Here is a 54514-nt window from a genome sequence, read left to right on the forward strand (position 1 = left end):
CCGAACTTCCTGATCGTCGCCGCCGAAACCCCCGCCTGACGATGCATCCGAGTGGGTGTATCTCTAGTTGATCCGCGGATCACTGGATATGTTCACAGGGTGTTGAGTCTTGGTGCGCTGCTGAGCGATCGGTCGCTCGAGTTGCGGCTGCTCGTTCCGGGTGCGGAGGGAGCGGTCGAGCGGGAGGTGCTGTGGGTGCACAGCACCGAGTTGCCGGACCCGTCGCCGTACCTTCGGACCGGCGAGATCGTGCTGACCAACGGACTGTGGCTGCGGGAGACGTCCGCGGCCGACTTCGCGGCCAACGTACGCCGGTCCGGTGCCGCGGGCATCGTGTTCGGGCTGCGTGACGTGATGCCGCAGACCCCGGCCGAGCTGATCGAGGCGTGCCGGCGGGAGGAGTTGCCACTGGCGGAGATCTCGATCGCGGTTCCGTTCACCGCGGTGGCCGAGGCTGCGTCGGCGCTGCAGGCCGACGAGCGACGGGACGCTCTGGTCGGCATGGTTCGGCGCGGTGATGCGCTGGCCTCGGCGATCTCGCACGGTGCGGGCGCTTCCGGCGTACTGGCTGTACTGCGGCGCGAGCACGAGCTGCCGCTGGCGGTCGTGGACCGGATGGCGAGGCCGCTGGCGTCGGCGGGCGTGGACCTGTCGGCAGATCAGCGCCGACGCGTTGCCGACGGACTGGCCCGCCATCCACCACCGCTGGAGATCGATCTCGGTGGGCCGGAAGGTCGCGCGACAGTGTTTCTGGTCGGTGCCGTCGGCGACACGGACGCGGCCCTGTTGTGCCTGCGGCCGGTCACCGAGCTGACCAAGCCGCAGCAGGACGCGCTCGACCAGGTGGCACGCTTCCTCAGCCTCGAGGTCGCCAAGCAGCAGGCGATCCAGGCGATCGAGCTGCGGTTCGCGAGTGAGCTCCTGGACATGATTCTGTCCGGCGCGCAGCGGGCGGCCGAGGTGCCCGACCGGCTCCGGGCGTTCGGGGTGGATCCGTCCGGCCGGCTGGCCGTGCTGACGGTCGCGTTCGCCGCCGGTGCCGAGTCGACCTTGCCGGGCCTGTCGGAGATGATCGGCGAGTTCTTCCTGGCGCAAGGGCTGGCCGTGGTCGTCGCCGGCGGCAGTCAGGATGTGGTCGCGGTACTGCAAGAGCCCCGGCGTGATCTCAAGGAATTGGCCGAGGCGCTGTGTACCGTGCTCCGGAAGCGATTCCCGGATCGCCAGCCGGTCGTCGGGCTCGGTGACACCGCCGCCTCGGCGCGGGAGTTGCGGCAGCCGTTGGTGCAGTCCCGCGAGGCCTGCCAGGTACTGCGCCGCCGGCGCGGAGGACACGCGGTCGCGTCGTTCCGTGAACTGGGGACCCACCGATTGCTCCTCGGACTTCAGGACGCCGGGACGCTGCGCAACTTCGCGGACGGTGTGCTCGGACCGCTACGGCAGCACGACAACACGCGGGACAGTGAGCTCGAGTCCACGCTGCGAGCCTTCCTCGCTCATGACGGCCAGTACGGCGCGACCGCCGCCGCGCTCTACGTCCACGTGAACACCCTGCGGAACCGCCTGGCCAGGATCACCGAGCTGACCGGCCGCGACGTCGCCCGAACCGAGGACCGGGTGGATCTCTACCTCGCACTGGAAGCGGACGAGCTCGCCGGGTAGCCCGTCAGCGCATGACCTCGATGGCGAGATCGGTCGGCCGGGAGTTGTTGATGACGGTCAGGTCCTGCGGGCACGCGGAGACCACGACCACGCAGTCGAGTTCGGCGCGGAACGTGACCGAGTCGCCAGGGGCCGTGGCCGCCGGCAACCAGTCGAGGGTGCCGTCGCGGCGCACCGGCACCTGCATGAAGAGGTTGACCGGCTGCGGTACGACGTCGAGGTCGCGTCCGAGCGCGTCCCGCAGGTTCCGCGCACACGACGGATGATCCGGTACGCCGAGTCCGGCGTACCGGGCGTCGTCGCAGGCTGCGATGAGCAGGTCGTGCCGGCCCGGTGAGGTGTCCTCGAGCAGGGTCAGGATCGGGCGGCGTTCGTTGGTAGTGAAGGCTTCACCGATGGCGGGGAAGAGCCGGCTGGTTGCCGTCCTCGTATGCGAGGCGCTGAGGTGTTCCGTGGTGATCCCGGACGGCGCTGCGACGTACGCGAAGAGATCGCCGACCTGTCCGCCGGCGACGTCGACGACGCGGACGTGGTCGCCCCGCTGGACCCGGACGGCGCGTCCGGCCCGGGCGGGCACCGGGGTACGAGCGACTGTCTGCATGCCATCAACTCCAGCAGGCCGGGTCATCGGCCTGCAGTGGAGGATCATCCAGCATCGCGGGGCTGATCTTGTGGCTTGATCCATCGCGACACTTCATCTGGCGCTGATGGACTTCAGGGCATGGAACTCACGACAACTCACCCGGCCCTGCGACCGGTCGGAGTCGGCGCCGTCGAGCTCGCGAACCGATTCGCTGTCGCGCCGATGTCACGCGTGTCCGCGACGCCGGACGGCGTACCGACGGACGAGATGGCCGACTACTACGCGGCGTTCGCCGAGGGCGGGTTCGGCCTGCTGATCACCGAAGGCACCTACACCGACCCGGCGTACAGCCAGGGGTATCTGAACCAGCCGGGTCTCACCACGGCGGCTCAGGTGGCGGGATGGCGGGAAGTGACTCGTCGGGTCCATGCGGCCGGCCAGTCGATCGTCGCCCAGTTGATGCATGCCGGCGCCATCTCGCAGGGCAATCCGCACCGCGCGGAGCGAGTCGGGCCGTCGGCGGTCCGGCCGATCGGCGAGATGCTGTCCGAGTACGGCGGGCAGGGTCCGTGGCCGACGCCGCGCGAACTGTCCGCGAGCGAGATCGACGAGGTGATCGCCGGCTTCGTCGCGGCGGCGGTCCGGGCGCACGAAGCCGGATTCGACGGCGTGGAGATCCACGGCGCCAACGGATACCTGCTCGACCAGTTCCTCACCGTCTACACGAACCAGCGCACGGATGCGTACGGCGGACCGGTCGCGAACCGGATCCGGCTGACTGCCGAGGTCGCCGAGGCGATCGTCGCGGCGACACCGCCCGGGTTCGTCGTCGGCGTACGGCTCTCGCAGACGAAGGTGAACGATCTCGAGTACCGCTGGCCCGGCGGCGCGTACGACGCCGAGGTCGTCTTCGGGATCCTGGCCGCTCAGGGCGTGGACTATCTGCACATCGCCAGCGAGGGCCGGGACTGGCTCGAGACCGCTCGGCTGCCGGGCGGCCAGACGATCACCGGGCTCGCCCGCAAGGTGAGCGGGCTGCCGGTGATCGCGAACGGCGGCATGCATGACCCGGAGCGCGCGGATCGCATCCTGACCGACGGCCACGCCGATCTGGTCTCGATCGCCCGGGGTGCACTCGCGAACCCCGATCTGCCCCGGCGACTCGCCAACGAGCACCCGCTCGACCGGTTCGATCGCGGGATGCTCGAGCCGGCGGCGACCCTGGCCAACGCGAAGCAGTGGCAGACTGCTCGGTCATGACGACCCCGACGTGGCATGGCGGGGCTCAGGCCGTCGTCACGCTCACCTTCGACGTCGACGCCGAGACGCCGATCCTCGCGGCCGGGCGCCGGTACGCCGATCACCTGACCACGATGTCGCACCAGGCGTACGGCCCGGACGTCGGCGTGCCGCGGATCCTGGAGCTGCTCGCGGATCTCGGCGTGCCGGCGACGTTCTTCGTGCCGGGCTGGGTCGCCGAGCAGCGGCCGGGGCTCGCGGCGACCATCCAGGAGCGTGGTCACGAGGTGGCTCACCATTCCTACAGTCATCGCGCGCCGACCACGCTCACCGCGGCGGACGAGCGGGCGGACTTCGAGCGGGCCCTCGAGGTATTCGTTGCGCAGGGCATCGAGATCCGCGGGCACCGGGCCGCGCTGTGGGAGGCCACCCGGACCACGCTGGACCTGGTCGCCGAGCACGGGCTCTCGTACGACTCGTCGCTGATGGGCGACGACCGCCCGTACCTCCTCGACGTCGCCGGCCGGCCGGTCGTGGAGCTGCCGGTGCACTGGTCACTCGACGACTGGGAGCAGTACGCGTACCTCCCGTCGCCGCAGATCGGCACGGTCATCGAGTCGCCGCGCAAGGTCCTGGAGCTGTGGCGCGCGGAGCTGGACGCGATGCGGCACTATCGCTGTCTGTTCAACCTGTGCCTGCACCCGTTCCTGTCCGGCCGTCCGAGCCGACTCCTCGCCCTGCGCGACCTGATCGAGTACGCCCAGTCCTGCGGCGACATCACCTTCGCCCGCTGCCGGGATCTGGCCGCCGCCGCCCGCGCCGACTCCACACTCCCACCTCGAACCCCGCCGGCCGTCGTACCGGATCCATCCGTCTACCCGTTGGGTTGACGACCGAGGAGTGTGACGGCGTCGATGAGCTTGGTCCAGAAGGCAGTTTGGTCGAGCTCGACGGCGACCTGGGCGTTGGGCGCGCGCCCGGTGTAGTGGTGGAGGTCCACGGCGGTGGCGCCGGCGGTCCACTCGCCCTTGGTTTCGATGACGACGTTCGCGTGGACGCAGCGGACGATGGTGGGGTCGATGACCCGGGCGACGGCGACCGGATCGTGAAGCGGTGGGGCAGTGAAGCCCCAGAGACGCTTGTAGGTCGAGGCGAAGAAGGTCATCCACTCGATGCAGACGTCCGCCAGCGGCGTGCCGATGCGTGCGAAGGAAGCCAGTACGTCGTCCGTCACCAGCGCCTGATGCGTGACGTTGAGGCCGCACATCGTGAACGGGACGCCCGATCGCAGGACCTGGTCCGCGGCCTCGGGATCGACGAAGCAGTTGGCCTCGGCGTACGGCGTCACGTTGCCACGCTCGGTCGAACCGCCCATCCAGACGACCTGGTCGATTCGGTCGGTCAGCTCCGGGCGTTCCGCGAGCAGCCGGGCGACGTTCGTCAGCGCACCGGTCGCCACGATCGTGACCGGCGACTCCTGCGTGGTCAGTACGTCGACCAGTAGCTCGTGGGCCGTGATCGTTGCCTCGGGCACCGTCGGGTCGCCGTCGAACAGCGGACCGTCCAGCCCGGTCTCGCCGTGTACGTCGTCGGCGATCCGCAGCGGCCGCACCAACGGACGGTCGGCCCCGCGAGCGACCGGGACATCCCGCGCCCCGGCCAGCGACAGCACCCGGCGAGCGTTGATGGTGCACTTGTCGACCGTCTGATTGCCGGCCACGGTGGTGACCGCGAGCAGGTCGATCGCAGGGTCCGCGACTGCCAGCAGCAACGCCATCGCATCGTCATGCCCAGGATCGCAATCGAGCACTACCGGTATCGCCACCCGCACATGCTAGTGCTGGGCCGCCGTCAGCCTGCGGGCTGGAACAGCTCGATGAGGTTGCCGGCCGGGTCGGCGATCAGGATCTGGCGGCCTCCTGGGCCGGAGGTGGGTTCGCTGCGGAACGGGACCTTGGCGGCCTCGAGCCGTTCGATCTCGGCGTCGAGATTGTCGACAATCAGATGGATGCGGTTTCGGCCGGCGTCCGCCGCGTCGTCCGGGGTGGCGCGGGCGCCAGAGGTCTGCGGTCCGGAGAGCAGGAGGCGCAGTGGTCCGCGGGTGACGTCGGCGAACACCGGCGCCGGGTTGCTCCGCAGGACGAAACCGAGCTGGGTGGTGTAGAAGTCGATGGCCGCCGGGACGTCGTCGACGATGTAGCGGACGCTGGCGAAGGTCTCCTCGTCGTTCATGGTTGTTCCTCCTTGAGGCTCGGCAGCAGGTGCCGAACGCGGATGTCGATGTCCGCCGCCGCGGAGACGAACCTCGAGTAGCTGCTCCGGCCGTCGTCGCCGGCCGCAGGGTCGGGGATGCTCCAATGCGCGCGGGGCGGGTTGTCGGCGAGCGTTTCGCGCGCCTTGTCGCACAAGGTGATCACGCGCTTGAAACGACTGTGCAGGGTCGAGTTGAGCGGCCGCGGTGCCTGCTCCTCGATGTCGATGTCGTAGTGCTCCCGCAGTACTCGCACGGCGTGCGGATGGATTCGGTCCTTGGGCCGGGTCCCGGCACTGCTCACGCGCACTCGGTTCCCGGCTCGGTGTCGCAGGAGCGCCTCGGCAATCGGCGAGCGTGCGCTGTTGCCGCTGCAGACGAACAAGACGCTCGAACGGCGTGGCGGTTCCTCAGGCACCGGCGTCATCCGGAGCGCCGGATGCAGCGCGGTGCCGGCATCGGCCAGCGCCTCGGCACAGCGGTCGAGGTCGAGGTGGTAGTAGCTGTCCCGGGCGTCGAAGCTGCTACGCCGCGAGGCAACCAGGCCGCCGTCGCGCAGGAGCCTCAGGTGGTACGAGACCAGGTTCTGCGGCTCGTCGACAACGGCGACCAACTCACGCACCCGTAGATCGCTTCGGGCGAGCTCGGCCACCAGCTGCCATCGCAGCGGATGACTGACCAGCCGGACGAACTCCGGCACACCGTTCACGGTGCCTGACATTACATCAAATACATTTGATGGACCACCTGTCGTCGACAACAGCTGGAGGTTGCAGGCTGTGGTCTGACGGTGCGGATGCGCGTACGGTTGGAAGGTCGCTGGGGCTGGGCGATCGTGGGGATACAGCGCTATGTCTCGTGGGGAGATTGGGCCCGTGTGGATGCGCTGTCTCGGGGCTGCGGGGGAGTCGCGTGCGGCGCAGGTGGTTTGTGACGCGCTGGCGGGGGAGGGCGTAGTGGTGCCGGAGTCGGCACCAGCCGTGGGGCGGATCGGTGTCGTTGTCGTGAACACCATCACCGAGCGGGAGGTGGCGTTCGTGCGCGCGGCTGCCGCGGACGGGGAGCGGCGGGTGCTGGTTGTCGTGCCGGCTGGTGCGTCGGTCGACGTCGACGGTTCATGGCAGTTGATGTCGGCGGGCGCGGCCGATGTCATCGCCTGGGACAGGTCGGACGATCCCGCGGCGGATGCGGTCGAGCGGTTGCGGCGGTGGCAGCACGTCGACACGTTGATGGACTCGGCCGTGGTGACCGAGGAGCTGGTCGGGCGCTCGCCGGCGTGGCGACGAGTACTGCGCCAGATCGTCGAGATCGCGCACTTCACGTCGTTGTCCTTGCTCATCACCGGCGAGAGCGGGACGGGTAAGGAGCTCGTGGCACGGCTGGTCCATGCACTGGACCCGAGACCCGACAAGGGCGATCTCGTCGTACTGGATTGCACGACGGTGGTGCCATCCCTGTCCGGCAGTGAGTTCTTCGGGCATGAACGTGGCGCGTTCACCGGCGCCGTCGCCCAGCGAGTCGGCGCCTTCGGACAGGCCGACGGCGGGACCTTGTTTCTCGACGAGGTGGGTGAGCTTCCACTGCAGCTCCAGGCCGAGTTGCTCCGCGTGATCCAGGAGGGGACGTACAAGCGCGTCGGTGGGAACACCTGGCACCGGACGACGTTCCGGCTGATCTGTGCGACGAACCGGGACCTGCTCGACGAGGAGAGCCGCGGGACGTTCCGGCGGGACTTCTATCACCGGATCGCCGCTTGGCGGTGCGCCCTGCCGAGCCTCCGCGAGCGGACGCGCGACATCCTTCCGCTCGCCGAGCACTTCGCTGCGATGCAGGAGGCCGCCGGCGGATTCGACCCGGCAGTCAGTGCCCTGCTGACCGGGCGGCCGTATCCGGGGAACGTGCGCGACCTGAGGACGCTGGTCGAGCGGATTGCTCAGCGGCATGTCGGGCAGGGACCGATCACGGTTGGCGACGTACCTGATGACGAGCGGCCTCCGGATGACGCGCGGGAGGCGTGGCGAACGGGACGTGCGTTCGAGGGTGCCGTGATGCAAGCACTGGCCGGAGGGGCGTCACTGAAGGAGATCGGTGACGTCGCGCGGGACACCGCGGTTCGGATGGCTGTCGCGCAGGAGGACGGAAATCTGAAGCGGGCTGCGCGGATCCTGACCGTCAGCGAGCGTGCGCTTCAACTGCGGCGGGCCGCCCAGCTCCAAGAGGGCTGAGCAGTTGCAGCAAGGTGCCGCCGAGGACCGCCTGTTCGTCCCGCCGCGAGAGGCCGAGTGCCTTGATCTTCGTGAGCTCGAGTCCGGGATGCAGCCATGGCCCGTCGGAGCCGAAGATGAGTTTCTCCGGCCCGGCCCGCCGTACTGCGTCGACGAGCAGGTCGAACCGTCGTACGCCGGACGTGTCGGCGTACACGTTGGGCAGTCGCACCAGTAGGTCGATCACCGCACGCTGCGCGGTCCAGTCGTCGGCGAAGCTGCCCAGGTGCGGCACGATGAACGCGACCCGCGGGAACTCGGTGGCGAACAGTTCCAAAGGCGCCACCTGGCCCATCGGGTCGTAGAGCACCGGCAGGCCGAACCGGTCCGCGGCGCGCGCGATCTCGGGCGTCAGTGCCGCGTCGTGCCGGTGCACTTTCAGCCCGCGGAAGCCGAGTTGGTGCACGGCCTCGTACACCAACTCGGCGACCCGCCCGGCATCCCGGGCCGGGTGGACGAAGGCGAACCCGATGAATCGCTCGGGCTTGCTCGCCACCACCCGGGCCACGGCCCGGTTGGCGGTCAGGTAGTCGCCGTGGAACACCGAGAAGAGGACCGTGTGCGTGATCGCCGCGGCGTCGGCCCGCCGAAGGTAGTGGTCCAACCGGCCGACGTCCCACGGCCCGGTGAGTGTGTCTCCTCTCCCCACATGGCAGTGGGCGTCGACGATGGTCATCGCCCTAAGGCCGCTGGACTCGTACGGCGCCCGCCGGCAACTTCGAGAACCGGTCCTCGATGAAGAACGCGTTGTTCCGCTGGTTGAGGCCGGCGCGCTGGCCGATCCACTGCCAGCGCTGGCCCTTGGCGTAGTCCTGCGTGAACTTGGTCCACTGCGCGTCGGTTGGCAGTCGTCCGTGCCGGTCGCGGAAGTAGACCGCCGTACTGGCGAACTGGGTGGCGTTGCCGATCGGGTTCGGGATGGCTCCGGTCAAGGCGGTGGTGGCGAGGTTCCGCGCAGGCTGCGGGAGTGCCGGCCACGCCGTGCTCTGGAGCTTGAGGAACTGCCGCAGCTGACCGACCGGGATCCCCGGCGGCGCCGGCGGCGGGTACGTCGCTCCCGTCTTGACGAACTCCGGCTTGTGCATGTGCCGTCGGGCGGCACCCCAGTTCTTCAGCGACGCCTGCAGCGGCGTCGAGTACGCCCGCAGGAACCCGTGGAAGGTGGGGTACTGGCGATGCCGGATCAGGCCGTAGAGGTTGATCATCGCCCAGATGACCGCCCGGTTGTCCGCGTTGTCCCGCCCGCCGGCCTCACCCACGATGAACCGGGCCGTCCAGACCAGGTCGTCGCTGGTGAACTGATAGGTGAAGCGCGTGCCGTCGGGCCGCGTCGCGTGGATCGTGCCGAGCCGGACATTCTGAGCTCCGCCGCCCGGAGCCGCCTGCACCGGGGGCGCGCTGGGCGCGTACGAACCGCCGGGAGCCGCCTGCGGCGGAGGCGCGCTGGGCACGTACGAACCGCCTGCCGCGGGGAAGGACCCTCCGGTGGCGGGAGTGGTCGTGAACGAGACGTGCATGTGGTCGTGGTGACCACTCAGCGGGGAGACGCCCTTGACCTGTGGGTCGTTGAAGAACACCCGCGAGACCTGCAGCACTGGGTTGCCCCGGATCAGGTCGACCAACTCCTGCGTGAGCTGACGAGAGTAGACCGGCATCGTGTAGTTGACCGGCTCCTCCTTGCCGTCGTTGCGCACCGGCCGGATGTCGACGTCCGTCCCACGCTGGTGCGACTTGTGCGGCGACATCGGTCCACCGCCGCGCAGGCTGATATCGGTGATCCCGATTCGCGGCCCGCTCGGGTGCCGTCGCTGCCACTCGGCAGCGACGGCGGTCACCGCACGCAGCGTCTCGCGGCGACCGAACTGGCGGCCGGTGCTCTTGCAGTAGAACCCCGGACCCGACTGGGGCAGGGCGTTGTCCAGTGCGTCTGTGCCGCCCGGGGTGGAGACCTCGCCCCACGTCTCGTCGAGGAACGCTTGGGTCGTCATGATTCAGCCTCCCTGGTCAGAACGTTCCGGAGTAACCGGGCAGCTGCGCGGGCGCCGACGTACGGCGGGAGCCAGTGCCGGCCAACTGGTCGAGCAGTCGCTGCCGGAGCAGGATCGACGGCATCGTGGTGTCCACCGGGTCGACGGTGAGATCGGCTCCGGTCACCGCCTGGTAGGCGTGGATGTAGCCCTGCAGCTCCGGACGCCAGTAGCGGACCCAGTTGGCGGCCTGCTGGGGCAGTCTGATGTCGTTCCAGTTGCCGTAGCGGATGCCGAGAAGGAGCTGCTCACCGAAGATCGCCAGGTCACGGAAGTGCAGTACGGACGCATCGGGCCAGCCGTACAGGCGCTTGACCGTCTCTACCGGATCCATCCAGGCCTCCGGGTAGGCGACCATGACTCGGCTCGGCAGGAACTCCCGCATCTCCGGGCGCGCGAGCATGTACTGGTACATCAGGTCCTCCTGGCGCGCCTGCCAGGGCAGCTCGAGGTACTGGTTTCCCTGCCCCTCGGTGAGCTGCAGGTGCACCTCCTTGAGCGCGTTGAGGACCGGGAAGGCGTCCGCGAGCACTGTGGTGTCGTCGTCCTCCTTCAGGAAGATCGAGACCACGTGCAGCAACCGGTGGAAGCTGCTGAGGAAATGCACCCTGCTGTCGGCCGGACGCATCGGCGGCTGACCAGGCTGCAACATGCTGATGCCGTAGTGGTGGAACAGTTCGTACGCGACCCGGGTGTCGGTGAGGCGATGCTGCTCGTCGTTGACCATGCCCCACATCAGATTGCTCAGCGGCCGGAGTGGATCGATCTCCAGATGCGCGAGGGGGTCCGGGCCACGACCGGTCCGGACGTTCTGGAAGCGCAGTAGCAGCGCCGACATCGCGTGCACCAGATGAGCCTCGCGGTGCCAGTAGTTCCAGATCAGCTCGATCAGGCACGGATTGGTCAGCTTGCTCTGCAGGATGCCGTAGGTGTTCACGCCGAAGTCGCGGTCGCCGACGATGTCGACATCGCCGAGCTTGAGCCGGATGACCGCCAGGTACGGCAGGAATGCCTGGTCCTCCTCACCTGGCAGCCGCGGGCCTTCGGTGATGTAGTCCTCCCACTGGTGCCGGATCTCGGCGCGGAACGGGTCGTCGTCCAGATCCGGACGGTTCAGCCGGACCCGCTCCTCGTCGAGGTCGAGTCCCTTGAACGGCCGGCCCAGCCGGTTCGCGTCCACCCGGACACCGCAGTGCGCCATCATGAACACCTCGGTCGCGGTCTTCAGCACCCGGTACTGGTCCATGTCCGGGAACGGCAGCGCGCGGACCTTCTGCAGTTTGGCGAGCCGGCGTACGTCGCGTCTGCGCATCGTGCCGGCCAGGAATTCGGAATACCGGTTGAAGGACAGGGCCTGGGTACTGTTGCGGATCGCGACCCAGAACGCCTGGTCGTCGGTCTCCACGACGTCGCCGCGGCGCATCGTCACCGCGACCGCATCGCCGGAGGCGAACGGCCGGGCCCGCACGGTGACCTCCTCCTTGCCATGGACGACGATGGTCGTCGGCGCCGGGGGAGAACCGCCACTGCCCCGCCTGACCGGGTGCAACTCCGCAGTCACGCGCACGCGGATGTCGAAGGTCCCGGGGGTCTGGTCGTCCGGAACGTGCCAGACCGCCTTGGCCTCCGTGACCTCGTCGTCGGGGTCGTAGGTCTGCACGATGAACGGTCCGCGACCCGGGAAGTTCCAGGACGCCTCGGTGATGAAGTAGGTCTCGGAGGTGTCGAGCGTGGCGGTGAGCCGGACGCGGCCGGCCTGCTCGATCGTGTCCGGGCTGGGGGTCAGGATGACCTCGGGTTCGTTGCTTGGCATCAGGGTGTCTCCTTTGAACTGGTGAGAGATGTGCCGGCGGCGGCGAACGTGGAGTCGAGCGCCCACCGGGTGAGCAGGTCGTTGACGACCGTGCTCTCGTCCTCGGGTCTGAGCCGGCCGTCGGCGCGGGCCTGGCCGAGGATCGCGAACGCCAGCGTCGGACGTTCCCGGCACAGCCGGCCGGGGTCGGTCAGTACGTCGTCGTACTGCCGCGCGAGCCGGTCGGGAGTGCGTTCGCGGGTCGGGTAGATGTCTGCGAGCGGGTGATCGCGCAGGGCCGGCGGGCGGTGGCCGGCGAGGATTCGAGCCAGCAACGGACAGGTACGGCGAAGCGTCGCGAACAGCCGTTGCCGCGCCGCATCGAGACCCGTCGCCGGGTAGAGCTCGTCCCACAACCGCGCCACGGCCGCCCATTGCGGATGTGGGTAGAGAACGTCGCCGAGCGCGCAGCTGAGGTGGACCCGGATCCAGGGGAACGGATGCGGATCGCCCTCGGTCATTCGCAGGACGAAGACACGGGGGAGACTCACGACACCCATCAGCCCGAGCGTCGAGCCGATCCCGAGTTTGCCGACCGAATGCAGGTCGGCCACGATCTCGGACAACCACCGCTGCCACAACTGCCAGGCCGGCCGCTCATTGTCCGGTCGCGTCCGCGCATAGCGCCGTACCTCGTGTTGCAAGGACGGAACCAGCTCCAGCAGGGCCGCGACCTGGTGGCCGCATTCGTGCAGGAGCGACGACGCGATTCCGCTCGAGCCGATCATCCGCTCGCGCGGGATGAGGACCAGAGCCGTCGGGCTCGGGTCGCCACCTGCCAACCGGGTCCGCGCCCGCCGGATCGCCGCGCCCTGACCCCGATCGAGGTAGCAGATGATCGGCGGTACGGCGATGCCGGGAAGCTGCAACGCATCCCGGGCCGCCACATCCAAGCCGGACAGCCAGATACCGATCCGGCTCTCGCTGCGTTGGGTGATGGCCTGCTGGAACGTGTCGAACTGCGTGAGTACGTCGTTGAACCGCCAGCGCAGGCTGACGAACCGGCGTTGCTGCTCGTCGGGTGGCGCCGAAGCACCGGCGCCGAGGAGCCAGTCGTAGTACTCGTCCAGTCGACGCCGTAGCTCCTCGCGGCCCTGGATCAGGAAGCGCTCGACCGCCAGCAAGGCGTCCGGCGCCAGTGCGGCCGCCGGCAGCATCGACTCGTGCAGCACGAACGGCTGCACGAGTGCCAGCCGCGTGCGCAGCGCACGGCACTCCTGCTCCAGGAACCACACGGCGTCGGCCATCGCGGTCACGCCCCGTAGAGCACGATCTGGCTGCCGTGGCGTGACCAGCGACCGCCTGAGCTCTGCCGCGACGACCCGCGGTACCCGTACTCGCTCTGCCCGCCGGAGTCCGGTGGGGCATCAGGTGGCGGCGCGTCCGGCGGTGGTCCTCCGTCAGGTTTGGGTGCCGCACCGTTCGGCGCGGCACCGCCCGGGGGCTCCTGCTGCGGAGGCTCCTGCTGTGGGACCGGATAGGGCGGTGGGAACGGCGGGACCGGGTACGGCCAGGCGGCGTACGGGTATGGTCCGGGCTGCTGCGGGTGATGGGGCCGCCTGCGGCGTTGCTGCTGCGAGCCGTGCCACTGACCCGGCCGCGCGAACGACGGGTAGCGCCGAGCCACTCCGCGGGCATGCCGGCGCGCTGCGCCGTACGCGGCTGCGCGGGCTGTCCGCTGGGGCTGCCCGTGCCGCGGGGACAGTGCCGCGTTGCGGGTCGCGGCGGCGGAGAACCGGACGTACCTGCGGGCGACCTCGAACTCGGCCTCGTCCTGGCTGAGCGCTTCCAGTTCACCCATCTCGGCCTCGAAGAGCTTGGTCGCCATGCTGCCGAGCCGGGTGCCGATCGCCGTACCGATGCCGGGGGCAACGAACGAGCCGATCGCACCACCGACCATCGGGAGCGCCTTCTTGGCGACGTTCTTGAGGATCCCGCCGAGGGCTTTGCCGGTCGGCGAGTCGAGGAAGCCGCCGACTCCCTTGGCCACGTTCTTGATCAGGCCGCCGAGGAACTGCTCCAGTTCGGCTTCGTCGCGGATCTCCAGCAACTGCGCGGCCAGCTCCATCTCCTGCTGCTCGCCGAGTGGGCTGGAGTACTCGCCGTTCAGCTCCTGGAGCTCGGCCTCGAACTGCTCGAGCTCGCCGGGCATGGCCTCCTGGAGTTCGTCGAACTCGGCTTCGCCGTACTGCTCACCCTCCCCGAACTCGTTGTACTCACCTTCTCCGAACTCTCCGTACTGCTCGCTTTCCCCGTATTGCTCGCCTTGGCCGAACTCGTCGTACTCGCCCTGGCCGTACTCCGTCTGGCCGAACTCACCCTCGCCGTATTCGCCGTACTGCTCGCTCTCGCCGAACTCGGCATAGACCTCGCCCGGACCGAACGAGCCTTCGTATCCGTAAGCCGCCATCACGCCGTTCCTTCCTCCTGGTCCATCTGTCAAGGTCGCGAACCGATCCCAGGCCGACCGCACCAGCTCACGAGTCACCTCGAGCTCGCGGTCCTCCGCGCTCAGTCCCTCCAGTTCGAGCCCGAGCAACGTGCTGACGCGTGCCGGATCGGAACCTTCCTGGAGCCGGATCCAGAGCGGGAGACTCTGATCCACCAGCCGCGCCACCTGCTCGGAGGTCGCGGTCGGGAGGAGTCCGGCCAGGCTGGTCGCCATGGCACGCAGCGCCGTCACGGCGCCAGCGCGGTCCCGCACCTCGATGGCGCGAGTCGCGAGCTCCAGCTCATGCACCGGATCCAGCTGCTGCACGAAGACCCTCCCGGTCACCTGCTCTGTCGCGAGATCTGTTCGACCAGAGGGATGCATGATCCGTGCCAGGGGTCATCGGTGCGGCCGCCGAAGTCTGTTTCGTCTACCGAGCCTCGGATGGGCTACGCCGGCGAAGTTTGCTTCAGCGTCGGGACTGCGCGGCGATTCCGAGCTGGGCCCGGTATTTGGCGACGGTACGACGGGCGATCGGGTGGGTCGTGGTGGACAGCAGCCGCGCGATCTCGCCGTCCGACAGCGGTTCGGCCTCGTGCGCGATCAGGTCGCGCACGGCGTCGCGCGGTTCGGCCGACGTACAGAAGAAGTCCGCCATCGGGGTGAGACGTCCCGACGGCAGCTGCGCCCAACGGGCCGACACGGCGCGGGACACCGTCGACTCATGGACGCCGATCGTGCGCGCAACGTCGGCGCGGGTCAGGGGAGCGGGACAACCGGATCTCCCCGCCAGGAAGACTTTCTGATTGTCGACAATCGCCTCGCCGACAGCGCGCATTGTCTGCCAGCGCTGGTGCAGACGGCTGACGAACAACCTCGCCCGTGCAAGCCACTCCTGGCCCGCCGCACCGCCGGCTCGGTACGACGGGCTGATTGCCAGCGCATGCCGAGCCTCCTCGGCGATCTCGATCGTGAACTCGTCCACGAACACGTAGTCCGGCCGCAGCACCTCGGCCCGGGCGTTCGTGGTCCGCGGCGGCCAGCACCCGAGCTCCAGTGCCACGAACGGCACCAACTGCTCCTTGATGAAGTCCGCCGCTGCCTGGATCTCCGCAGCGGACGTCCCGAGGGCATTGGCGATTCGGTCCAACCGCCGGCCGGCCAGGTCCTCGAGATGCCGGTCCACCACGGCCCTGACGACAGCCGGAGTCCAGTCCTCGAGCTGAAGCAACAGGCACTCGCGCAGGTCCCGAGCGCCGATCCCAGGTGGCCCAACCTTCCGCACGGCCGCCAGCGCACCCGCGACTCGCGTCGTACTGACCCCGAGGCAGCCCGCGATCTCATCCGTCGTACTCGTCAACCGCCCACGCTGGTCGAGGCAGCCCACGACGTACTCCACGATGGCTCCATCGGCGGCGGGCACCAGCAATCCTGCCTCCGCCCGCAGGGCGGCCACCTCGGCGCCATCAACCCACTCGGTCACCCCAGCAAGAGGTCCGCGCCCGGCGCCGTCGTCGACTCGCTCGAGCGCGGGGTTGTCACCCAGTTCCCGCTCCACCAGTTCGTCCACCCCGACCGCGGGCAGCTGCAGCAGCTCGGCAAACGCGACGATCTGCGGCCGCAACTCCAACCGCAGCCCGACCCGCCCCTCCAACGCCAACTCCACGCGCCCCCACCCCCTCCTACCATCCCCCGTCTGCAAGCTCCATGCCAGCCACTCGCACTGTGGAGTGGCGCCGTAGGGTGGTTGGATGAGCGAAGAGCGGGGAGCACCGGGCGCGCTGGATACGGCTGACTGGCGGCGGCGCGTGTTCGCGCTGTACGGCAGTGTGCGAGCGGCCGGCGACCCGGCCGAGGGGCATGCCCTGTGGCGGGCAGGCAGAGATGAACTGCTGGCGACCCACCCTGCATCGCCTGTCGAGGAGCGCGACGACTTCAAAGGGGTTCCGGTGGGGGACTACCGGCCGGAGTTGCGGTTCGAGGTCGCGGTCGACACGGAGGTCGAGCCGGTCCGGTGGGAGGTCCCCTCGGCCACCGACGGCGTGATCCCGTTCTCGCGAGTCGGCGTACTGCACCTACCAGCGATCGGCGACCTCGACGTGTGGTGGCTCGAGTCGTACGGCGGTGGTGTGTTCGTGCCGGTCAAGGACGCGCTGGCAGGATCACGCACGTACGGCGGCGGCCGCTATCTGCTGGACACCGTCAAGGGCGCCGACCTAGGTGGTGACATCCGCGAGGGCCGGCTGATCGTGGACCTGAACTTCGCCTACAACCCGTCGTGTGCCTACAGCCCGCTGTGGACCTGCCCGCTCGCGCCCGCCACCAACACGGTGAAGGCAGAACTGCCGGTCGGCGAACTGACGTCAGACCTCTAGGGCTGCCAGCAGAACCAGCACCACGGTGACGACGGCGAACAAGCCGTGGCCACCAACGACAGCAACTGGGAAGTGCCGCTCAGGTGGGACGTCTGCTGTTGCCACCTCGGCCGCCGCACGCGCTCGGTACGTCGGCAGCCAGCGTCGCAGCATCGCGAACCCGAGCAAGGCCACCGGCACGAGCAGAATGAACGCGACCCAGGCCAGAGCGTCGCTGTCGACGATCAGGTAGATGATCCACAGCACGAGCCCGATGGCCGCGAGGGCGAAGTGACTGAAGATCAGTGCCGGCCGGAACTTGCTCGTGCTCGGCTTGCGTGGCCCGCCGTTGCTGATCCAGGTGTACAGCAGGTAGAAACCACCGACCGCGGTGATCAGCCACGTGACGAGTGCTGCGATACCCATGTCATCTCCTCGGCTCGAAACCTTCGGCCTGGTCGTCCTCCTCGGCGACGCGTACGCCGTACCGGAAGGCCAGCTTTCCCCCGAGATAGCCCGACACCATGAGTGCGGCCAAGCTGACCCCCGACAGAACGATCGGACCGACCGCGACCTGGTCGGCATCGGATCCACGGCGCCAGAGCGCGTTGACGACGTACGCCACGACGATCGCCACGTTCAGGACCAGGTGGATCAACCCGGTCCGGAACGCCGGTGTGCCGGGCGGGATGGCGAAGAAATCCAGTAGCCCGACGGCCGCGGCCGCGAGTGCGCCGACGAGGCCGATCACGATCAGCCACGTCGACGCCTGGACCAGGTACGCCGCGTCCGCCGCCCGCGATCCGATGTCGAAGACGAAGCTGGCCAGCCAGGCGCCGATCGGGATCGTCACCAGGATCGGGTGGAACGGGTGACCATACGGGCCGGTGAGCAGCGCACTGACCGGGTGCTTGGCGGCAGACGACCGATCGGACATCGGCACCTCCTATTTCACCAATCGAGTTTGGTCTTATTCCGACCGGCAGGTCAAGAGGTGGGCGCACGTCGGCGTCGCTTTTGGCCAATGTTCGTGTCCGTTATCGTGGACGGGTGGCTGACGAGGGACTCGGTGCGGACGCGACGATCAGGGCGGTCTCGGCGTTGGGCGACGAATCCCGGCGCCGGATGTTCGGGTTCTGCCGCCGGGCCGGCCGGGCGATCAGCCGGGACGAGGCGGCGGCCGAGGTCGGGATCTCGCGGAAGCTTGCCGCGTTCCACCTGGAGAAGCTGGTCGAGGCCGGGCTCCTGCGAGCCCACTACGAGCACGGCGGCAGGCTTCGCAAGGTCGGCCGTGCCCCGAAGCTGTACGAACCGGTCGAGACCGACGTGCGGGTGTCGATCCCGCCGCGCCAGCCGGACCTGCTTGCGGAGATCCTCCTCGACGGCGTCCTCAGCCGGGACGATGACCTCAGCCCGATGGACTCGACCCTCAAGGCAGCGTTCCGCCGAGGTGAACGCGTCGGCGAAGAGGAACGCGCCCGATCCCGCCCCGGCCGGCTGAGTGCGGAACGTGCGTTGACGTTGTCAGAGGCAACGTTGTCGCGGGCCGGCTTCGAACCGGACCGTCCACGCCCGAACTGCGTCCGGCTGCACAGTTGCCCGTTCCACCCACTCGCGCAGGCGCAGCCCGACGCCGTCTGCGGCATCAACCACGCCTTCCTCACCGGCATGCTCAGCGGCCTGCGGGCAACCACCGTCCGCGCCGTCCTCGACCCAGCCGGCGGCGAGTGCTGCGTGGAGATCACCGCCGACTGACAGGCCCTAGAGCGAGTTCTCCAGGGCGTCCGTCAGGAGAGCTGCCAGGGCTTCGAGCTGGAAGTCCGCGGAGGACGAGACTTCTTCGTCGGAGCCGTCGAGGGCCCGGGCGGCGAGGCTGGACTTGCTGTCGATGAGGTCGGCGATCCTGGTGTCGATGGTCTGGGCGGCGATGATCCGCCACGCGGTCACCGGCATGTCCTGGCCGATCCGGTGGACCCGGTCGATCGCCTGCGTCTGCTCGGCGTTCGTCCAGGACAGCTCCGCGAGGACGACGTTCGACGCGACCTGCAGGTTCAGGCCCACACCGGCGGCCAGCAGCGAGCAGACCGCGACGGAGACCTCCGGGTCGTTGACGAACGCGTCGATGTTCTTCTGCCGGTTCCTCGCGGTCTGGTCGCCCCGGATCGAGGAGAAGCGGATGCCGCGCTCGGTGAAGAGCTCCTCGGCGGCGTCCATCACCTCGATGTGGCGAGCGAAGAAGACGACCTTGCCGACGTTCTGCGCGAGCTGCGCGGCGTAGTCGGCGGCCAGTCCGGCCTTAGCGGTACCGATCCGGCGGACCAGGGTGAAGACGTTCTCGCCGGTCTTCGCGTTCGCCATCTCGGTGCGCTCCCAGCCGGCCACCCGGCGGACGAGCTCGTGGTCGATGCCGTCCACGGTGGTGCCGGAGGTCCGCGTCTCGAGTGCGGTCTGGTACCGCTGCACGAGGCGGTTGGCGAGCTCGCGCTCGGCGTCGCGGATCGAGCGGCCGAGGGCGCCGTCGAGCTCGACGGGCAGATCGGCGATCCGGCGGGCCGGGATGTCGGCGGCCACGTCGACCTTGCGGCGGCGGACGATGCCGAGGTCGATCACCGACGCACGGGCGGCGGCGTAGAAGCCGGGGTCGGCCGGCGTCAGCTCGGTCTCCTCGAGCGACTCCATCAGCTCGGCCCGCGGACCCTTGTCGTCGATCCAGCCGAGGTACTGCCAGATCGCGGTGAAGTCCTCGATCGAGTTGATCAGCGGCGTTCCGGTGAGTGCCATCAGCAACGGACGCGGCGTACGGGTCCGGATGCGTTCGGACAGCTGCAGGACGTTGCGCGATCGCTGCGACTTCTTGTTCTTGATGAAGTGTGCCTCGTCGACCACCATGCCGCGGAAGCCGAGGTCGCCGAGCCAGCCGACGTGACGGTCGAGTACCTCGTAGTTGACGACGACGATGTCCGCGAACCCGTCGATCGTGTCGCCGTCGCCGTGGATCACCGTGGCTGTCTTCTGCGGCGTCCAGAGGCCGGCCTCGCGAGCCCAGTTCGTCTTCACGACGTTCGGTACGACGGCCAGCAGGGGATAAGCGTTGGCGGCGCGAGCGGCGAGCAGGGCCTGAGCGGTCTTGCCGAGGCCCGGCTCGTCGGCGAGCAGGAACGTGCGGTGGCCGGCCGAGGCGGCCGCGATCAGGCGCGCCTGGTGTGGCATGAGCTCCAGGCCGCCGGCCGCGTTCAGAGAGGTCGGCTCGGGCAAGGTCATGCTGGCCGCGGCGCCGGCGTACTCGAACGACTTGAGCAGAGGCCCGATGAGTTCCCAGCCGGCCAGTCGGCGCGGGCGCGGCGGACGGGACGGGGCAGCCGAGAAGTCGGGTGCGAGGAACGGGTTGGCGAGCTGACGCTGGACCACAGCCTGCGGTACGACGCGGCGCGCGGCATCTGGTGGAGTCACCGGCTCGGTGGGCGCGGGCTCCTCGTGCGGCGCCTCGACGCCGGCGGACTTCAGCATGTCGCGCTTGAGCCGCGCACCCGCCTCGGACACGACGGCGTCCTCGGCCAGCAGCCCGAGGAGCGAGGTCTCGCGGGCGGCCGCCTTGGCGAGGATCGTCGCGACGCCGTCCAGCCGCCGGAGTTGCTCGGCGCGGTAGGTGTCGGTCGCGTTCTGGTCCGCGTTCACGCGGGCGCGCTCCTCGCGCACCAGCAGCGCGACGACCTGGAACTTGGTGCGCACCGACGGGCGTACGTCGGAGCGCTCGACCGCGCTCTCGACCTCCCGCACGGCCCGCGCGAGGACGGGGATCAGACCGTCGCCATCGCGGGCAGGACGCCGGCGACGGGGAGCGGAACGGGCAGCGCTTGACTGGCGCTGGCCTCGTGGGGCCAAAGACTCCTCCTCAGTACTGCCACGGCACGAGAGCCATGGCTGAACGCAGCACCGCACGGCCATCCCGCCGCCGCGACACGTCGCGCCGAGAGTCCGGTAGGGCCACCGGGAAACGGCGCAGAACCACCGCTTCCGCGAGCGATCGCTGTCCCGGACTCCACCGGGACCGGCCACCGCGTGCGATTGGCGACCTCTAGTCGATGACTGTGACCTCCGGGCCAAGACGCAGCCGTCGCCGGGGGCGGTCGGCATTGCCGATGTTCGGTGCTGTGCCCAATAGTAGCCTGCGTCCGCGACCACGGCTGTTCACCCTCGGTAAAGTTCCGATCCGGGCCGTCTGACGAGCGCTACTCGAGGTGGCGAGATGTAACGGATTCGTGTCGTACGGCGATATGGGCTTGCGTGGGTGGCCTTTGCCGGGGAGGGCGAGGCTGGTGTGGGGGCCCGCGGGGCGGCCGTCTGGTCGTGACGTGTCTGACGTGGGGGAGCGTGCTGCATGTCGTATCGATTCAACCCGCCGCCGAACTGGCCGAGCCCGCCGGCCGGCTTCGTCCCTGAGCCGGGTTGGGAACCCGACCCGAGTTGGCCGCCGGCCCCGCCTGGGTGGCAGTTGTGGGTCGAGAACGTGCCCGTCGGATCGCATGCGAGCGCCGTACCGGAACCTCCGCTGCGGAGTCCGGTCGCGGTACGCGCGAGGCATGCGGCGCGGACCGAGCACGCGGAACAGCAGACTGCTCCGGCTGAGGCGGTCGGACTCGACATTCCGGGCCGCCGTGAGGGACGCGGGTTGTTCGGTGGGAAGAAGCGCCTGGAGAACGAGGTCGAGCGTCTGCACCACCTGGTGGAGCAGCTCGGCGGGATGGATGCGCTGACCATCGCTGCCGAGACGGACCGCCTGCGCGACGAGCTCGGTCAGGTGCAGTCTGCGCTGGGCAGTGCCCGGCAGGATGTGTCCAACGCTCAGGCCGAGCTGACCGCCGTACGGCAAGAGGTCATCGAGACCAACGAGGTCGCGATGCTGCAGGAGGTGGGCATCTACGAGTACTCGCATCCGTTGGCGGACGCAGTTGCCTACAAAGCGCGGCTGGCCGAGCTGAAGGACCAGTACAAGGCGCTCGCGCGGGGCGACGGTGCCGTCACGGCTTCGACGACCTGGCAGGTCAACAACTCGGCGCGTGAGGGCGCCAAGATGGTTCGCGAGATCTCCAAGCTGATGCTGCGCGCGTACAACGCCGAGGCGGACAACTGTGTCCGGACAGTCCGGCCACATCGCCGGGCGTCGAGTGTCGAGCGTCTGTCCAAGGCGCGCGAGTCCATCGCGCGGCTGGGTCAGAGCATGAACATCAGAATCAGCGAGGACTACCACGCGCTGCGCGTCGACGAGGTCCTGTTGACTGCCGACTACCTCTCGAAGGTCGAGGAGGAGAAGGAACGCATTCGCGCGCAGCGGGAGCAGCAGCGCGAGGAGGAAGCAGCGCGGCGCGAGTTCGAGCGGGAGAAGTCGAGGCTGCTGAAGGAGCGGTCGCACTACGAGACCGCCCTGGCTCGGGTGCAGGCGACAGGTGATACGGCCGCGATCGACCAACTCCAGGCACAGATCGCCGAGATCGAGTCGTCGATCGCCGGCGTCGAGGAGCGCGAGGCGAACATCCGGGCCGGCTATGTCTACATCATCTCGAACGTCGGATCGTTCGGTCAGAACATGATCAAGATCGGCATGACGCGGCGACTCGATCCGCTGGACCGGGTGCGCGAGTTGGGCGACGCGTCGGTTCCGTTCAGGTTCGACGTCCACGCGATCATCTTCAGCGAGGACGCGCTCGGCCTCGAGGGTGGACTCCATGCGGCGTTCGCGGAGAAGCGCGTCAACAAGGTCAACCTGCGGCGGGAGTACTTCTATGCGACTCCTGCCGAGGTCCGTGACGAGCTGGCCCGGATCGCGGGGCAGCACCTTCTCGAGTACCACGATCTGCCGGAAGCGCTCGAGTGGCGGGCGAGCGGCGGCGCGACGCCTGACTAACGCCCGGGATCGGTGAGGGCTGTGGCGATGAGGGCGGTGCCGGGTGCGGTTCGGCCGCCGGGGCCGGGGGACGGGGAGACGTCGGCGGCGGTGAGGGGGTCGCCGCATTCCGAGCAGGTGACTGTTGGGGTCGTGCGGTGCCCGCAGGTGGTGTGAGTGAAGTGGAGCGGTTGCCCGGCCGGTGGAGTGGCCCAGCGGTCGCCCCAGGCGGTGAGAGCCATCAGGATCGGGATGAGTTCGCGGCCGGCTTCGGTGAGGGCGTAGGTGTAGCGGACCGGGTTGTCTTGGTACGGCGTACGGACGACGAGGCCGCCGTTCATCAGCGTGGTGAGCCGGTCGGTGAGCAGATTGCGCGAGATGCCGAGGTCGGTGACGAACTCGTCGAAGCGGTTCAGGCCGAGGTAGAGATCGCGCAGTACCAAGGGGGTCCACCAGTCGCCGATGACTTCGAGGGACTGGGCGAGCGAGCAGTGCATCGAGGCGAAGCTGGTGTTCCGCATGTCACCACTCTAGTCAGTTGCGGTATTGAACTCACCATCTCTACGGTGGAGGCGACGGCCGACGAGAGGGGAGCGGGGCATGTACCACCGGATCGTGGCAGCGCAGGTGCGGAAGGCGTTCGCGGAGATCAGTGCCGGCAACTGGGAGGCCATGGTGGCGGGGATGGCGCCGGCCTTCACCTACCGGTTCTACGGGGATCACGCGTTGGGCGGTGAACGGCACACGCACGATGCGCTGCGGCGCTGGTGGGAGCGGTGTTTCCGGTTGCTCCCGGACACCAGGTTCGACGTACAAGACGTCCTGGTCGCAGGGTGGCCGTGGAACACGCGAGTCGCGACCGCGGTCACAGTCCACGTCGGTGTCGTCGACGGCACGCACTACGAGAACGTCGTACACCAGTTCCTGCGGTTGCGGTGGGGCAAGATCACCGAGGTCCGCACCCTCGAGGACACCGCCGTACTCGAGAAGACCCTCGACCGCCTGGCCGCCGCCGGCTACCCCGAAGCCCACGCGACCCCAATCACAGACCGCGACCGCAACGGCTGAAGCCGGACGCTGTGGCGTGGCGTGCAGACGGACGGGTGGTGCCGGGTCGACGGGTAGTGCAGTTGAGCGCGGGGTGCGTCCCGTGTACGGCGTCTCGCGGGTGCACTACCCGTCGGTCCGTACACGTCCGGTCGATGTCCGCGTGGCCGTCAGTCGCCTTGGGGGAGTGGTGCTCACGGTGGTGCTCCTCTTCAGGTGCGGCGGTGGAGTTCGGGGAGTACTTCGGTGCGGTAGAGGTTCATCATGTCGACGGAGTGCGGGCCCATGTTGGCGACGTAGATCTCGTCGAAGCCGGCGTCGACGTACGGCATGAACGCCTCGACATGTGCGTCCGCCTTGGATCCGCAGGTGACGGACTGCGCCGTCGACTCCTTGGTGACGAGTTGGCTCGCCTGCTCGAAGTGGCGCGGTGACGGCAGCACCTGGGACAGCTCGCCGGGCAGACCTGAGTTGCCCCAGATCCGGTGCGCCTGCTCGATACCTTCTTCCTCGGTCGGCGCGTAGCTGACCTTGAACCCAGCCTGCGCCGGCTTGTCCCCGCCGCCGTTGTCGCGGAACCGCTGGAGCAGCTCCGAGTCCGGCGAGGTGGTGATGTAGCCGTCCGCGATCCGCGCCGCGACATCCGTTGCCTCGGGCCCGAATCCGGACATGTAGATCGGCAGTGGCGTGTCCGGCCTGGTGTAGATCCGGGCGGTGTCGACGGTGTAGTGCTTGCCGTGGTGAGTGACGAACCCCTCCTCCGTCCACAACCGGCGCATGATCTCCACCGCCTCTTCGAGCATCTCCAGCCGTACGTCGACCGTCGGCCAGACCGACCCGAGCACGTGCTCGTTCAGCGCCTCGCCGGTGCCGATGCCGAGCTGGAACCGCCCGTTCAGCAGTACGGCGCTGGTCGCGGCCGCCTGCGCGATGATCGCGGGGTGGATCCGCACCGTCGGACACGTCACCGCGGTGGTCACGGGGAGTTCGCACACCTGGGAGACCGCACCGATGGTGGACCAGACGAACGCGCTCTGACCCTGTTCGTCGTTCCACGGATGGAAGTGGTCACTGATCCACAGCCCGTCGAACCCGGCGTCTTCGGCCAGCCGCGCCTGCTCGATCAACTGGGCCGGCGTGTACTCCTCACTGGACAGGAAGTAGCCGATCTTCACGTCGTACTCCGATCGTTTGAGTTACCCGCCGGGTGCCCGCTCCCGCCTCATCCATGCACGGGCTGAAACGACTCGAATAGGCGTGGGGTCAGCGGGCACAGGGCGGGGATGAAGACCACGGTTGCTGATCTGATCCTGCAGAGACTCCGCGACTGGGGAGTCGACCATGTCTTCGGGTACGCCGGTGACGGCATCAACGGGCTGTTGTCGGCCTGGGAACGAGCCGGTGACGAGCCCCGGTTCGTCCAGGCGCGGCACGAGGAGATGTCGGCGTTCGAGGCGGTCGGGTACGCGAAGTTCACCGGTCGCGTGGGCGTGTGTACGGCGACCAGCGGACCGGGTGCGATCCACCTGCTCAACGGTCTGTACGACGCGAAGCTCGACCACGTCCCGGTCGTGGCGATCGTGGGCCAGACCGCGCGGTCGGCGATGGGCGGCAACTATCAGCAGGAAGTCGACCTGATGTCGCTGTTCAAGGACGTCGCCAACGAGTACTGCCAGCAGGTGATGGTCCCCGAGCAGCTACCGAACGTTCTGGATCGCGCGATCCGGATCGCGGCGTCGCGTCGTACCGTCACGGCTCTCGTGGTGCCGGCCGACGTCCAGGAACTGGAGTACGAGCCGCCGTCGCACGCCTTCAAGATGGTGCCGTCGAGCCTCGACCTGACCTGGTCCGCGCCGGTGCCGGGCGAGGACGATCTGCGCCGGGCCGCGGACGTCCTCAACGCGGGGGAGAAGGTCGCGATGCTCGTCGGTCAGGGCGCGCGAGGTGCTCGGCAGGAGGTCGGCACGGTCGCCGACCTGCTGGGTGCCGGGGTGGCGAAGGCGTTGCTCGGCAAGGACGTGCTGTCCGACGAACTGCCGTGGGTGACCGGGTCGATCGGGCTGCTCGGCACGCGGCCGTCGTACGAGTTGATGACCGGCTGCGACACGTTGCTGATGGTGGGTTCGAACTTCCCGTACAGCCAGTTCCTGCCGGAGTACGGCGCGGCGCGCGCGGTGCAGATCGACGTCGATCCGACGATGGTCGGGCTGCGCTATCCCTTCGAGGTGAATCTGGTCGGCGATGCGGCCGAGACGCTGCGCCGGCTGATCCCACTGCTCGACCGCAAGGACGACCGGTCCTGGCGCGAGGACATCGAGAGCAAGGTCGAGCGCTGGTGGCAGGTGATGGAGCGCCGGGCGCACACCTCTGCGGACCCGGTGAATCCCGAGCTGGTCTTCCACGAACTGTCGCCCCGGCTGCCAGATGACGCGATCGTGGCGGCCGACTCGGGGTCGGCCGCGAACTGGTACGCGCGGCATCTGCGGTTCCGCGGCGACATGCGCGGATCGCTGTCCGGCACCCTCGCGACCATGGGACCTGGCGTGCCTTATGTCATCGGCGCGAAGTTCGGCGAGCTCGGCCGGCCGTGTATCGCCCTCGTCGGCGACGGCGCGATGCAGATGAACGGCATCAACGAGCTGATCACGATCGCCAAGTACTGGCAGGACTGGGACGATCCCCGGCTGATCGTCGCCGTGCTCCACAACAACGACCTCAACCAGGTCACCTGGGAGCTCCGGGCCATGGGCGGTTCCCCGCAGTTCCTGCCGTCGCAGGAACTCCCGGACTTCCCGTACGCCGCGTACGCGCGCAGCCTCGGCCTGGCCGGCGTACTGGCGGCCAAGCCAGAGGAGGTCGCGCCGGCGTGGGACGAGGCGCTGGCCGCGGACCGGCCCTGTGTCGTCGAGTTCGTGACAGATCCCGCCGTACCGCCGATCCCGCCGCATGCGACCTGGGATCAGCTGGAGAAGGCGCTGGAGTCGATCGTCCGTGGTGACTCCGACCGGGTCGACGTGATCAAGGAAGGCGTGAAGTCGAAGGTGCAGGAATTCCTGCCGGGGACGAAGTCCTGACTGTCAGGCAGTCGTGATTGTCAGGGGCAACTTCGGGTACCGGCCGGAGGGTCGAAAGGAGCGCATCATGCCCGCAGGATCGAACGCCAAGCGCGAACGGCAGTACGAACACATCAAGGCCGGGCTGAAGCAGCGCGGCCGCAGCGAGGACACCGCGGAGGAGATCGCCGCGCGCACCGTGAACAAGGAACGCGCCCGCTCCGGCGAGTCCAAGGAGAAGAGCCGTACGTCGACCCACGACATCTCGTCGGGCCGCCGCGGCGGACTCCGCTCGCACAGCGGCTCGAAGGGCCGGACCAAGGAGCAGCTCTACAACGAGGCCAAGCACAAGAACATCAAGGGCCGCTCCAAGATGTCCAAGGCCCAACTCGCAAAGGCCGTCGGCAGGTAGCGACCGCACCAGGCACGGCCGCGTCCATCGCCACCGCCGCGCACCATCCGATGGCTGATGTCTGTTGGGTTCATCGCAGTAGCTCCTGGGCGGCGCGGAGGTCGTCGACGAACTGGGCGAAGTCGCGGCGGAATTCCTGGGACCGTACGACGGCTGACGGATGGACCGTCGCCACTGCGGCTCGGCCGTCGGGAAGTTGTACGGGCGAGCCTCGGCGTTCGGTGACTTTGAAGCCGGAGCCGAGCAGGGCGCGGGCGGCGACGGCGCCGAGGATCACGACGAGTTCCGGTTTCACGATCTCCAGTTCGCGGTCCAACCAGGGGCGGCAGGCAACGATCTGACCGGCCGACGGGGTCTTGTGGATCCGGCGTTTGCCCTGGCGTTCGAACCGGAAGTGCTTGACCGCGTTGGTCAGGAACACCTCGGACCGGTCGATCCCCGCCTCCACCAAGGCCTTGTCCAGCAGCCGGCCCGCAGGCCCGACGAAGACGTGCCCCTCCTTGTCCTCCACGTCGCCGGGTTGTTCCCCGATCAGCATCATCCGGGCGCGGACCCGTCCTTCGCCCGGCACGACCTGTTCGGCGTCCTCGTACAGGTCGCAGCCGCGGCAGTCCGGGAGCGTCGCCGTGACCTTCCGCATCCCGCCGTCGTGCGGAACCCACTGCTCGGCACCGGTGAAGTCGTTCACGTCAGCCTCCCGTGGCCGAGTGCGGTGCGTGGACCGGCTTCGACTGGGCCGAGCGGCGCTGGCGCAGGTAGATGGACCCACCGACGATCGCCGCCACGGCGAGGAACTCGCTCTGCCAGTTCTGGAACGACTCGTACCAGAACTGTGACGTCCCCAGATACTGCCACGTCGTCACCGCCGTACCGCCGTGCTGCTCCTGTTCCTGACTGTACGACGCCGCACCGGTGACCGCGTGCAGCCAGAACGACAGCAGGAACACCAGCCCGAAGGCGATCGCCAAGGAGTTCTCGTAGAGCTTCAGCACCACCGGCGAACCGTGCCGTACCGGCCAAGGTGCCTCACGATCGGTGCGGTGATCCCGTGGGTCCTCGTCCTGCGGCGTGGGCTCGCCGATCGGGCGGGACTCAGCGGAGCCCTTCTGCACCAGGTAGGCGGTCAGCAGGACGTACATGCCCATCTGCAGGAATTCGGACTCCCAGTTCTCGAAAACCGCCTCGCCGAACGACGACGAACCGACGTACTGGGCGAGGGTCTGGGTCGGCTGCCCGTGGTCGGTGAGCTCAGCGTTGTCCTGCGCGTGACCGGTGAGAACGAGACCGATCAGGAACACGAGGAACAGCACCAGATTGACCGTCAACAGTGCCCGCAGCCGAAACCATCGCATGACCGGCCGGTACCCGGCCGCGGGCGAACGTAGACAGCGCGACTCAGGTGCTGGTGGGCGCCAGCGCCTCCCGTACGACGACCAGCCCGAACAGCACGAGGGTCAACGCGTGGACGACGGTGCACCACAGGCAGATCGCGTCGATCTGGAAGAGCTCGGCCCAGACGAGGTAGAAGACGAACAGCACCCCGACCACGACCGCGGCGAGGCGCACCCGGCCGGGCCACGGCGAGGCGGCGCGCCACATCTGCGGTAGGCACAGGACAGTCATCGCGACGAAGAAGCCGAGTCCCAGGAGGGCGACCGGGATGCCGAAGACGGCCGAGTACTCGCTCGACGTGACCTTCAGGCAGTTGACCACGCCGGTGTCCGGGCAGGCGAGAGTCGACCCGGCGGTGAAGTGCTCATAGGTCAGGTACGCCGCGACCGCGACGCCTGCGATCGACAGTCCCAAGGTGGTCCAGGGCAACCATCCCAGCGGTGCGACCTGCTCGGATCGTTGCTCTGTCCCCGCGGTCTTGCTCACGTCTCAGCTCTTCCCGAGCTTGCCGGCGGCCGCGGTGACGGCGGCGCTCGAGCACACGTTCGAGGGCTGGTTGCCGGTGACCTGGCAGAGCGCGGCGGTGTACAGGTTGGAGGAGCCGACGATCGCCTTCGCGATCGGGCTGGACGGATCCTTCAGCGCGGTCGCGACCTCGGCCTGCGTCTTGCCGGCCAGGATCTCCGGACTGTACGACGCGCCCGAGGCGACGAACTTCCCGCCGAGGTCGACGAACGGGATCGAGCCGCCCTCCTTCACGTACGGCGGTGCGTTGTAGGTGTCGAACGTCTTCTGGTCCTCGGCCGTCGGCGTGTCCAGCGGGGCGTACTGCCCGTTGACCTGCTGGTTCGTGGTCGTCTCGACGCCGGTGAAGGTCAGGTACTGACTCGTGTACTTCGCTCCGTGGAACGACAGGGTCGGGGTGTTCGGGAAGACGTCACTGGCCGACGAGTGCGTCGTACCGAGGTTGCTGAAGCTCCCGAACCGCGAGAGCGCGACCGTGACGGGCCAGCGCTCGGCGGCGCAGAACGGGCAGTACTCGGCGCCGATGTAGAGCACCTTCGGCTTCCCGCCCGCGGTCAGCGCCGGGGCCGTGATCGCCGACGGACCGCCCTGCACGGCGTCGGTGCCGACCTCGGTGAACGTCGAGTCCGGGATGGACGTCAGCGCGCTGACGACCTGCGAATCGGCGGCACCGGACGGCCCGGTCGCGGTGTTGTCCTTCCCACCGCCGGCCAGCCGGATGATCACCAGGCCGGCGACCACGATGACCACAACCGCCACCGCACCGGACGCGAGCAGCAACCGCCGGCGCCGCTCGGCCCTCGCCTGTGCAGCCTGTTGCGCTGCGATCCTGTCCCGAGCCCGAGCCTTCTGCTCGACACGCCTTGCCATGACTCTCCTCGTCTGACCACCGGTAAACGCCCATTCACTCAACTGCCGATGACCCCCGGAAGTTCCGCGCCGTCCACCAGTTGAACGCGGCGGCTGTCAGGGCTTGGGTCCTATCATCGGTAGATGGAGTGGATAGTCGCCTTGATCGCCAGCGGCGGGCTAGCCGGTGCGCTGGCGTACTTTCGCGCGCGGCGGGTGGCGCGGGCCGGGCGGGCACTCGAGGTGGAGCGGGTACGGCAACTCGCCGAGGACGACGTTACCCACTTCGGGGAGCAGTTGACACGGTTCGGGACGACGCTCGACGGGACCAAGCTGGACGTCGCGACGCACCACGACTACCAGACCGCGCTCGACGCGTACGAGAAGGCCAAGACCGCGGCGCCGCGGATCGCTGCTCCGGAAGGGATCAGCGCGATCGTCGATACCTTGACCGACGGGCGGTACGCGCTGGCGTGTGTGCAGGCCAGGCTCGCCGGGCAGCCGGTCCCTGAGCGGAGGGTCCCGTGTTTCTTCGATCCGCGGCACGGACCGTCGACCGGAGACGTCCTGTGGACGCCGCCGGGGCGTGGCACGCGGAAGGTGCCGGCCTGCGCGCAGGACGCGGCGCGGATCGCGGCCGGCGCGGAGCCGGAGGTCTACTACATCAAGTACGGCGAACTGAACGTCCCGTACTGGGAAGCCGGGGCGCCGGGGGAGTCGTACAAACTCGGCTTCTTCGGCGCAACCGGCGTACGGGCGATGTCGATCGGGCTGCGGATGCAGACCAAGGGCATCGACGTCGGCCGGGGGCGGCGCGACCCGACCATCGTGCGCCGGAGCGACGCCGACTGACGACACACTGTCAGGAGCTCAGACGGTCGTGCAGGAGGTTCAGCTGCGCCGGGTTGGCGGTGAACACCACCGCCTGCTGGTCGGCGTCATGAGCCTCGGACGGGCGTCCCGCCGCGCGAAGCAGTTCCGCGCGGGTGGCGTGGAACAGGGCGTACTTGCCGAGTGCGCCCTCCAGTTCGTCGAGCTCCGCCAACGCCGGCTCCACGCCCTCGACGTACCGCAGGGCGACTGAGCGATGCAGACGGGTGACGGCGTTCGGCTGCAGGCGAAGCAGCATGTTGTAGAGAACGAGGATCTGCTCCCAGTCCGTCTCGGTCCACGTGGCCGCCTCACAGTGGCAGGCGGCGATGGCCGCCTGGAGTTGATACGGCCCGGGGGAGTGGTGCCGGCGCGCGGTCCGCATCAGCAGGGCGGTCGCGTCGGCGATCGCGGCATGGTCCCACCGCGACCGATCCTGGTCTTGCAGTAGGACGATCTGACCGTCAGCCGTGAAACGAGCGGCGACCCGAGCGCGGTGGAGCCGGATCAGCACGAGCAGGCCAGTCACCTCGGGCTCGTTCGGCAGGAGACCGGCCAGTAGCGCGGTCAGCCACTCCGCGTCGTCGACGAGGTCACGCGAATGCGCCTGCTCGGCGGTGCTGGACAGATACCCCTCGTTGAAGAGCAGATAGATGACGGTCAGTACTTCGCTCAGCCGTTCGCCGAGCTCGTCGTCGCGGGGAATGCGGTACGGGATCCCGGCATCCGCGATCTTCCGCTTCGCCCGGGTGATCCGCTGCGCCACGGTGGTTTCCGGTACGACGAACGCCGCGGCGATCTGCGCCGTCGTCAGACCGCACACGACCCGGAGAGTGAGCGCGATCTGAGCCTCCCTGGCCAGTGCAGGGTGACAGCACGTGAAGATGAGCCGCAGCCGGTCATCCGGCTCAGGCCGCACCGGCCACTGCAGCTGCGCCAGCTTGGTCCGGTAGTTCTCCTGCCGCCGCAGTACGTCGAGACCGCGCCGCCGGGCAACGGTGAACAGCCACCCGTCGGGCCGGTCCGGGATGCCCTCCTCGGGCCACCGCCGCAACGCGCTCTCGACGGCATCCTGGACGAGATCCTCGGCGGCGGAGAAATCGCCCAGCAGCGACATCAGCGACGCCGCGAGCCGGCCCGCGTGCTCACGCACCACCCGGGCCAGCTCATCAGCGGACGCGAGGTCGGTCATGACTCCACGGGGCGGATCTCGATCACCGGGCAGGCCGGCCAGGTCTTCACCATCCGCAGCGCCTCGTCCAGGTCCGCGACGTCGATCTCGATCACACCCGAGATCACCTCCTTGCCCTCGATGAACGGCCCGTCGGTCGTCACCGGCTCCGGCCCGTCCAGCCGGACCGTGGTCGCCGTCGCCGCACCCTGCAGCTTGCCGGTCCGGGCACTGATCCGGTCCGCGTTGTCGATGAACCACTGGTTCACCCGCCCGTACGCCGCCTCCAGTTCGGCCGGGCTCATCGCCTCGACCTCCTTGGTGAACTCCGGGGTGTCGACGAACATGAGCACGTACTTCACTGCACCACCTCCTGGGATCAGTCTGGCCGGTCGCGGGTCAGCTCGCCGGGAGGTCGGCGTACAGGTCGATGCCGTTCCCGGACGGGTCGGTGACCGTGGCGTACCGCATGCCCCACGGTGCGTCGTACGGCTCCTGCAGCCCGGTGACTCCGTCGGCGGTCAACTCGGCGTACGCCGCATCGACCTCGGCCGCCGTCTCGAACCCGAACGCGAGGAACATCCGCCCCTGGCTCGGCGGTGTCCAGCGCGCGGTGATCTTGGCGCGCATCTCGTCGGTGTCGAGCATCAGGTGTACGCCGTTGGGCAGGTCGCAGCCGGCGTGGTCGTCGGGCATGTACTGGTCCCGGACGAAGTCGAGCCCGAGCCGCTTGTAGAACTCGATGGCCGCGCCCAGATCGGACACCGCGATGTCCAGGATGTTCACGGTCGGTTGCATGGTCGTCTCCCTGGTTGTGAGTGGGTTTCACTCAGGAGACGATCGGCACCGGCCGGAATCCGACACCCGCGGATCGGTCAGGTGCGGCGGAAGACCAGGAGTTCGGTGCGGCCGCCGCTGAGTGGGACGAAGCGGCTGCCGATCAGCGTGAGGTCGCGCTGGGCCAGGAAGCCGGCGAGCCAGGCTCGCGGGGCGACCGAGTAGATGGTCATCCGGTCCGGCTCGGTCAGCCAGACCTTGGTGGTCGAATCGTCCAGACAGTCGTCGGTGACCATGTCGAACGCGACCGTGCCGCCGGAGCGGACCACCCGGGCCATCTCGTCGACGTAGCCGAGTGCGGTCGCGAACGGGATGTAGCTGAGCAGTTTGTGCGTGTGCACGAGGTCGACCGAGGCCGAAGGCGTCGACCCCAGGGTTTTGCCGTCCGCCGGGCGGAAGACGAGATCAGGCAGTTCGCGGCGAAGGTAGGCGATCCAGTCCGGTGCGGTCTCGTACACCTCGTACGAGGTCGGCCGGAGGGCCGCCAGGATCCTGGTCGAGTAGCGGCCCGAGCCGGGCCCGATCTCGCAGACGCGCTCCGCGGTCGTGAGACCACTGAGCTCGAGCATGGCCTCGACCGTCTCCGCTGTGGCGCCGGGCTCGGCGCTGTAGCTGTCGAGGAAGTCGCCGACCGACTGGCCGGCCCGGTCGGCCTGTTTGACGATGCGCTTGGCCGGCAGGAACGCACTGATCGCCGGATCGGCGCTGTGGCCGCGGACGAGTTGGAAGCCTGCGGGCCGAAGAGCCTTGTTGACCGCGGCATTGACGGTGTGACGGACAGACATGTAGTTCCCCCATGACGAGTAGCGAAGCCACCCCCGGCCCATCATGCCTACGACCCGACCAGGAACCAAGGAAAGTAGGCAACTATCACTGCCTGCGCTGCGACTGTCGCCCTGTGCCTCTGATTCCCTTGTTTTCAAGGGAATCGGACGCTTGCTGGGTAATCCTGGCGTCGCAGACGGTCGTGGATCGTGCGGCGACACGCCGTTGGCGACGACGCCGGAGGGTGACTGGTTCCTAGCATCGGAAGAGCCCGTGCCGTCGAGGCGAGGAGCTCTGTGGTGATCGATGAACCTGCCCTTGCCGGACGCAGCGGCGTCGCGCGGTTGCTGACCGAACTCGCGTACGACGTCTTCGACGAACCGGTGCCCATCACGACGGCACCGTTGCGGCTCACCTACACGCTGGAGTCGGTTGCCTCCAGCACCGACCAGGCCGAGTTCGTCCGGAGCAGGTTGTGGCCGTGCCCACCGAAGCTGGTCACGAGTGCCTCACACCGGGTGACCTGGGTCGACAGCGAGAGCGTGACGAACGTCGCCCACTGTGGATCACTCGGTCCGGCAGTCCCGATCGTTGCCCGGGAAGCAACGCTGGCGTTGTGGGCGAGGTTGCGGGCGGACACTCGGCTGGCGGAGCGTGCCGAAGCTGTCGACTCTGCGCAGGCGGACCTGCTGGCTGCCGTCACCACGGACAAGGTGCCGGCCGAGATCCTGCGGACCGGAGTCGACGCCGCCGCGCGGGTCCTCACCCAGCACGCCTATCTTGCGGGTACGACGCCGTACGACGAGCCGGCCGGGTTCGCGGAGGCGCTGCGGGACAGCGGGGTCTTCAGCACCGTGGCCGGGACCTGGCACTGGGGTCTCCAGGCGTCAACGTATCGGCGCGGTCTGATCCCGGTGCAGTTGGTCTGCTTCGGTGGCCGCATGACCTACTCGGCCGACACGGTCGCGGCGCTGCGGGAGATGAAGGAAACGCGCATCGAGGCAGCCCGCGCCTCCGACGACAGCGATCCGAGCGCGGCGCAGTACGTGACACTCGGATCCGGTGAGCAACCGCGATGCCTCGCGCACGCCCCACATGCCGTCGACGGTCGGCGGGTCAGTCTGGTGACCCAGGTCGCCAACTCCTTCGTCGACGCGTTCACACGGCTGCTGAAGGTCGTGACGGTCGACGTCGAGGAGTCGGAGGAGACTGGCAGCGTGGACGGCCACGGCGAGGTGTTCGAGGTGCCGGACATGACGTGTCAGCACTGCGTCCGGACCATCACCACGGCGGTCGGCGAGTTCGGGGTCCCGCCGCCGGAGTTCGACCTGGAGACCAAGCGGGTGGTGGCGAGCTTCGGCTCGGCCGAGGTCCGGGCGCAGAGCTTCGCCGCGATCCGGGCCCGCGGCTACACCGTCGTACCTGTGCCTCGGTAGCCAGCCGCCGTCGTTCAGGTCGTCCAGGGGCGGAGCTTTTCCGGGTTGCGGACCGCCCAGATGTGCTTGATGCGGTCGTCGGCGATGTCGAACGCGATGACGGTCTCGGTGACGCCCTCGCGCTGGACCACCAGCCCCGGCTGACCGTTGACGGTGCGCTCCAGCACGACGAGCCCGTACCCACGGTCGACCAGATCGGCGAAGTACTGCGCGACCTGCGTGCCGCCGTGAACGGGGTGCGGAGCGGCCGTGACCACGCCGCCGCCATCGCCGATCGCGACCACGTCGGGGTCGAGCAGCGTGATCAGCGTCTGGATGTCCTTGGCCGCCCAGGCTGCCTTGAAGTCGCGGACGATCTCGGCCTGTTGCTGGGTGGGTGCCGTCGGGCTCTGCGCCGTACTGATCCGCCTGCGTGCCGATGAGGCCAGCTGCCGGCAGGCCGCCGGCGTGCGCCCGACGATCTCGGCCACCTCGGGGAACGGATAGCGGAAGACGTCGTGGAGGATGAACGCGACCCGCTCGGCCGGGGTCATCGCGTCCAGCACGACCAGGAACGCCATGTTCACGGACTCGTCCAGTGTGACCCGATCGGCCGGGTCGCCGCCCGGCTGGTCGCCGAGCCACTCGGCCTGGTCGGGCACGGGCTCCGGGACCCACTCCCCGACGTACCGCTCGCGCCGGGCGCGGGCCGATCGGAGCAGGTCGAGGCAGATGCGGCTGGCGACCTTGGTCAGCCAGGCCGCCGGGTTGTCGATCGCCTCCTGCTCCTCGCGGGACATCGCGTACCACCGGGCATAGGTGTCCTGGACGACGTCCTCGGCGTCGGCCAGTGAGCCCAGCAGCCGGTAGGCGAGGTTGATCAGCTGCCGCCGCTCGCTCATGATCGCGCTGAGGCTCGGATCCGACCCGGTCATGATGCTCCCTTCGACGTCTGCTGCCTTCAGAGTGTCCGACGAGGCAGGTCACCGAAGTGTGAGCTCACAGTTCGCCGGGCTGTCTCGTCGTACCGATCATGACCACACAGAACGCGGTAGACGAAGTAGACATCCGGCAACGGATCGACACGTTGGTCGCGTCGGTCCAGGCAGGTGACCTCGACGGACTCAGGACGATGTTCGCTCCGAATCTCGTCTCGTTCGACATCGAACCTCCGCTGCGGCACCTGGGCGCCGAGAAGAAGTGGCAGAACTGGGTGAACGTCTTCGCGGCGTACCAGGAGCCACCCAGCTACGAGGTGCGGGACCTGACCGTGCTGGTCAGCGGCGATCTGGCCGTCGTGTACAGCCTGAACCACATCAGCGGCACGTTGCGCAGCGGCGCTCCGACCGACTACTGGGTTCGCTGGACGGCCTGTTTCCGCAAGCTCGACGGCGCCTGGCTGATCGTGCACGACCAGGTGTCGGTGCCGGTCGACTTCCCGACCGGCAAAGCCCTGCTGGACCTCGAACCCTGAAATCACCCTCGACCCTGAATCACTGGAAGGACCCCGTTTCTGATGGAACCCGTGAAGGCCGCGATCATCTACTACAGCGCCACCGGCACCGTGCACACGCTCGCCCAGGCCGCGTTCGAAGGCGCGGAGAAGGCCGGCGCCGTGATCCGGTTCCGCAAGGTCAGAGAGAGCGCGCCGCCCGAGGCGGTCAACTCCAGACCGGAGTGGCGTGAGCACCTGGACGCCACCGCCGACGTACCCGAGGCCGTGCTGGACGACATCGCCTGGGCCGACGTGGTGCTGTTCGGCACGCCGACCCGCTTCGGTACGCCGTCCGCGCAGCTCAAGGCGTTCATCGACAGCACCGGTCCACTGTGGGCCGCCAATCAGCTGGCCGACAAGGTGTACTCCGCGTTCACCGCGAGCGGTACCAAGCACGGTGGACAGGAGTCGACGATCCTCTCGCTGTCGAACGTCTTCTACCACTGGGGCGGGATCATCGTGCCGCCCGGCTACACCGACGAGATCCAGTACAAGACCGGCAACCCCTACGGCACGTCGCACGTGACCGGGGACGGACCGGTCGACGACGTCCACCTCGAGGCGGCGCGGTACCAGGCGCGCCGCGCCGTCGAGACGGCGGCGGCACTGAAGGCCGGTCGCGCGGCCTGATCCGGTCAGAGCGCGACCTGGGTCCCGGCGGTGCCCGCGATCACGGCGGCGGCGTCGTCGAGTGACCCGATGGCCGCCCGGCCCTTCGTCCCCTCCGCGAAGCGCCGGGCGGCCGCGACCTTGGGGCCCATCGATCCCGCGGAGAACGTGAAGGCCGCGAGGTCCGCGGTGCTGACGTCGCGCAACGGTCGTTGAGCCGGTGTGCCGTAGTCGAGGTACACGGCGTCCACGTCGGTGAGCATCACGAACAGGTCCGCGCGCAACTCGGTCGCGATGAGGGCCGCGGTGAGGTCCTTGTCGACGACAGCCTCGACTCCGCGAAGACGGCCGCCGTCCTCGACCACCGGTACGCCACCACCGCCTCCGAGGATCACGGTGACACCGCTGCGCAGCAGGAGTTCGGCGGCGTCGAGTTCCACCACTCGTCGCGGCACCGGCGACGGGACCACGCGGCGCCACTGCGCGCCGTCCGGCCGGACCGACCATCCGTTGGCCAGGGCAAGCTTGCGCGCGTCGTCCTCGTCGTAGCCGCTGCCGACGTACTTGGTCGGGGTGCCGAAGGCCGAATCGTCCACGTCGACGACGGTCTGGGTGACGAGCGTGACGGCTGGGCGGGTGAGGCCGGCGTTGCTCAGCGCTTGCTGGATCCAGTACCCGATCACGCCCTGTGTCTCGGCGACGAGATCGCTGAGTGGGTACGGCCTCGACAGTCCGGTGTCCGCCGTACTCTCCAACGCCAGCAGGCCGACCTGCGGGCCGTTGCCATGGACAATGAGCACGTCGTGTTCGGCCGCGATCGCAGCCAGCGACGGAGCTGTGGCGGCCAGCCGGGCGATCTGGATGTCCGCATCGGGCCGTTCGCCGCGCCGCAGCAACGCATTCCCCCCGAGCGCGATCACGATCCGCATGTCTCAGCGTCCCACGCGGGCCCGGAGATCGTCGTACGCCGGGATCCTGCGGGCCGTGTGGCGGGGGATTTGGGACCTTTGGCCCTGATCCGCACAGTGGCCGAGGGCTGGAATAGAGGGGCGAGGGAGGCCGGCGAATGTGGTGCCCGGCCGATCCAGAACAGCCACCGCGGGCACTGCATCGCGAGTCCCGGCCTCCCTCCATTCGCACCAGACCGGAGCAGGAGTCAGAGAGGGAGGCTCCTGATCCGCCGGGGTAGGAGCCGATAGGTGGGGACGGCTTCTCTCCCGGGGGGCGAAAAGGGAATCGCTCGATGGGACGACTGGATTTCGGGGGAGTCGTCAGGGGTCGATTCCCGAATCGCTGGGGCTGCGTGGAGGAGCGTGTCCCCAGCACCGGGTGTCGTGCGGCCTGACCTCATCGGCCGCACGGCCCCGCCCGATCGAACTCAGCCAAGAGGGGCGCGGAGTTCGAGGATGGTGCCGTGCGGCTGTCTCCTCTCGAGCCGTACGGCACCACCCAGGGCCTCGGCTCGTTCGCGCAGATTGCGCAGTCCGCTCTGCTGCTTCCCGGGCGTGAACCCGACACCGTCGTCGCTGACCCGCGTCACGACCTCGCCCTCGGCCACCGTCACCTCGACCGACACGGCCGACGCCTGCGCATGCCGGACGACGTTCGACAACGACTCGCGGATGGCGGCCAGGATCTGTGGGCGGGCGGCCGCCGGTACGGCGAGGTCGAGTGGTCCGGAACACGTCAGCACCGGCCGGAAGCCGAGCGGACCGGCGTACTCCGCGACAAGCGTTTGAACGTCGGCCCGCAGCGACCGCCGGCGCGGCTGGTGATGAAGCTCGAAGATCGCGGCCCGCAGGTCCCGGATGGTCGCATCGATGTCCTCGACCGCTCGCGTGATCCGTTCCTGTCCCTCGGGCAGCACCATCGACTGCATGCCCTGCAACTGCAGGCCGGTGGCAAACAAGCGTTGGATGACCAGATCGTGCAGGTCCCGGGCGATCCGGTCACGGTCCGACAGGACCGCGATCATCGACTGGTCGCGCTGAGCCTGCGCCCGGTCGAGGGCGATGGTGGCCTGACTGGCGAACATCCGGACCAGGTCGATCCCTTCGCTCACCTCGAGTACGGCGCCCCGCTCGGCGGCCACGAGCACCAGTCCACCGGTCACATGCGTTCCGGCCGGCAGCGGTGCCACGACGGTCCGTCCCAGTGATCGGACCTCGGGGATCTCGTCGATCCGCCCGCTCTTCTTCGCGAATTCGGCGATGTCGTCGATCTGCACCTGGCGATCGCCGCGCATCACGTCGTAGAGGATCGGGAGGACGACCGGCCGGCCGACGTACTGATGGAATTCGTCCGGACCGTCGACCGCCTCGATGATCAGTTCGTCATCGCCGGACAGCATCACCACGCCGAGCCGGGAGCCGGAGACCTCGCGGGCCCGGCGGGCGATGAGCTGGAGCGCCTCCTGCGGCTCGAAGGCGCCGAGCATCAGTTGGGTGATCTCGGCCGTCACCTCGTACCAGCGCCGGCGCCGCTCGGTGTCGGCGTGCCACCAGGCGTTGTCGATCACCACGCCGGCAGCGAGGGCGCTCGTCGTCACGACCCGCTCGACGTCCGGGCCGAACGCGGTCCCGCCGCTCAAGGACAGGTTGCCCACGACTCCGTCGCGGCCGTGGATGGGTACGTCGACAGTCCGCGATGCCGGCCCGGCGTCCCCGTGGACGCTGCGGTGGACGATCCCGGTCCCGTCCGGGCCGAACACGCTCAGGACGCCGTGGCCGGCCCCGGCCAGCGCGCACGCCGCAGCGAGGATCCGGTCCAGTGCACCGTCGTCCCAGGCACTACTCGGTTTCCGACCCACGGCCACCACGGTAAGGGCGGGACACCGCTCAGACGAGGAGCCGGTGACCGCTCAGCGATTCCACGTCGAGCCGGATGAGCTGCCGGCCGGGCTCGGACGGCGCCAGGACGAGTGCCTCCTCCGGAGGTACGACGGACAGGTGGCCGACCGCTGTCACGGTCCATCCCTCGGTGTGGCCGGCATCCAGGTCGTCCGCTTCGAAGGCCACCACGTCGCCTCGCAACGCGGCCCGGATGCCTTCCTCCGAGTCGTCCGCGGCGAAGACGATGGAGTCCTCATCGACCCGGAAGCGCACCACCCGCACCGCCGGCAGACCGCCGCGCGTGAAGACGACCCGGCCGACCGGCACCGTCCCGAGCAGGCGCAGGCACTCGCGGTCCTCGAGGAGATCGAGTCCGGCCCGGCCGAACCGCCGTACGGTTTGCATCACGGCCTCCCAGGGTGGTGCGGGTCTACTCTGAGCGAGACGGTCGGGCCTGGGGGGAGCGAGGTGCGATGGCGATCAAGGTGTTCCTGCTCGACGACCACGAGGTGGTCCGGCTGGGTCTGCGCCAGTTGCTGGAGAACGAGCCGGATGTCGAGGTGGTCGGGGAGGCGGCGACGGCGGCCCAGGCGACCGCGCGGATCCCGGCGCTGCAGCCGGACGTCGCCGTACTGGACGTGCGGCTCGCCGACGGCGACGGGATCACCGTGTGCCGCGAGATCCGTTCGTCGATGGCGGAACCACCGGCCTGCCTGATGCTGACGTCGTTCTCCGACGACGAGGCCCTGTTCACCGCGATCATGGCCGGTGCGGCCGGCTACCTGCTCAAACAGGTGAGTGGCACGGACCTGGTCGGAGCGGTACGACGCCTGGCCGCGGGGGAGTCGCTGCTCGATCCCGCGATGACCAAGGCCGTGCTGGAACGGCTGCGGAACCCGGAGCACGAGCAGGACGACCCGCGGTACCAGTCGCTGACCGAGCAGGAGCGGCGCATCCTCGACGAGATCGCGGAAGGCAAGACCAACCGGCAGATCGCGCAGAGCATGCTCCTGGCCGAGAAGACCGTGAAGAACTACGTGTCCGGGCTGCTCCGCAAGCTCGGCATGGATCGACGGATCGAGGCCGCCGTGTACGCCGTCGAACGCGCCAAGCGCCGGCCGAAAACCTGACCACCCGGCGACTCCTGTCACCGCCCCAGGGCCGCGGTCAGTTGTCATCGGACTCCCCCTCCCAGCAGTGCTCCTATGGAAGCCGCCGCTGTACTCCGCGCGGCAGGGTCGGAAGGCCCGGGACTTCGGGACCGACGGTCCGGATTCGGGTAGCGGTGGCCCGGCGAAGGCACCATTCTTTGCGCATGGGTGACGAGGGTGGGCGGCTGGACTTCCTGGACTGGTTGCGGGTGCTGGCCGTGTTCGGGGTGTTCGTGTTCCACACGCTGCGGCCGTTCGACGACGCCGACTGGCATGTGAAGAACGCCGAGACGAGCGAGGGGATCTCGATCGCGATCGCGTTCCTCGGGCTGTGGGGGCTGGCGTTCTTCTTCATGCTGTCCGGCGCGGGTGCGTGGCTGGCCCTGCGGTGGCGGACCGCGGGCGGCTTCCTGCGTGAGCGAGTACTGCGGCTGCTGGTGCCGTTCGTGGTCGCGTATGTGCTGTTGTCGCCGCCGCAGTACTTCATCGAGGAGCACCACAAGGGCCGGTCCGACGCGTCGTTCTTCGGGGATGTGAGGACCTTCTTCAGTGACCTGAGTGGACACGCGCCGCTGTGGCTGCGGGACACCTATCACCTATGGTTCCTGATCTATCTGCTGCAGTTCGCGCTGCTCGGTCTGCCGGTGTTCCTCTGGTTGCGCGGCGCGCAGGGCCGGCGGATGGTCGACTGGATCGCGCGGCGGTGCGAGCGGCGCGGACGGATCCTGCTGCTGGCCGCTCCGCTGGTGCCGGTGCATCTTGTGCTGCTCGCCGCGCCTGGGCCGGAGCACGGCTGGGGCGAGTTCGTGTTCTTCTTCGACTTCTTCGTGGTCGGGTGCCTGGTGATGTCGGACGACCGGCTGATGGCCGCCGTACGACGAGACGCTGTGCCCGCGCTGGTGCTCGGACTCGGAGCGTTCCTGCTCGGGATGGCGACCGGGATCATCGACTTCCTCGACGGCTGGTGGGAGGACCCGAGTTATTCGTGGGTGTACCTCTGGTACTCGACGCTGATCACCTTCGCGGTGTGGGGCTGGCTCTCGGCGGTGCTCGCCTTCGGCATGCGGGCGCCCGCGTTCCAGCGGCCGCTGCCGACACCGGTCGCACGGGCAGCGATGCCGTTCTTCATCGTCCACCAGCCGATCATTCTCGCGGTCGCATACTACGTCGTCGGCTGGGACGCGAACCTGTGGATGAAGTACGCCGTACTGCTGCCTACTGCGTTTGTGCTGTCCGCCGCACTCGCGTGGATGCTGTCGATCCTGCCTGGAGTCTCGGTCCTGTTCGGGGTGAAGCGTCAAGCCCATGTGAGCATCGACTCGACCCAGCGAAGAAAGACACCCTGAGGGAGCAGTCAGGCGGTGGTTTACCGTGACTACCTGACAGCAGCTGTGCGTTGCTGGAGGTGCTTGGACCGGAGGTGGACCGATGAGGCTGGAGGTCCTGCACGTCCCGGACTGCCCGAATCTGCTGCCACTGCTCGAGCGCCTCGCGCAGGTCACCGACCTTCCGGTCAGCACCCGGATGATCGAGTCGCCCGCGGACGCGGAACGCTTCGGCATGGCAGGCTCACCGACGCTGCTCATCGACGGCCAGAACCCGTTCGCGGCAGGAGCAACACCGAGCCTGGCCTGCCGTCTCTCCGTCCCGTCGACCAAGCAGTTGCGCGAGGCAATCAACTCGTCCGGCTCGCCGGCGACCGAGATCCTCAGCACCTGGCGGCGGCGCGCCGTACCTCTGGATGCCGTCACGCGAACCGCACACCGCGAGGTTCTTCGCGCCTTCGCGACCACCGGCGCTCCGCCCCTCGGTGATGCGACGAAGGCCCTCGAGGAATTGCATGAGCTCGACGCGATCCGCCTGACCCCGGAGGGGGAGATCACCGTCGCGTACCCGTTCTCGGCCACCCCGACGAGGCATCGCGTCCGGATCGCCGACCAGGTCGACGTGTACGCGATGTGCGCGGTCGACGCGCTCGGCATCGCGCCGATGCTGGGCCAGGACACCGTGATCCACTCCACCGACCCCACCGACGGGAGTGTCATCACGGTCGTCCGCCGGGCGGATTCCACCCACTGGGATCCCGCTGGCGCAGTCGTCTTCGTCGGCGCCGATCCCGGCGGTGGCCCGTCCGCCGACTGCTGCTGCGACTACCTCAACTTCTTCGCGACCCGCGCCGCGGCCGAGGCCTGGACGACCGCGCATCCGCGGGTTCCCGGGCAGATCATCAACCAGCGGGAAGCCGAGGACCTCGCCGTCCGTCTGTTCGGTCAGCTACTGGTCGAGTGACGGTCACACGCTGCGCAGGACCGAGACCACGATGCCGAGGACGACCGCGTTGTCGCCGTCGATGACCTCGTACGCCGGGTTGCGCGGCTCGAGGTAGACGTGGCCGTTGCGGCGGCGGTAGACCTTCACGGTCGCCTCCTCGTCGATCATCGCGGCGACGATCTGTCCCGAGTGCGCCTCGGACTGCTGCCGGACGACCACGATGTCGCCGTCGCAGATCGCGGCGTCGATCATCGACTCGCCGCGGACCCGCAGCCCGAACACGTTCCCGCGGCCGGTGAGTCCGCGCGGCAACTGCAGTACGTCGTCCACGTGCTCCACCGCGGCGATCGGCGTACCGGCGGCGATGTCACCGACCACCGGCACGGGCACCGAGTCCTCGCCGGACTGCCGCGCCGGCGAGTCCTGCAGGAACATCCGTACGTCGATCGGCCGGGAGACCGACGGGCTGCGGCGCAGGAACCCCTTGTCCTCGAGAGCGCCCAGGTGCTTCGACACCGAGGACGTGGAGCGCAGGCCGACCGCGTCACCGATCTGGCGGGTGCTGGGGGAGTACCCGTGCCGCATCACCCAGTCCCGGATCACCACCAGGATCCGCTGTTGCCGCTCCGGTAGCGCCGCCGTGTCCAGGTCCCCGAACAGATCAAGATCAGTCACCACGAGATCTTAGAGCGCGGCACTGTTCCGGCCCGCATCCGACCCGCCGCACCGAATTGGCAACATCCGCCGACCGGCTCCGACGTCCGGTCCGAGAGCGCGCATCGGGCGCGCTCAAGGAGGTCGTCATGAACGCGACAGGTCGAGCGCGCTGGTCGGTGACCGCGGTGTTCTTCGTGAACGGGTGCCTGGTGTCGAGCTATCTGGCCCGGATCCCGTCGATCAAGGTCGAGCACCAGCTCAGCGAGAGCCAGTTGGGCATCATCCTGACGCTCTTCGGTGCGGCCGCGCTGGTCTCGATGCAGTTCGTGGGGAGCCTGGTCGCGCGCTCCGGTAGCCGCCGGCTGATCCAGGTCGGCCTGGCCGCGCTCCCCATCCTCCTGTCAGGCGTCGGTCTGGCCCGCAACCCCGTGCAGCTCGGCATCGCCGTACTGCTCATGGGGCTCGTGCACGGCGCGGTGGACGTCTCGATGAACGCTCATGCGGTTGCGGTCGAGCGCCTTCGCGAGAAGCCGATCCTGAACGGCTGTCACGCCGCGTGGAGCGTGAGCGCCGTACTCGCGTCCCTGGTCAGCGCCGCGGTCACCCGCGCCGGTGTCGGCATCGGTGCACAGTTTGTCGTGGTCGCCGCCGTACTGCTGGTCGCCGGTCAACTGGCGACCCGCAATCTCCTTCCGCCCGAGGCAGACCGATCGGGTACGGCGAACGGCGAGCAGCGAACCGGCTGGAAGTCGGGATGGACCCGCCCGGTGCTGATCTTCGGCGCGATGGGCTTCGTGGTGATGATCGGCGAGGCAGCCGTGATCAGTTGGAGTGGAGTGCTGCTGCACGAATCACGCGGTGCCGACCTGGCCACCGCCGGCCTCGCTTTCACGGCGTACACGGCCTGCCAGACCGCGGGCCGCCTGATCGGTGACCGTCTGACCGAGCGGTACGGCGCCACGGCCGTGTTCCGGGTTGCCGCATCGGTGGCCGTGATCGGATTGGCCGTAGTGGTCGCCGTACCGCTGTGGTGGATGTCGATCGCCGGATTCGGACTGGTCGGTCTCGGTGGATCGGTCCTGCTACCGCTGATCTTCAGCGCTGTCGGTCGCGAGGGCGGGACTGCCGCTGCGACCGCGGTATCGCGGCTGACCACGTTCACGTACGCGGGAGTCCTCATCGGGCCGGCGGTCGTGGGCTGGATCGCGGCTGCCGCCGGCCTGATCTGGACCTTCACGGGCCTGCTGCCGTTGCTGGCCGGCGTCGCTGTGAACAGCCGTCTGCTGACGCGCAGGTCACCGGTTGGGCACCTTTCGGCGACGCATAGCTAGTCGCGTGCCTAGGATCGGGCGGGTGACGATACCCCCGCCCGATCCTGTCCTGGACGCGTTTCGCCTGACCGGAGTTCCTGTGCTCCTTCCCGGTGGTCAGGGCGGGACCTGGCAGGTCGGGGAGGTGGTGCTGAAGCCGGCGGGATTCGTCCCGGAGGCCGAGTGGCGAGCGGGTGTGCTCTCGGCGCTCCCCGCGTCGCCGGCCTTCCGGGTCGCGCGCCCCGTGCGCGCTCAGGACGGTCAGTGGACATCCCATGGCTGGGAGGCGGCCGAACTGCTGGACGGACAGACGGACGTGAGCCGGCAGGACGACGTGCTCACCGCGGGGGTCGCCTTTCACGAGGCGGTCGCGGACTTGCCTCGCCCGGACTTTCTGGACCGCCGCGACGATCCCTGGGCGTACGGCGATCGCGTGGCCTGGGAGGAACAGCCGCTCGACGGCAGTCCGGCGTACCGGGAGGTGGTGCAGAAGCTTGTCGAGGCCCGGCGGCCGGTGGAGCTCAGGGCGCAGGTGGTGCACGGCGATCTGCCGGGCAACGTGATGTTCGCCGACGGGCTGCCGCCCGCGATCATCGACTGGCCGGTGTACTGGCGACCGCCGTCGTGGGCATCGGCGGTCGCGGTCGCCGACGCCCTCTGCTGGTACGGCGCGACGCCGGAGCTGGCTGCCCGCTGGGCGCATCTGCCGGAGTGGGGCCAGATGCTGGTCCGTGCCCTCATCTACCGCCTCACCACGGACGACGCTGCCGGCGGCCCTGAGGCGTGGACCGCGAACCGGCTCGAGAGCTACCGGCCCGCCATCGAGGTGGCTCTCTCCTTCACCTGATCGACGGTCCGGGTCGCGGCGATCAGGACGGTGCCCAGGGCAACGAGACCCAGGACCGCGCCGATCCAGGCGACGGAGGGGTAGCCGGCGTTGGCGTCGATGGCCAGACCGCCGAGCCATGGTCCGATGGTGATGCCGACATTGAAGGCCGAGATGTTGAACGCGGCCGCCAGGGTCGGCGCGGACCCGGCCAGGCCGAAGACCCGGGTGTTGATCGCGGGGTTGTTCGCGAAACCGAAGGCCCCGACGAGCACGATCGCCACGACCGCGAGCCACGGCGTACCGGTGCCGAGGGCAAGGACGATGGATGCCGCGATGCCGCCACCTATGCCGACGTGCAAGGTCGTAAAAGGCCGGGCATCCGCGGTCCGGCCGCCGATGGTGATGCCGGCCAGCGCGCCAACGCCGTACAACGCCAGCACGACCGGGACCCAGCCTTCGGTGAGGCCGGTGGACTCGGTGAGCAGGGGAGCGAGGTAGCTGAAGATCACCAGGTACGCCGCCGTGGACATCGCCGTCGTGCCATAGGCGAGCCATAGCTTGGGGTTGATCATCGCGCGCAGTTCGGCGCGAAGATCAGGCATAGTGCCGGAGCGCCCGCCCGGCACGGTCGCGACGACGCCGATCATGGCCAGCGCGGACAGTACGGCGACGGTCCAGAACGCGCCTCGCCAGCCGAGGTGCTGGCCGATGACGGTCCCTGCGGGGAGGCCGACGATGGTGGCGATCGTGAGCCCGCCGGCGACGATGCTCATTGCCTTGCCGCGCGCCTCCGGCCCGGCCAGGCCGATGGCTGTCACGGCGGCCACGGCCCAGAAACCGGCGTACACGAAGGCGCCGACGATGCGTGTGGCGACGAGCATGCCGTAGCCCGGCGCGAGTGCTCCGACCACGTGAGTGAGCGCGAAGACGGCCAGGAAGGCAAGCAGCGCAGTACGCCGTGTCCAGCGCAGGGTGACGACGGCCAGGATCGGTGCGCCGACCAGCATGCCGACAGCGAAGGCCGAGATCAGCAGGCCGGCAGCCGGGATGGACACGTTCAGGTCGCCGGCGATCTCAGGCAGGAGACCGGCGAGCATGAGTTCGGATGTGCCCTGGGCGAAGATCGCCAGACCGAGCACATAGACCGCGAGCGGCATGGGTTCCTCTCGTATTGGATCAAGCAGTTCAAAACGCGGGCAGCGGTGACCGCGGGCGGGGGTTGTTCAGAAGGCGCGGAGTGCGGCCGCGACCACGGCTTCCTGGGCGCTGCGTGTGGCGCCACCGCGGGCGGCGACTCGCAGCCCACTCAGGACGACGAACACGTACTCCGCGAGACCGGCAGCATCCTGGCCGGCGATCTCGCCCGCCGCCTGCGCGGTACGGATCGCCGTGGTCAGCGCGGCCAGCCGGGCGGCGTGGTCGCGCTCGAGTGCGGCGGCGATCTCGGGATCGTTGGGCGCAAGGTCGACCAGTGTGTTCACGACCAGGCAACCGGCGGGATCGGTGGGATCCGGCTCGACCGCGTCCCAGAGAATGCGGCGAACGCGCTCTCTGATCGGCAGGCCGCTCTCGATCACCTCGAGCTGGCCGCCGGTCCGCACCTCCATGTAGTGCCGCAGCGCCCGGTCGAAGAGATCGCGCTTGCTGCGGAAGGTGTTGTAGATGCTGCTCCGGCCGAGCCCGGTCGCCTCACACAGGTCCTGGGTCGAGGTTCCGTCGTACCCGAAGGTCCAGAACACCTTCATCGCGGCATCGACAGCGCGCTCCTCGTCGAACGTCCTCGGCCTGGCCATGGCGTCGACGATAGCACGTTATAGACCGACCGATCCAAAACCAGCTGTCTCGGCCCTGACCTACACGTACCGCGTGGTGTGGCTGGCCGACGCGGGCCGGATCTATCGGCATTGGCGATCGGTTTGATCGAGAAGAATCGCTTTTCGGGATGGATGACCCCGACTTACGGTCGGGGACATGACTACCTCGGAGAAGCTGTACCCGGTGAACGGTGTCGAGCTGTGTGCGGAGACCTTCGGTGATCCGGCCGACCCGGCGGTGTTGCTGATCCATGGGGGATCGGCGTCCATGCTCTGGTGGGAGAGCGAACTGTGCGGGAAGCTCGCCGACCGTGGGCGGTATGTGATCCGCTACGACCAGCGGGACACCGGCCTGTCGACGTCGTACCCGGTTGGCCGGCCCGGGTACTCGATGCGCGACCTCGCCGCCGACGCGGTCGGGCTGCTGGACGCCTTGGCCATCGATCAGGCGCACGTGGTCGGGCAGTCGATGTCCGGCGGCACGGCGCTGGTGATCGGCGTCGACCATCCGTCGAGGGTGGCCTCGCTGACGTTCGTGTCCACGTCCGCAGGAGCCGACGACCTGCCGCCCCCGTCCGAGTCGATGCCGCACCTCGATCCACCCGACTTCACAGACCCGGCCTCGGTCGAGGAGTACGTCGTACGGTCGATGGAGGCGGAGTACCTCGAGCACTTCGACGAGGCGGCGGCCCGGGACCTGGTACGGCGGGACATGGCGCGGGCCCGGGACTTCGAGGCTTCGCTGACCAACCACTACGCGATGTCGTTCGACGGTCCGGTGAATGGCGGGTTCGGTGACCTGACGATGCCGGTGCTCGTGGTGCACGGCGGGCTGGATCCCGTGTTCCCCCTGGCCCACGGCCAAGCCATCCGGGACGCCGTCCCCAACGGCCGACTGGTGGTTCTGCCGGACGTTGGCCACGGAGTGCCGGCGCCGCGGTGGGACGACTTCGTCGACGCGGTCGCCGCTCACACCGCGAGCCGATGATGCGCTTCGCGTTGTGGGTTCCGCTCTTCGACGAACTCGCCGACCCACGGGTGGTGGCGCGTCTCGCGGCCGAGGCGGAGGAGGCCGGCTGGGACGGGATGTTCGTCTGGGACCAGCTGTGGTGGCGGGCGCCGGTGTCGTCGGTGGCGGATCCGTGGATCACGATGGCCGCGATGGCTGCTGTCACCGAACGGCTGCGGCTCGGGCCGATGGTGACACCGGTCGCGCGCCGGCGACCGGTGAAACTGTTGCGGGAGGCAACCACGCTCGACGTACTGTCGGGTGGGCGGCTCACGCTCGGCGTCGGACTCGGCAGCGACCGGTTCGCGGGGGAGTTCTCCCGGTCGGGTGACGAGGTCGACGACCGGATCCGCGCCGAGCGGCTGGACGAGGCCCTGGAGATCCTGACCGCCGGCTGGACCGGTGACCCGGTGTCACATCACGGCACGCACTACACCGTCGACTCGGTCACCTTCCTGCCGCGCCCGATCGCCGGCCGCGTTCCCCTCTGGGTCGGCGGTTTCCCCGGCAAACTAAAACCTCTCCGTCGGGCCGCGCGCTACGACGGCTACTTCCCGGTCAACCTGACCTCCCCGGTCCAGCTCGCCGAGTCCGTCGCTCTCCTCGAGTCCATCCGCGGCGACCTCACGGACTACGACATCGTCATCTCCCTGCCTCCCGCGACCGACCCTGCGCCGTACGCCGCTGCCACCTGGTGCCTCACCGACTTCGACCCGTCAACCCTGCGGTTACCCGACGTACGCGCCGTCTTGAACGCGGGCCCGCCGCGCTGAGGTTGTGCCTGCCTCTGTTGCCCCAGGCCCAGGCGGGTGTGTAATCGAAGAACGCTGGGTGGCGTGGTGGGCGTCACGGGAGGTCGAATGGCGAGCGTCAGCGAACAAACCGGGATCACTGAACGTACTGGCCCGTCGGTGGCAGTGGCACCGGCGCGGCGGCCCTTGGGGAAGGTGATCGGTCGGCTGCTGTCGACGACCGACCACAAAGTGATCGGTCAGTTGTATCTGGTCACCTCGTTCGCGTTCTTCCTGATCGCCGGGGTGATGGCGCTGGTCATCCGCGCCGAGCTGGCCGAACCCGGTCTGCAGATCGTGAACGAAGAGGTCTACAACCAGCTCTTCACCATGCACGGCACGATCATGCTGCTGCTGTTCGCGACACCACTCTTCGTGGGGTTCGCCAACGTGATCATGCCGGTGCAGATCGGTGCTCCCGACGTCGCGTTCCCGCGGCTGAACATGTTCAGCTACTGGCTGTTCCTGTTCGGCGGTCTGATCACCCTGGGTGCGTTCGCTACTCCTGGCGGCGCGGCCGACTTCGGCTGGACGGCGTACGCGCCGTTGTCCAACGGGGTCCGCTCGCCGGGCGTCGGCGGCGACCTGTGGATCATGGGCCTGTGGATGGCCGGTCTGGGCACGATCCTCGGTGGCGTCAACTTCGTCACCACGATCATCACCATGCGCGCTCCCGGCATGACGATGTTCCGGATGCCGATCTTCTGCTGGAACATCCTGGTCACGTCGATCCTCGTGCTGATCGCGTTCCCGATCCTGGCCGCCGCGTTGCTGATGCTGGAGGCTGATCGAACACTCGGAGCCCATGTGTACGACGCCGGCAACGGCGGTGCGCTGCTGTGGCAGCACCTGTTCTGGTTCTTCGGGCATCCAGAGGTGTACATCATCGCGTTGCCGTTCTTCGGCATCATCACCGAGATCCTGCCGGTGTTCAGCCGCAAGCCGGTCTTCGGCTACATCGGCCTGGTCGCGGCGACGATGGCGATCGGCGCGCTGTCGATCGCGGTGTGGGCCCACCACATGTTCGTGACCGGCGGCGTGAATCTGCCGTTCTTCTCGTTCATGACGTTCCTGATCGCGGTCCCGACCGGGGTGAAGTTCTTCAACTGGATTGGCACGATCTGGGGTGGGTCGGTGTCGTTCGACACGCCGATGCTGTGGAGCGTCGGCTTCCTGGTGACGTTCCTGTTCGGCGGTCTGACCGGGATCATCCTGGCCTCGCCGCCGCTGGACTATCAGCTCAACGACAGCTATTTCGTGGTGGCGCACTTCCACTACGTGGTGTTCGGGACCGTGGTGTTCGCGATGTTCGCCGGGTTCTACTACTGGTGGCCGAAGATGACCGGCCGGATGCTGAACGAACGGCTCGGGAAGCTGCACTTCTGGTTGCTGTTCATCGGCTTCCACACGACCTTCTTCGTGCAGCACTGGCTGGGCGTGGAGGGCATGCCGCGGCGCTACGCAACGTACGGCGCGAACGAGGGCTTCACCGTCCTGCAGCAGGTCTCCACCGTCGGCGCGTTCATCCTCGGGGTGTCGACGCTCCCGTTCCTCTACAACGTCTATCGCTCCCGCCGCACACCTCTGGTCGGTGTCGACGACCCGTGGGGTTGGGGTCGCTCGCTGGAGTGGGCCACGTCCTCGCCGCCGCCACGGCACAACTTCGAGCAGTTGCCACGCATCCGCTCGGACAGCCCCGCGTTCGACTTCCACCACCCGGAGTTCTCCCAGGGCGAGCCGCAGTCCAACCTGCTCACCACGCTCGGGACGCAGCCTGAGACCGGGCCTGAGACCGGGTCCGAGTCCGAATCCGAGTCCGGGCGCGAGCCCGACTGATCAGCCGGCCATCCGATCGAGCAGCTCGGTGAGGAGTTGCTCGGTCTGCTGGGGTGCGGGGTTGGTCGCGGCCAGCAGGTCCAGGGTCTGGGTGTAGGTCTCAACGTCGTCGCGTTTGTCCAGGTAGAGGGCGCTGGTGAGGTGCTCCAGGTAGACGATGTCGGGCAGGTCGTGCTGGGGAAAACGCAGCAGGGTGAACGCGCCACCGGTCGCGGCGTGGCCGGGACTGCGGAGCGGGACGATCTGGAGCGTGACGTTGGGCCGACGGGATGCCTCGCGGAGGGCGTCGAGCTGATCGCGGAGGACATCGAGGCCACCGATCGGGCGGAGCAGTACCGATTCCTCGATGACGGCCCAGAGTTTCAGCGGTGGCTCACGGTCCAGGACACGCTGGCGCCGGGTGCGAAGAGCGACGATCCGCTCGATCTCCTCGTCCGCCCGCGCGTTGCCGGGCGTCAGGCGAGCGACGGCGCGGGCGTAGTCGGCCGTCTGCAGCAACCCGGGAACGAACTGGATCTCATAGGTCCGGATCAGTTCCGCCGCTGCCTCGAGGCCGAGATACGCGTCGAACCAGTCCGGCGTGACATCGCCGTACCGGTGCCACCAGCCGCGGTTGTTCGCCTCCCGCGCCAGCTCCAGGAGCCGCTCCCGCTCGCGTGCCTCGGTGACGCCGTACAGGCTGAGCAGGTCCTCGACGTCGCGCTCCTTGAACCCGACGCGGCCGAGCTCGAGCCGGCTGATCTTCGACTCCGACGCCCGGATCGTCCAGCCGGCATCGGACCGGCTCACCCCGGCCCGCTCTCGCAGACGCCGCAGATGACTGCCCAGCATCATCCGTAACGCCGTCGGCCCAACAACACCTTGCCCCGCCATGGAACGAGTCTACAGCATTATCGAACATATGTTCCCATGGGATCCGACGGGACGAGCCAGCCGGCTACCGCGCGATCCGGGCCTCGAAGTAGTACAGCTCGGCGTCGGCTCCGACCTGGGCGAAGCCTGCCTTTTCGAGGGTCCGCTGGGACGCGACGTTGTCGAGATCGGTGTCTGCGCGGATCGTCGTCACGCCATGCGCGGCGGCGATCTGCATGACGGTCATCAGCGCTTCCGTCGCGTAGCCTTGTCCTCGCGCGGACGGCGCCAGGCCGTAGCCGACCTCGACGACGTCGCCGTCGGGGCGCCCCTTGAAGCCGATACCACCGACAGCCAGCCCGTCGGACTGACGCCTGATCTGGTAGTAGCCGAACGGACGCTGGTCGCCGTTCTGCTCGGTGGCGCGCAGGAAGCCGCCGATGGCGGCCAGGTCTCCGTCGAACGGGTAGTCGGCCGCCCAGGTGTCGTCGGTATCGGGTGCACGATCGCGAATACGCCGCGCCTCCAGCTCGTCGATCGGATGCAAACTCAGCCGTGCGGTGCGGGTATCCATGGCGAGCACTCAACCAGCACGATGCTCCATCCTCAACCGACTAATGAGCGCTCAGCGGACCCTCGTCCCGACCAACAGCGAGTTCCGCAGATCAGGCAGTACGACCTCCGTCGACACGAGCCGGGGATCGGTGAAGAAGATCCGCCGCTTGGGATCGTCGGTCCGGTACGGCGAATCGGGTGGCAGCAACTGAGTCGGCGTCACGTCGTCGACCACGAGCCGTCCACCGATCCGCAACAGCCCGACCAGCGCCGCAGGATCCGACTTCCCGCCGTCCGCGAACAGCAGATCGAACGGCGCCCGCTCCGCGAGCACCGAGAAGGCGTCACCGGTGATCACCTCGACGCCCGGCTCGTCCGCCAGCACCTCGCGAGCGGCGGAAGCGCGCAGTTCGTCGAGCTCGACAGTGACCAGCTCGCAGCCGACGGGCATCGCCCCGGCCATCCACGCCGTACCAACGCCGACGCCTGTGCCCAGCTCGCCGATCCGGCCGTCCGCACATCCAGCGGCCAGCACGGCCAGGAATCGGCCGACCCCTGGCAGGGAGGCGGATGGTCCCGACTGATCCCGGGTGAGAGGGAATCCGAGCCGTTCCGCCACGGTGTGGGCTCGCCGGACCAGCGGTGGCAGCTCATCCATCGCGTCGCCTAGTCGATCCGCTGCTCAGCGAGATCCGCCCAGTGCTCGACCGCTGCGGGCGTGTAGTGGCGGATCGCCCAGTCGACCATCCGCAGACTCATCACGGCCCACAGCGGGCGGAGTACGTCGGCCGGCAGCGCGTCGAGGATGGCGTCGAGGCGCGGAGTCACCCGTCCGAGCGGTGGCTCGGATTGTACGCCGAACCGCAACGTGACCAGGTCGAATCGACGGTCGCCACGCGCAGCGCCGTCCCAATCGATGATCCCGGTGATGGTCCCGTCGACGGCGAGGAGGTTGCCCGGATGGTAGTCGAAGTGAACCGCGTCGACCCCCTCCAGCAGCGGTGGGTACGCCGCTCCGACCTCCCGTACCCAGTCGTCGATCCGGGCGGTACGACGGTTGTGAGCGCGCAGCGGACCGTGCAAGCAGAAGCCCGGCCCATCGTGGTCCAGGAACAGATCCTGCGCCGGCACCTCCGGTCGATCCCGGAGCAGCCCGGCGTGCAGCGAGTTGAAGTCCAGCGCCTGCGTCAGCCCGTGGTCGTCGAGTCGCCGGATAGGTGCTCCGGGCAACAGTTCCTGGACGGTGGCGATCGCCGTACCGAGCTGGACGGCGAGCTCCGTCCGCGGCGCCGGCGCGCCCGCCACTCGCGCCGCCTCGGTGACCGCCAGCGGACCGGCTTCGAGGTCCGGCAGTCGCACGCCCGGCCGCCACTTCAGGATGGAGCGATGCCCGTCCGGCCACCGCACGACAGCGGCCCCCACGTTGCCGCCGGCGCCAAGCCCCTCGACAACCAGCGGAACGCCGGTCTGTTCCTCCAACTCGGCGGCGATCTGTGCCGCATCAAGCCGTTCGACCGGTGACCAGGCGGAAGAAGTCATCTAGTGAGTCGCCTCCTGTGGGGGTCGCAGAGTCTGCTCGTACAGGTCGACCGCGCCGTGGACCTGCTCGAGGGGAGTGCTCAGACGA

The 54514-nt window shown here is 68.7% G+C and carries 58 protein-coding genes (2 of these 58 only partly in view); 23 read left to right on the top strand and 35 right to left on the bottom strand.

Translation table 11 applies throughout. The annotated features are described in order from the left end of the window. Nucleotides 1-39, top strand: partial view of a class I SAM-dependent methyltransferase gene (locus ACGFH6_RS26820; RefSeq protein ID WP_393389179.1) — the end only. 696 nt of this gene lie to the left of the window's left edge; 39 of the gene's 735 nt are visible here — the last part of the coding sequence; the start codon falls outside the window, past its left edge; the stop codon is at nt 37-39. Nucleotides 40-99: 60 nt separating this feature from the next. Further along, complete coding sequence (locus ACGFH6_RS26825; RefSeq protein ID WP_393389180.1) at nt 100-1659, top strand: PucR family transcriptional regulator; 1560 nt, start codon at nt 100-102, stop codon at nt 1657-1659. Nucleotides 1660-1663: 4 nt separating this feature from the next. Here the strand turns inward: ACGFH6_RS26825 and ACGFH6_RS26830 are convergent, their stop codons facing one another. Further along, complete coding sequence (locus tag ACGFH6_RS26830) at nt 1664-2260, bottom strand: DUF1989 domain-containing protein (protein WP_393389182.1); 597 nt, start codon at nt 2258-2260, stop codon at nt 1664-1666. Nucleotides 2261-2380: 120 nt separating this feature from the next. Here ACGFH6_RS26830 and ACGFH6_RS26835 point away from each other — a divergent pair, with 120 nt between their 5' ends. Both ACGFH6_RS26835 and ACGFH6_RS26840 read left to right on the top strand, forming a co-directional pair. Further along, complete coding sequence (locus tag ACGFH6_RS26835; protein ID WP_393389184.1) at nt 2381-3502, top strand: tRNA-dihydrouridine synthase; 1122 nt, start codon at nt 2381-2383, stop codon at nt 3500-3502. Further along, entirely contained in the window at nt 3499-4371 is an 873-nt protein-coding gene (locus tag ACGFH6_RS26840; RefSeq protein ID WP_393389186.1) for a polysaccharide deacetylase, read from the top strand. Before ACGFH6_RS26835 ends, ACGFH6_RS26840 begins: the two co-directional genes overlap by 4 nt. On the opposite strand, the gene ACGFH6_RS26845 is transcribed toward ACGFH6_RS26840, so the two are convergent. Genes ACGFH6_RS26845 through ACGFH6_RS26855 form a run of 3 tightly spaced genes read right to left on the bottom strand, consistent with a single transcriptional unit; the run spans nt 4356 to nt 6453 of the window. Continuing rightward, nucleotides 4356-5306 (bottom strand): nucleoside hydrolase, encoded by a 951-nt coding sequence (locus ACGFH6_RS26845; RefSeq protein ID WP_393389188.1) that lies wholly within the window; start codon nt 5304-5306, stop codon nt 4356-4358. The genes ACGFH6_RS26840 and ACGFH6_RS26845 overlap by 16 nt on opposite strands. A 26-nt stretch (nt 5307-5332) precedes the next feature. Beyond that, nucleotides 5333-5713 carry a VOC family protein gene (locus ACGFH6_RS26850; RefSeq protein WP_393389190.1) on the bottom strand — a complete coding sequence of 127 codons (381 nt, stop codon included), beginning with the start codon at nt 5711-5713 and terminating at the stop codon, nt 5333-5335. Beyond that, nucleotides 5710-6453 (bottom strand): ArsR family transcriptional regulator, encoded by a 744-nt coding sequence (locus ACGFH6_RS26855; RefSeq protein WP_393389192.1) that lies wholly within the window; start codon nt 6451-6453, stop codon nt 5710-5712. Before ACGFH6_RS26855 ends, ACGFH6_RS26850 begins: the two co-directional genes overlap by 4 nt. Before the next feature lie 160 nt (nt 6454-6613). On the opposite strand from ACGFH6_RS26855, the gene ACGFH6_RS26860 reads away from it, so the two are divergent. Beyond that, nucleotides 6614-7957: a sigma 54-interacting transcriptional regulator gene (locus ACGFH6_RS26860; RefSeq protein WP_393390553.1), complete on the top strand. Its 1344-nt coding sequence runs from the start codon at nt 6614-6616 to the stop codon at nt 7955-7957. Here ACGFH6_RS26860 and ACGFH6_RS26865 read toward each other — a convergent pair. From ACGFH6_RS26865 to ACGFH6_RS26890, 6 genes are all read right to left on the bottom strand, one after another. After that, on the bottom strand, nt 7905-8672 hold the full coding sequence (locus tag ACGFH6_RS26865) for an amidohydrolase family protein (protein WP_393389194.1): 768 nt from the start codon (nt 8670-8672) through the stop codon (nt 7905-7907). The genes ACGFH6_RS26860 and ACGFH6_RS26865 overlap by 53 nt on opposite strands. 4 nt (nt 8673-8676) lie before the next feature. Next, a complete protein-coding gene (locus ACGFH6_RS26870; protein ID WP_393389196.1) occupies nt 8677-9984 on the bottom strand; it encodes a penicillin-insensitive murein endopeptidase in 1308 nt (435 codons plus the stop codon). Between the two features lie 16 nt (nt 9985-10000). Continuing rightward, complete coding sequence (locus ACGFH6_RS26875; protein WP_393389198.1) at nt 10001-11836, bottom strand: hypothetical protein; 1836 nt, start codon at nt 11834-11836, stop codon at nt 10001-10003. Further along, a complete protein-coding gene (locus ACGFH6_RS26880; protein WP_393389199.1) occupies nt 11836-13131 on the bottom strand; it encodes a hypothetical protein in 1296 nt (431 codons plus the stop codon). The genes ACGFH6_RS26875 and ACGFH6_RS26880 overlap by 1 nt, the downstream gene beginning before the upstream one ends. Then, the gene (locus tag ACGFH6_RS26885) at nt 13128-14633 is read right to left on the bottom strand and encodes a hypothetical protein (protein WP_393389202.1); all 1506 of its coding nucleotides are present in this window, start codon (nt 14631-14633) and stop codon (nt 13128-13130) included. The genes ACGFH6_RS26880 and ACGFH6_RS26885 overlap by 4 nt, the downstream gene beginning before the upstream one ends. Nucleotides 14634-14775: 142 nt before the next feature. Beyond that, the gene (locus ACGFH6_RS26890; protein ID WP_393389204.1) at nt 14776-15972 is read right to left on the bottom strand and encodes a hypothetical protein; all 1197 of its coding nucleotides are present in this window, start codon (nt 15970-15972) and stop codon (nt 14776-14778) included. Nucleotides 15973-16057: 85 nt separating this feature from the next. Between ACGFH6_RS26890 and ACGFH6_RS26895 the strand changes: the two genes are divergently transcribed. After that, nucleotides 16058-16681 carry a DUF1684 domain-containing protein gene (locus tag ACGFH6_RS26895; RefSeq protein ID WP_393389205.1) on the top strand — a complete coding sequence of 208 codons (624 nt, stop codon included), beginning with the start codon at nt 16058-16060 and terminating at the stop codon, nt 16679-16681. Here the strand turns inward: ACGFH6_RS26895 and ACGFH6_RS26900 are convergent. Both ACGFH6_RS26900 and ACGFH6_RS26905 read right to left on the bottom strand, forming a co-directional pair. Next, nucleotides 16670-17086, bottom strand: a complete 417-nt coding sequence (locus ACGFH6_RS26900) for a hypothetical protein (protein ID WP_393389208.1) — start codon at nt 17084-17086, stop codon at nt 16670-16672. The genes ACGFH6_RS26895 and ACGFH6_RS26900 overlap by 12 nt on opposite strands. A gap of 1 nt (nt 17087) precedes the next feature. Further along, entirely contained in the window at nt 17088-17597 is a 510-nt protein-coding gene (locus ACGFH6_RS26905; RefSeq protein WP_393389211.1) for a DUF2231 domain-containing protein, read from the bottom strand. A 113-nt stretch (nt 17598-17710) separates the two neighbouring features. On the opposite strand from ACGFH6_RS26905, the gene ACGFH6_RS26910 reads away from it, so the two are divergent. Then, nucleotides 17711-18415 carry a helix-turn-helix transcriptional regulator gene (locus ACGFH6_RS26910; RefSeq protein WP_393389214.1) on the top strand — a complete coding sequence of 235 codons (705 nt, stop codon included), beginning with the start codon at nt 17711-17713 and terminating at the stop codon, nt 18413-18415. A 6-nt stretch (nt 18416-18421) separates the two neighbouring features. Here ACGFH6_RS26910 and ACGFH6_RS26915 read toward each other — a convergent pair whose 3' ends face one another. Then, entirely contained in the window at nt 18422-20437 is a 2016-nt protein-coding gene (locus tag ACGFH6_RS26915; RefSeq protein WP_393389217.1) for a DEAD/DEAH box helicase, read from the bottom strand. Between the two features lie 601 nt (nt 20438-21038). Here ACGFH6_RS26915 and ACGFH6_RS26920 point away from each other — a divergent pair. Next, nucleotides 21039-22562, top strand: a complete 1524-nt coding sequence (locus tag ACGFH6_RS26920) for a DUF4041 domain-containing protein (protein WP_393389220.1) — start codon at nt 21039-21041, stop codon at nt 22560-22562. Here ACGFH6_RS26920 and ACGFH6_RS26925 read toward each other — a convergent pair. After that, nucleotides 22559-23062, bottom strand: coding sequence for a winged helix-turn-helix transcriptional regulator (locus tag ACGFH6_RS26925; RefSeq protein WP_393389223.1), 504 nt, complete (start codon nt 23060-23062; stop codon nt 22559-22561). The two genes, ACGFH6_RS26920 and ACGFH6_RS26925, sit on opposite strands and share 4 nt — an antisense overlap. A gap of 79 nt (nt 23063-23141) precedes the next feature. Between ACGFH6_RS26925 and ACGFH6_RS26930 the strand changes: the two genes are divergently transcribed. Further along, complete coding sequence (locus tag ACGFH6_RS26930; RefSeq protein ID WP_393389225.1) at nt 23142-23609, top strand: nuclear transport factor 2 family protein; 468 nt, start codon at nt 23142-23144, stop codon at nt 23607-23609. 191 nt (nt 23610-23800) lie between these two features. Here the strand turns inward: ACGFH6_RS26930 and ACGFH6_RS26935 are convergent, their stop codons facing one another. Beyond that, complete coding sequence (locus tag ACGFH6_RS26935; protein ID WP_393389228.1) at nt 23801-24763, bottom strand: TIGR03557 family F420-dependent LLM class oxidoreductase; 963 nt, start codon at nt 24761-24763, stop codon at nt 23801-23803. A 108-nt stretch (nt 24764-24871) separates the two neighbouring features. Between ACGFH6_RS26935 and ACGFH6_RS26940 the strand changes: the two genes are divergently transcribed. Continuing rightward, on the top strand, nt 24872-26662 hold the full coding sequence (locus ACGFH6_RS26940; RefSeq protein WP_393389231.1) for a thiamine pyrophosphate-requiring protein: 1791 nt from the start codon (nt 24872-24874) through the stop codon (nt 26660-26662). 67 nt (nt 26663-26729) lie between these two features. Next, nucleotides 26730-27053 carry a plasmid stabilization protein gene (locus ACGFH6_RS26945; RefSeq protein ID WP_393389234.1) on the top strand — a complete coding sequence of 108 codons (324 nt, stop codon included), beginning with the start codon at nt 26730-26732 and terminating at the stop codon, nt 27051-27053. A gap of 70 nt (nt 27054-27123) precedes the next feature. Here the strand turns inward: ACGFH6_RS26945 and ACGFH6_RS26950 are convergent, their stop codons facing one another. From ACGFH6_RS26950 to ACGFH6_RS26965, 4 genes are read right to left on the bottom strand one after another with little or no spacing between them, the layout of a single operon-like run. Continuing rightward, nucleotides 27124-27741, bottom strand: a complete 618-nt coding sequence (locus ACGFH6_RS26950) for a UdgX family uracil-DNA binding protein (protein WP_393389238.1) — start codon at nt 27739-27741, stop codon at nt 27124-27126. Between the two features lies 1 nt (nt 27742). After that, nucleotides 27743-28405 carry a DUF6766 family protein gene (locus ACGFH6_RS26955; RefSeq protein WP_393389241.1) on the bottom strand — a complete coding sequence of 221 codons (663 nt, stop codon included), beginning with the start codon at nt 28403-28405 and terminating at the stop codon, nt 27743-27745. Nucleotides 28406-28448: 43 nt separating this feature from the next. Continuing rightward, complete coding sequence (locus ACGFH6_RS26960) at nt 28449-28931, bottom strand: vitamin K epoxide reductase family protein (protein WP_393389244.1); 483 nt, start codon at nt 28929-28931, stop codon at nt 28449-28451. Between the two features lie 3 nt (nt 28932-28934). Beyond that, nucleotides 28935-29840 carry a DUF929 family protein gene (locus tag ACGFH6_RS26965; protein ID WP_393389247.1) on the bottom strand — a complete coding sequence of 302 codons (906 nt, stop codon included), beginning with the start codon at nt 29838-29840 and terminating at the stop codon, nt 28935-28937. Nucleotides 29841-29963: 123 nt separating this feature from the next. Here ACGFH6_RS26965 and ACGFH6_RS26970 point away from each other — a divergent pair, with 123 nt between their 5' ends. Continuing rightward, nucleotides 29964-30671 carry a hypothetical protein gene (locus tag ACGFH6_RS26970; RefSeq protein WP_393389250.1) on the top strand — a complete coding sequence of 236 codons (708 nt, stop codon included), beginning with the start codon at nt 29964-29966 and terminating at the stop codon, nt 30669-30671. A gap of 10 nt (nt 30672-30681) precedes the next feature. Here ACGFH6_RS26970 and ACGFH6_RS26975 read toward each other — a convergent pair whose 3' ends face one another. From ACGFH6_RS26975 to ACGFH6_RS26990, 4 genes are all read right to left on the bottom strand, one after another. Continuing rightward, on the bottom strand, nt 30682-31881 hold the full coding sequence (locus ACGFH6_RS26975) for an RNA polymerase sigma factor (RefSeq protein WP_393389252.1): 1200 nt from the start codon (nt 31879-31881) through the stop codon (nt 30682-30684). Then, a complete protein-coding gene (locus ACGFH6_RS26980) occupies nt 31878-32222 on the bottom strand; it encodes a YciI family protein (RefSeq protein WP_393389255.1) in 345 nt (114 codons plus the stop codon). Before ACGFH6_RS26980 ends, ACGFH6_RS26975 begins: the two co-directional genes overlap by 4 nt. A 37-nt stretch (nt 32223-32259) precedes the next feature. Then, the gene (locus ACGFH6_RS26985; protein WP_393389257.1) at nt 32260-32658 is read right to left on the bottom strand and encodes a VOC family protein; all 399 of its coding nucleotides are present in this window, start codon (nt 32656-32658) and stop codon (nt 32260-32262) included. Nucleotides 32659-32735: 77 nt separating this feature from the next. Further along, the gene (locus ACGFH6_RS26990; RefSeq protein WP_393389260.1) at nt 32736-33482 is read right to left on the bottom strand and encodes a class I SAM-dependent methyltransferase; all 747 of its coding nucleotides are present in this window, start codon (nt 33480-33482) and stop codon (nt 32736-32738) included. A 279-nt stretch (nt 33483-33761) separates the two neighbouring features. Here ACGFH6_RS26990 and ACGFH6_RS26995 point away from each other — a divergent pair, with 279 nt between their 5' ends. After that, nucleotides 33762-34898 carry a heavy-metal-associated domain-containing protein gene (locus tag ACGFH6_RS26995; protein ID WP_393389263.1) on the top strand — a complete coding sequence of 379 codons (1137 nt, stop codon included), beginning with the start codon at nt 33762-33764 and terminating at the stop codon, nt 34896-34898. A 14-nt stretch (nt 34899-34912) separates the two neighbouring features. On the opposite strand, the gene sigJ is transcribed toward ACGFH6_RS26995, so the two are convergent. Further along, entirely contained in the window at nt 34913-35812 is a 900-nt protein-coding gene (gene sigJ / locus ACGFH6_RS27000) for an RNA polymerase sigma factor SigJ (protein WP_393389265.1), read from the bottom strand. A 98-nt stretch (nt 35813-35910) separates the two neighbouring features. Here sigJ and ACGFH6_RS27005 point away from each other — a divergent pair, with 98 nt between their 5' ends. After that, nucleotides 35911-36351: a YybH family protein gene (locus ACGFH6_RS27005; protein WP_393389266.1), complete on the top strand. Its 441-nt coding sequence runs from the start codon at nt 35911-35913 to the stop codon at nt 36349-36351. 42 nt (nt 36352-36393) lie between these two features. Then, on the top strand, nt 36394-37002 hold the full coding sequence (gene wrbA / locus ACGFH6_RS27010; RefSeq protein ID WP_393389268.1) for an NAD(P)H:quinone oxidoreductase: 609 nt from the start codon (nt 36394-36396) through the stop codon (nt 37000-37002). Between the two features lie 5 nt (nt 37003-37007). Here the strand turns inward: wrbA and ACGFH6_RS27015 are convergent, their stop codons facing one another. The 3 genes from ACGFH6_RS27015 to ACGFH6_RS27025 all read right to left on the bottom strand — a co-directional run bounded on the left by ACGFH6_RS27015 (nt 37008) and on the right by ACGFH6_RS27025 (nt 40217). Beyond that, nucleotides 37008-37910: a carbamate kinase gene (locus ACGFH6_RS27015; protein ID WP_393389271.1), complete on the bottom strand. Its 903-nt coding sequence runs from the start codon at nt 37908-37910 to the stop codon at nt 37008-37010. Nucleotides 37911-38359: 449 nt separating this feature from the next. Further along, a complete protein-coding gene (locus ACGFH6_RS27020; RefSeq protein ID WP_393389272.1) occupies nt 38360-39790 on the bottom strand; it encodes a GAF domain-containing sensor histidine kinase in 1431 nt (476 codons plus the stop codon). A 28-nt stretch (nt 39791-39818) separates the two neighbouring features. After that, nucleotides 39819-40217 (bottom strand): pyridoxamine 5'-phosphate oxidase family protein, encoded by a 399-nt coding sequence (locus ACGFH6_RS27025; protein WP_393389274.1) that lies wholly within the window; start codon nt 40215-40217, stop codon nt 39819-39821. A gap of 68 nt (nt 40218-40285) precedes the next feature. Between ACGFH6_RS27025 and ACGFH6_RS27030 the strand changes: the two genes are divergently transcribed. The 3 genes from ACGFH6_RS27030 to ACGFH6_RS27040 all read left to right on the top strand — a co-directional run bounded on the left by ACGFH6_RS27030 (nt 40286) and on the right by ACGFH6_RS27040 (nt 43252). Continuing rightward, entirely contained in the window at nt 40286-40942 is a 657-nt protein-coding gene (locus ACGFH6_RS27030; RefSeq protein ID WP_393389276.1) for a response regulator, read from the top strand. A gap of 185 nt (nt 40943-41127) precedes the next feature. After that, nucleotides 41128-42309, top strand: coding sequence for an acyltransferase family protein (locus ACGFH6_RS27035; protein WP_393389279.1), 1182 nt, complete (start codon nt 41128-41130; stop codon nt 42307-42309). Nucleotides 42310-42391: 82 nt separating this feature from the next. After that, nucleotides 42392-43252, top strand: coding sequence for an alkylmercury lyase family protein (locus ACGFH6_RS27040; protein WP_393389280.1), 861 nt, complete (start codon nt 42392-42394; stop codon nt 43250-43252). 3 nt (nt 43253-43255) lie between these two features. Here the strand turns inward: ACGFH6_RS27040 and lexA are convergent, their stop codons facing one another. Next, complete coding sequence (gene lexA / locus ACGFH6_RS27045) at nt 43256-43909, bottom strand: transcriptional repressor LexA (RefSeq protein WP_393389283.1); 654 nt, start codon at nt 43907-43909, stop codon at nt 43256-43258. A gap of 128 nt (nt 43910-44037) precedes the next feature. Here lexA and ACGFH6_RS27050 point away from each other — a divergent pair, with 128 nt between their 5' ends. Further along, nucleotides 44038-45222 (top strand): MFS transporter, encoded by a 1185-nt coding sequence (locus ACGFH6_RS27050; protein ID WP_393389286.1) that lies wholly within the window; start codon nt 44038-44040, stop codon nt 45220-45222. Between the two features lie 22 nt (nt 45223-45244). Further along, entirely contained in the window at nt 45245-46048 is an 804-nt protein-coding gene (locus tag ACGFH6_RS27055) for a TIGR02569 family protein (protein ID WP_393389287.1), read from the top strand. Here the strand turns inward: ACGFH6_RS27055 and ACGFH6_RS27060 are convergent. After that, the gene (locus ACGFH6_RS27060) at nt 46009-47187 is read right to left on the bottom strand and encodes a Cmx/CmrA family chloramphenicol efflux MFS transporter (RefSeq protein ID WP_393389290.1); all 1179 of its coding nucleotides are present in this window, start codon (nt 47185-47187) and stop codon (nt 46009-46011) included. The genes ACGFH6_RS27055 and ACGFH6_RS27060 overlap by 40 nt on opposite strands. A 66-nt stretch (nt 47188-47253) precedes the next feature. Further along, the gene (locus ACGFH6_RS27065) at nt 47254-47823 is read right to left on the bottom strand and encodes a TetR/AcrR family transcriptional regulator (protein WP_393389293.1); all 570 of its coding nucleotides are present in this window, start codon (nt 47821-47823) and stop codon (nt 47254-47256) included. A gap of 178 nt (nt 47824-48001) precedes the next feature. Between ACGFH6_RS27065 and ACGFH6_RS27070 the strand changes: the two genes are divergently transcribed. The 3 genes from ACGFH6_RS27070 (at nt 48002) to ctaD (ending at nt 51480) form a co-directional block, all read left to right on the top strand. Then, nucleotides 48002-48832 (top strand): alpha/beta fold hydrolase, encoded by an 831-nt coding sequence (locus tag ACGFH6_RS27070; protein ID WP_393389295.1) that lies wholly within the window; start codon nt 48002-48004, stop codon nt 48830-48832. Then, complete coding sequence (locus tag ACGFH6_RS27075) at nt 48829-49626, top strand: LLM class flavin-dependent oxidoreductase (protein WP_393389298.1); 798 nt, start codon at nt 48829-48831, stop codon at nt 49624-49626. The genes ACGFH6_RS27070 and ACGFH6_RS27075 overlap by 4 nt, the downstream gene beginning before the upstream one ends. Nucleotides 49627-49713: 87 nt before the next feature. After that, a complete protein-coding gene (gene ctaD, locus ACGFH6_RS27080) occupies nt 49714-51480 on the top strand; it encodes a cytochrome c oxidase subunit I (RefSeq protein WP_393389300.1) in 1767 nt (588 codons plus the stop codon). On the opposite strand, the gene ACGFH6_RS27085 is transcribed toward ctaD, so the two are convergent. The 5 genes from ACGFH6_RS27085 to ACGFH6_RS27105 form a co-directional block, all read right to left on the bottom strand. After that, complete coding sequence (locus tag ACGFH6_RS27085; RefSeq protein WP_393389303.1) at nt 51481-52353, bottom strand: helix-turn-helix domain-containing protein; 873 nt, start codon at nt 52351-52353, stop codon at nt 51481-51483. A 64-nt stretch (nt 52354-52417) separates the two neighbouring features. Next, nucleotides 52418-52906 carry a GNAT family N-acetyltransferase gene (locus ACGFH6_RS27090; RefSeq protein ID WP_393389307.1) on the bottom strand — a complete coding sequence of 163 codons (489 nt, stop codon included), beginning with the start codon at nt 52904-52906 and terminating at the stop codon, nt 52418-52420. 51 nt (nt 52907-52957) lie between these two features. Next, the gene (locus ACGFH6_RS27095) at nt 52958-53545 is read right to left on the bottom strand and encodes an O-methyltransferase (RefSeq protein ID WP_393389309.1); all 588 of its coding nucleotides are present in this window, start codon (nt 53543-53545) and stop codon (nt 52958-52960) included. A gap of 8 nt (nt 53546-53553) precedes the next feature. Next, a complete protein-coding gene (locus ACGFH6_RS27100) occupies nt 53554-54426 on the bottom strand; it encodes a phosphotransferase (protein ID WP_393389311.1) in 873 nt (290 codons plus the stop codon). Next, a protein-coding gene (locus ACGFH6_RS27105) for a TetR/AcrR family transcriptional regulator (RefSeq protein WP_393389313.1) crosses the window boundary here: on the bottom strand, nt 54427-54514 show its final stretch. 485 nt of this gene lie beyond the right edge of the window; the window shows 88 of its 573 coding nt (coding positions 486-573); its start codon lies beyond the right edge, outside the window — the gene reads right to left on this strand; the stop codon is at nt 54427-54429.

It is taken from the genome of Kribbella sp. NPDC049227 (genome assembly GCF_043197265.1).
In the GTDB taxonomy this organism is placed as follows: domain Bacteria; phylum Actinomycetota; class Actinomycetes; order Propionibacteriales; family Kribbellaceae; genus Kribbella.

What these genes read in the sequence shown, in the direction of transcription:
- ACGFH6_RS26830 (WP_393389182.1), bottom strand. Translation starts at nt 2,260, where the DNA reads ATGCAGACAGTCGCTCGTACCCCGGTGCCCGCCCGGGCCGGACGCGCC.
- ACGFH6_RS26835 (WP_393389184.1), top strand. Translation starts at nt 2,381, where the DNA reads ATGGAACTCACGACAACTCACCCGGCCCTGCGACCGGTCGGAGTCGGC.
- ACGFH6_RS26840 (WP_393389186.1), top strand. Translation starts at nt 3,499, where the DNA reads ATGACGACCCCGACGTGGCATGGCGGGGCTCAGGCCGTCGTCACGCTC.
- ACGFH6_RS26850 (WP_393389190.1), bottom strand. Translation starts at nt 5,713, where the DNA reads ATGAACGACGAGGAGACCTTCGCCAGCGTCCGCTACATCGTCGACGAC.
- ACGFH6_RS26855 (WP_393389192.1), bottom strand. Translation starts at nt 6,453, where the DNA reads ATGTCAGGCACCGTGAACGGTGTGCCGGAGTTCGTCCGGCTGGTCAGT.
- ACGFH6_RS26860 (WP_393390553.1), top strand. Translation starts at nt 6,614, where the DNA reads ATGCGCTGTCTCGGGGCTGCGGGGGAGTCGCGTGCGGCGCAGGTGGTT.
- ACGFH6_RS26865 (WP_393389194.1), bottom strand. Translation starts at nt 8,672, where the DNA reads ATGACCATCGTCGACGCCCACTGCCATGTGGGGAGAGGAGACACACTC.
- ACGFH6_RS26870 (WP_393389196.1), bottom strand. Translation starts at nt 9,984, where the DNA reads ATGACGACCCAAGCGTTCCTCGACGAGACGTGGGGCGAGGTCTCCACC.
- ACGFH6_RS26875 (WP_393389198.1), bottom strand. Translation starts at nt 11,836, where the DNA reads ATGCCAAGCAACGAACCCGAGGTCATCCTGACCCCCAGCCCGGACACG.
- ACGFH6_RS26895 (WP_393389205.1), top strand. Translation starts at nt 16,058, where the DNA reads ATGAGCGAAGAGCGGGGAGCACCGGGCGCGCTGGATACGGCTGACTGG.
- ACGFH6_RS26900 (WP_393389208.1), bottom strand. Translation starts at nt 17,086, where the DNA reads ATGGGTATCGCAGCACTCGTCACGTGGCTGATCACCGCGGTCGGTGGT.
- ACGFH6_RS26905 (WP_393389211.1), bottom strand. Translation starts at nt 17,597, where the DNA reads ATGTCCGATCGGTCGTCTGCCGCCAAGCACCCGGTCAGTGCGCTGCTC.
- ACGFH6_RS26920 (WP_393389220.1), top strand. Translation starts at nt 21,039, where the DNA reads ATGTCGTATCGATTCAACCCGCCGCCGAACTGGCCGAGCCCGCCGGCC.
- ACGFH6_RS26925 (WP_393389223.1), bottom strand. Translation starts at nt 23,062, where the DNA reads ATGCGGAACACCAGCTTCGCCTCGATGCACTGCTCGCTCGCCCAGTCC.
- ACGFH6_RS26930 (WP_393389225.1), top strand. Translation starts at nt 23,142, where the DNA reads ATGTACCACCGGATCGTGGCAGCGCAGGTGCGGAAGGCGTTCGCGGAG.
- ACGFH6_RS26940 (WP_393389231.1), top strand. Translation starts at nt 24,872, where the DNA reads ATGAAGACCACGGTTGCTGATCTGATCCTGCAGAGACTCCGCGACTGG.
- ACGFH6_RS26945 (WP_393389234.1), top strand. Translation starts at nt 26,730, where the DNA reads ATGCCCGCAGGATCGAACGCCAAGCGCGAACGGCAGTACGAACACATC.
- ACGFH6_RS26955 (WP_393389241.1), bottom strand. Translation starts at nt 28,405, where the DNA reads ATGCGATGGTTTCGGCTGCGGGCACTGTTGACGGTCAATCTGGTGCTG.
- ACGFH6_RS26965 (WP_393389247.1), bottom strand. Translation starts at nt 29,840, where the DNA reads ATGGCAAGGCGTGTCGAGCAGAAGGCTCGGGCTCGGGACAGGATCGCA.
- ACGFH6_RS26970 (WP_393389250.1), top strand. Translation starts at nt 29,964, where the DNA reads ATGGAGTGGATAGTCGCCTTGATCGCCAGCGGCGGGCTAGCCGGTGCG.
- ACGFH6_RS26975 (WP_393389252.1), bottom strand. Translation starts at nt 31,881, where the DNA reads ATGACCGACCTCGCGTCCGCTGATGAGCTGGCCCGGGTGGTGCGTGAG.
- ACGFH6_RS26985 (WP_393389257.1), bottom strand. Translation starts at nt 32,658, where the DNA reads ATGCAACCGACCGTGAACATCCTGGACATCGCGGTGTCCGATCTGGGC.
- ACGFH6_RS26990 (WP_393389260.1), bottom strand. Translation starts at nt 33,482, where the DNA reads ATGTCTGTCCGTCACACCGTCAATGCCGCGGTCAACAAGGCTCTTCGG.
- sigJ (WP_393389265.1), bottom strand. Translation starts at nt 35,812, where the DNA reads ATGACCGGGTCGGATCCGAGCCTCAGCGCGATCATGAGCGAGCGGCGG.
- ACGFH6_RS27005 (WP_393389266.1), top strand. Translation starts at nt 35,911, where the DNA reads ATGACCACACAGAACGCGGTAGACGAAGTAGACATCCGGCAACGGATC.
- wrbA (WP_393389268.1), top strand. Translation starts at nt 36,394, where the DNA reads ATGGAACCCGTGAAGGCCGCGATCATCTACTACAGCGCCACCGGCACC.
- ACGFH6_RS27015 (WP_393389271.1), bottom strand. Translation starts at nt 37,910, where the DNA reads ATGCGGATCGTGATCGCGCTCGGGGGGAATGCGTTGCTGCGGCGCGGC.
- ACGFH6_RS27025 (WP_393389274.1), bottom strand. Translation starts at nt 40,217, where the DNA reads ATGCAAACCGTACGGCGGTTCGGCCGGGCCGGACTCGATCTCCTCGAG.
- ACGFH6_RS27030 (WP_393389276.1), top strand. Translation starts at nt 40,286, where the DNA reads ATGGCGATCAAGGTGTTCCTGCTCGACGACCACGAGGTGGTCCGGCTG.
- ACGFH6_RS27035 (WP_393389279.1), top strand. Translation starts at nt 41,128, where the DNA reads ATGGGTGACGAGGGTGGGCGGCTGGACTTCCTGGACTGGTTGCGGGTG.
- ACGFH6_RS27040 (WP_393389280.1), top strand. Translation starts at nt 42,392, where the DNA reads ATGAGGCTGGAGGTCCTGCACGTCCCGGACTGCCCGAATCTGCTGCCA.
- ACGFH6_RS27050 (WP_393389286.1), top strand. Translation starts at nt 44,038, where the DNA reads ATGAACGCGACAGGTCGAGCGCGCTGGTCGGTGACCGCGGTGTTCTTC.
- ACGFH6_RS27060 (WP_393389290.1), bottom strand. Translation starts at nt 47,187, where the DNA reads ATGCCGCTCGCGGTCTATGTGCTCGGTCTGGCGATCTTCGCCCAGGGC.
- ACGFH6_RS27065 (WP_393389293.1), bottom strand. Translation starts at nt 47,823, where the DNA reads ATGGCCAGGCCGAGGACGTTCGACGAGGAGCGCGCTGTCGATGCCGCG.
- ACGFH6_RS27070 (WP_393389295.1), top strand. Translation starts at nt 48,002, where the DNA reads ATGACTACCTCGGAGAAGCTGTACCCGGTGAACGGTGTCGAGCTGTGT.
- ACGFH6_RS27075 (WP_393389298.1), top strand. Translation starts at nt 48,829, where the DNA reads ATGATGCGCTTCGCGTTGTGGGTTCCGCTCTTCGACGAACTCGCCGAC.
- ctaD (WP_393389300.1), top strand. Translation starts at nt 49,714, where the DNA reads ATGGCGAGCGTCAGCGAACAAACCGGGATCACTGAACGTACTGGCCCG.
- ACGFH6_RS27085 (WP_393389303.1), bottom strand. Translation starts at nt 52,353, where the DNA reads ATGGCGGGGCAAGGTGTTGTTGGGCCGACGGCGTTACGGATGATGCTG.
- ACGFH6_RS27090 (WP_393389307.1), bottom strand. Translation starts at nt 52,906, where the DNA reads ATGGATACCCGCACCGCACGGCTGAGTTTGCATCCGATCGACGAGCTG.
- ACGFH6_RS27095 (WP_393389309.1), bottom strand. Translation starts at nt 53,545, where the DNA reads ATGGATGAGCTGCCACCGCTGGTCCGGCGAGCCCACACCGTGGCGGAA.
- ACGFH6_RS27100 (WP_393389311.1), bottom strand. Translation starts at nt 54,426, where the DNA reads ATGACTTCTTCCGCCTGGTCACCGGTCGAACGGCTTGATGCGGCACAG.